Annotated in this window: 43 protein-coding genes and 10 pseudogenes (1 of these 53 running past the window's edge); 26 read left to right on the forward strand and 27 right to left on the reverse strand. The window is 69.0% G+C overall.

Annotation, left to right across the window (positions count from 1 at the left end; genetic code table 11):
• Positions 1–78 precede the first annotated feature (78 nt).
• From AB0F03_RS32935 to AB0F03_RS32945, 3 genes are all read left to right on the forward strand, one after another.
• Positions 79–2,040 carry a DUF4965 domain-containing protein gene (locus tag AB0F03_RS32935; protein ID WP_361998836.1) on the forward strand — a complete coding sequence of 654 codons (1,962 nt, stop codon included), beginning with the start codon at positions 79–81 and terminating at the stop codon, positions 2,038–2,040.
• A 349-nt stretch (positions 2,041–2,389) separates the two neighbouring features.
• A complete protein-coding gene (locus tag AB0F03_RS32940) occupies positions 2,390–3,313 on the forward strand; it encodes a hypothetical protein (protein ID WP_361998838.1) in 924 nt (307 codons plus the stop codon).
• Between the two features lie 483 nt (positions 3,314–3,796).
• Positions 3,797–4,180, forward strand: coding sequence for a MerR family transcriptional regulator (locus AB0F03_RS32945; RefSeq protein WP_361998841.1), 384 nt, complete (start codon positions 3,797–3,799; stop codon positions 4,178–4,180).
• A gap of 391 nt (positions 4,181–4,571) precedes the next feature.
• On the opposite strand, the gene AB0F03_RS32950 is transcribed toward AB0F03_RS32945, so the two are convergent.
• The 3 genes from AB0F03_RS32950 to AB0F03_RS32960 all read right to left on the reverse strand — a co-directional run bounded on the left by AB0F03_RS32950 (position 4,572) and on the right by AB0F03_RS32960 (position 6,791).
• Positions 4,572–4,856, reverse strand: a complete 285-nt coding sequence (locus AB0F03_RS32950; protein WP_361998844.1) for a hypothetical protein — start codon at positions 4,854–4,856, stop codon at positions 4,572–4,574.
• Positions 4,857–4,874: 18 nt separating this feature from the next.
• Entirely contained in the window at positions 4,875–6,395 is a 1,521-nt protein-coding gene (locus AB0F03_RS32955; protein ID WP_361998847.1) for an amidohydrolase family protein, read from the reverse strand.
• 120 nt (positions 6,396–6,515) lie between these two features.
• Positions 6,516–6,791 carry an amidohydrolase family protein gene (locus AB0F03_RS32960; RefSeq protein WP_361998849.1) on the reverse strand — a complete coding sequence of 92 codons (276 nt, stop codon included), beginning with the start codon at positions 6,789–6,791 and terminating at the stop codon, positions 6,516–6,518.
• Positions 6,792–6,970: 179 nt separating this feature from the next.
• Here AB0F03_RS32960 and AB0F03_RS32965 point away from each other — a divergent pair, with 179 nt between their 5' ends.
• Both AB0F03_RS32965 and AB0F03_RS32970 read left to right on the forward strand, forming a co-directional pair.
• Complete coding sequence (locus tag AB0F03_RS32965; protein ID WP_361998977.1) at positions 6,971–7,345, forward strand: phosphotransferase; 375 nt, start codon at positions 6,971–6,973, stop codon at positions 7,343–7,345.
• Positions 7,333–7,716, forward strand: a complete 384-nt coding sequence (locus AB0F03_RS32970) for a hypothetical protein (RefSeq protein ID WP_361998852.1) — start codon at positions 7,333–7,335, stop codon at positions 7,714–7,716. The genes AB0F03_RS32965 and AB0F03_RS32970 overlap by 13 nt, the downstream gene beginning before the upstream one ends.
• Positions 7,717–7,947: 231 nt before the next feature.
• On the opposite strand, the pseudogene AB0F03_RS32975 reads toward AB0F03_RS32970, so the two are convergent.
• Both AB0F03_RS32975 and AB0F03_RS32980 read right to left on the reverse strand, forming a co-directional pair.
• Positions 7,948–8,337, reverse strand: a pseudogene (locus AB0F03_RS32975) (DUF6584 family protein); the annotation flags it as partial.
• 2 nt (positions 8,338–8,339) lie between these two features.
• Positions 8,340–8,800 (reverse strand): annotated as a pseudogene (locus tag AB0F03_RS32980) (transposase family protein); the annotation flags it as partial.
• 153 nt (positions 8,801–8,953) lie between these two features.
• Here AB0F03_RS32980 and AB0F03_RS32985 point away from each other — a divergent pair.
• Positions 8,954–9,859 (forward strand): tetratricopeptide repeat protein, encoded by a 906-nt coding sequence (locus AB0F03_RS32985; RefSeq protein ID WP_361998855.1) that lies wholly within the window; start codon positions 8,954–8,956, stop codon positions 9,857–9,859.
• Between the two features lie 275 nt (positions 9,860–10,134).
• Here AB0F03_RS32985 and AB0F03_RS32990 read toward each other — a convergent pair whose 3' ends face one another.
• The 4 genes from AB0F03_RS32990 to AB0F03_RS33005 all read right to left on the reverse strand — a co-directional run bounded on the left by AB0F03_RS32990 (position 10,135) and on the right by AB0F03_RS33005 (position 13,173).
• Positions 10,135–10,794, reverse strand: coding sequence for a hypothetical protein (locus AB0F03_RS32990; protein WP_361998858.1), 660 nt, complete (start codon positions 10,792–10,794; stop codon positions 10,135–10,137).
• A gap of 59 nt (positions 10,795–10,853) precedes the next feature.
• Positions 10,854–11,636: a hypothetical protein gene (locus tag AB0F03_RS32995; protein WP_361998861.1), complete on the reverse strand. Its 783-nt coding sequence runs from the start codon at positions 11,634–11,636 to the stop codon at positions 10,854–10,856.
• 219 nt (positions 11,637–11,855) lie between these two features.
• Positions 11,856–12,749, reverse strand: a complete 894-nt coding sequence (locus tag AB0F03_RS33000; RefSeq protein WP_361998864.1) for an SDR family oxidoreductase — start codon at positions 12,747–12,749, stop codon at positions 11,856–11,858.
• A gap of 37 nt (positions 12,750–12,786) precedes the next feature.
• Positions 12,787–13,173: a MerR family transcriptional regulator gene (locus AB0F03_RS33005; protein ID WP_361998867.1), complete on the reverse strand. Its 387-nt coding sequence runs from the start codon at positions 13,171–13,173 to the stop codon at positions 12,787–12,789.
• 462 nt (positions 13,174–13,635) lie between these two features.
• On the opposite strand from AB0F03_RS33005, the gene AB0F03_RS33010 reads away from it, so the two are divergent.
• On the forward strand, positions 13,636–14,316 hold the full coding sequence (locus AB0F03_RS33010) for a DUF5701 family protein (RefSeq protein ID WP_361998870.1): 681 nt from the start codon (positions 13,636–13,638) through the stop codon (positions 14,314–14,316).
• A gap of 10 nt (positions 14,317–14,326) precedes the next feature.
• On the opposite strand, the pseudogene AB0F03_RS33015 reads toward AB0F03_RS33010, so the two are convergent.
• A pseudogene (locus AB0F03_RS33015) lies at positions 14,327–15,342 on the reverse strand (IS5 family transposase).
• A 264-nt stretch (positions 15,343–15,606) separates the two neighbouring features.
• Here AB0F03_RS33015 and AB0F03_RS33020 point away from each other — a divergent pair.
• Both AB0F03_RS33020 and AB0F03_RS33025 read left to right on the forward strand, forming a co-directional pair.
• A pseudogene (locus AB0F03_RS33020) lies at positions 15,607–15,993 on the forward strand (transposase family protein); the annotation flags it as partial.
• A 105-nt stretch (positions 15,994–16,098) separates the two neighbouring features.
• Positions 16,099–16,762 (forward strand): annotated as a pseudogene (locus AB0F03_RS33025) (transposase family protein).
• Positions 16,763–16,823: 61 nt separating this feature from the next.
• On the opposite strand, the gene AB0F03_RS33030 reads toward AB0F03_RS33025, so the two are convergent.
• Complete coding sequence (locus tag AB0F03_RS33030) at positions 16,824–17,828, reverse strand: hypothetical protein (protein ID WP_361998988.1); 1,005 nt, start codon at positions 17,826–17,828, stop codon at positions 16,824–16,826.
• A 45-nt stretch (positions 17,829–17,873) separates the two neighbouring features.
• Positions 17,874–17,972, reverse strand: a pseudogene (locus AB0F03_RS33035) (IS5/IS1182 family transposase); the annotation flags it as partial.
• Between the two features lie 41 nt (positions 17,973–18,013).
• Between AB0F03_RS33035 and AB0F03_RS33040 the strand changes: the two are divergent.
• The 3 genes and pseudogenes from AB0F03_RS33040 to AB0F03_RS33050 all read left to right on the forward strand — a co-directional run.
• Positions 18,014–18,067: pseudogene (locus AB0F03_RS33040) on the forward strand (hypothetical protein); the annotation flags it as partial.
• Between the two features lie 547 nt (positions 18,068–18,614).
• A pseudogene (locus tag AB0F03_RS33045) lies at positions 18,615–18,863 on the forward strand (class I SAM-dependent methyltransferase); the annotation flags it as partial.
• 361 nt (positions 18,864–19,224) lie between these two features.
• The gene (locus tag AB0F03_RS33050; protein WP_361998873.1) at positions 19,225–19,638 is read left to right on the forward strand and encodes an NUDIX hydrolase; all 414 of its coding nucleotides are present in this window, start codon (positions 19,225–19,227) and stop codon (positions 19,636–19,638) included.
• A gap of 701 nt (positions 19,639–20,339) precedes the next feature.
• Here AB0F03_RS33050 and AB0F03_RS33055 read toward each other — a convergent pair.
• From AB0F03_RS33055 to AB0F03_RS33065, 3 genes and pseudogenes are all read right to left on the reverse strand, one after another.
• Entirely contained in the window at positions 20,340–20,777 is a 438-nt protein-coding gene (locus tag AB0F03_RS33055) for a cupin domain-containing protein (RefSeq protein WP_361998980.1), read from the reverse strand.
• 97 nt (positions 20,778–20,874) lie between these two features.
• Complete coding sequence (locus AB0F03_RS33060; RefSeq protein WP_361998876.1) at positions 20,875–21,609, reverse strand: NAD(P)H-binding protein; 735 nt, start codon at positions 21,607–21,609, stop codon at positions 20,875–20,877.
• A gap of 253 nt (positions 21,610–21,862) precedes the next feature.
• Positions 21,863–21,991: pseudogene (locus AB0F03_RS33065) on the reverse strand (IS30 family transposase); the annotation flags it as partial.
• A 366-nt stretch (positions 21,992–22,357) separates the two neighbouring features.
• On the opposite strand from AB0F03_RS33065, the gene AB0F03_RS33070 reads away from it, so the two are divergent.
• Positions 22,358–22,615 carry a hypothetical protein gene (locus AB0F03_RS33070; RefSeq protein WP_361998983.1) on the forward strand — a complete coding sequence of 86 codons (258 nt, stop codon included), beginning with the start codon at positions 22,358–22,360 and terminating at the stop codon, positions 22,613–22,615.
• A 115-nt stretch (positions 22,616–22,730) separates the two neighbouring features.
• Here AB0F03_RS33070 and AB0F03_RS33075 read toward each other — a convergent pair whose 3' ends face one another.
• The 10 genes and pseudogenes from AB0F03_RS33075 to AB0F03_RS33120 form a co-directional block, all read right to left on the reverse strand.
• The gene (locus AB0F03_RS33075) at positions 22,731–25,109 is read right to left on the reverse strand and encodes a discoidin domain-containing protein (RefSeq protein WP_361998879.1); all 2,379 of its coding nucleotides are present in this window, start codon (positions 25,107–25,109) and stop codon (positions 22,731–22,733) included.
• Between the two features lie 76 nt (positions 25,110–25,185).
• On the reverse strand, positions 25,186–26,781 hold the full coding sequence (locus AB0F03_RS33080; RefSeq protein WP_361998882.1) for a glycoside hydrolase family 13 protein: 1,596 nt from the start codon (positions 26,779–26,781) through the stop codon (positions 25,186–25,188).
• A 177-nt stretch (positions 26,782–26,958) separates the two neighbouring features.
• A complete protein-coding gene (locus AB0F03_RS33085; RefSeq protein WP_361998885.1) occupies positions 26,959–27,855 on the reverse strand; it encodes a carbohydrate ABC transporter permease in 897 nt (298 codons plus the stop codon).
• A 17-nt stretch (positions 27,856–27,872) separates the two neighbouring features.
• Positions 27,873–28,838 carry a sugar ABC transporter permease gene (locus tag AB0F03_RS33090; RefSeq protein ID WP_361998888.1) on the reverse strand — a complete coding sequence of 322 codons (966 nt, stop codon included), beginning with the start codon at positions 28,836–28,838 and terminating at the stop codon, positions 27,873–27,875.
• 7 nt (positions 28,839–28,845) lie between these two features.
• The gene (locus AB0F03_RS33095; RefSeq protein WP_361998890.1) at positions 28,846–30,201 is read right to left on the reverse strand and encodes an extracellular solute-binding protein; all 1,356 of its coding nucleotides are present in this window, start codon (positions 30,199–30,201) and stop codon (positions 28,846–28,848) included.
• Positions 30,202–30,567: 366 nt separating this feature from the next.
• A pseudogene (locus AB0F03_RS33100) lies at positions 30,568–30,718 on the reverse strand (LacI family transcriptional regulator); the annotation flags it as partial.
• 603 nt (positions 30,719–31,321) lie between these two features.
• Positions 31,322–32,995, reverse strand: coding sequence for a ricin-type beta-trefoil lectin domain protein (locus AB0F03_RS33105; RefSeq protein ID WP_361998892.1), 1,674 nt, complete (start codon positions 32,993–32,995; stop codon positions 31,322–31,324).
• 209 nt (positions 32,996–33,204) lie between these two features.
• Positions 33,205–35,376: a discoidin domain-containing protein gene (locus AB0F03_RS33110; protein ID WP_361998895.1), complete on the reverse strand. Its 2,172-nt coding sequence runs from the start codon at positions 35,374–35,376 to the stop codon at positions 33,205–33,207.
• An 826-nt stretch (positions 35,377–36,202) separates the two neighbouring features.
• On the reverse strand, positions 36,203–37,201 hold the full coding sequence (locus tag AB0F03_RS33115; protein ID WP_361998898.1) for a LacI family DNA-binding transcriptional regulator: 999 nt from the start codon (positions 37,199–37,201) through the stop codon (positions 36,203–36,205).
• A gap of 173 nt (positions 37,202–37,374) precedes the next feature.
• Positions 37,375–37,575, reverse strand: a complete 201-nt coding sequence (locus AB0F03_RS33120) for a hypothetical protein (RefSeq protein WP_361998900.1) — start codon at positions 37,573–37,575, stop codon at positions 37,375–37,377.
• 748 nt (positions 37,576–38,323) lie between these two features.
• On the opposite strand from AB0F03_RS33120, the gene AB0F03_RS33125 reads away from it, so the two are divergent.
• From AB0F03_RS33125 to AB0F03_RS33150, 6 genes are all read left to right on the forward strand, one after another.
• The gene (locus AB0F03_RS33125; protein ID WP_361998902.1) at positions 38,324–39,682 is read left to right on the forward strand and encodes a sugar ABC transporter substrate-binding protein; all 1,359 of its coding nucleotides are present in this window, start codon (positions 38,324–38,326) and stop codon (positions 39,680–39,682) included.
• A gap of 73 nt (positions 39,683–39,755) precedes the next feature.
• The gene (locus tag AB0F03_RS33130) at positions 39,756–40,667 is read left to right on the forward strand and encodes a sugar ABC transporter permease (protein WP_361998905.1); all 912 of its coding nucleotides are present in this window, start codon (positions 39,756–39,758) and stop codon (positions 40,665–40,667) included.
• Positions 40,664–41,557, forward strand: a complete 894-nt coding sequence (locus tag AB0F03_RS33135) for a carbohydrate ABC transporter permease (protein ID WP_361998907.1) — start codon at positions 40,664–40,666, stop codon at positions 41,555–41,557. The genes AB0F03_RS33130 and AB0F03_RS33135 overlap by 4 nt, the downstream gene beginning before the upstream one ends.
• Positions 41,554–43,623: a beta-galactosidase gene (locus AB0F03_RS33140; protein WP_361998909.1), complete on the forward strand. Its 2,070-nt coding sequence runs from the start codon at positions 41,554–41,556 to the stop codon at positions 43,621–43,623. Before AB0F03_RS33135 ends, AB0F03_RS33140 begins: the two co-directional genes overlap by 4 nt.
• A 5-nt stretch (positions 43,624–43,628) precedes the next feature.
• Complete coding sequence (locus AB0F03_RS33145) at positions 43,629–45,797, forward strand: alpha-galactosidase (protein ID WP_361998986.1); 2,169 nt, start codon at positions 43,629–43,631, stop codon at positions 45,795–45,797.
• Positions 45,798–46,006: 209 nt separating this feature from the next.
• Positions 46,007–46,999: a LacI family DNA-binding transcriptional regulator gene (locus tag AB0F03_RS33150; RefSeq protein WP_361998911.1), complete on the forward strand. Its 993-nt coding sequence runs from the start codon at positions 46,007–46,009 to the stop codon at positions 46,997–46,999.
• A 115-nt stretch (positions 47,000–47,114) separates the two neighbouring features.
• Here the strand turns inward: AB0F03_RS33150 and AB0F03_RS33155 are convergent, their stop codons facing one another.
• A complete protein-coding gene (locus AB0F03_RS33155) occupies positions 47,115–47,747 on the reverse strand; it encodes a TetR family transcriptional regulator (protein ID WP_361998913.1) in 633 nt (210 codons plus the stop codon).
• 100 nt (positions 47,748–47,847) lie between these two features.
• Positions 47,848–49,416 carry a right-handed parallel beta-helix repeat-containing protein gene (locus AB0F03_RS33160; protein ID WP_361998916.1) on the reverse strand — a complete coding sequence of 523 codons (1,569 nt, stop codon included), beginning with the start codon at positions 49,414–49,416 and terminating at the stop codon, positions 47,848–47,850.
• A gap of 466 nt (positions 49,417–49,882) precedes the next feature.
• Here AB0F03_RS33160 and AB0F03_RS33165 point away from each other — a divergent pair, with 466 nt between their 5' ends.
• The 7 genes from AB0F03_RS33165 to AB0F03_RS33195 all read left to right on the forward strand — a co-directional run.
• On the forward strand, positions 49,883–50,596 hold the full coding sequence (locus AB0F03_RS33165; RefSeq protein ID WP_361998918.1) for a GntR family transcriptional regulator: 714 nt from the start codon (positions 49,883–49,885) through the stop codon (positions 50,594–50,596).
• Positions 50,593–51,795 (forward strand): hypothetical protein, encoded by a 1,203-nt coding sequence (locus AB0F03_RS33170; RefSeq protein ID WP_361998921.1) that lies wholly within the window; start codon positions 50,593–50,595, stop codon positions 51,793–51,795. The genes AB0F03_RS33165 and AB0F03_RS33170 overlap by 4 nt, the downstream gene beginning before the upstream one ends.
• Complete coding sequence (locus AB0F03_RS33175; protein WP_361998924.1) at positions 51,792–52,733, forward strand: ABC transporter permease; 942 nt, start codon at positions 51,792–51,794, stop codon at positions 52,731–52,733. Before AB0F03_RS33170 ends, AB0F03_RS33175 begins: the two co-directional genes overlap by 4 nt.
• An 11-nt stretch (positions 52,734–52,744) precedes the next feature.
• On the forward strand, positions 52,745–53,617 hold the full coding sequence (locus AB0F03_RS33180) for an ABC transporter permease (RefSeq protein WP_361998927.1): 873 nt from the start codon (positions 52,745–52,747) through the stop codon (positions 53,615–53,617).
• Between the two features lie 244 nt (positions 53,618–53,861).
• Positions 53,862–55,427: an ABC transporter substrate-binding protein gene (locus tag AB0F03_RS33185; protein ID WP_361998930.1), complete on the forward strand. Its 1,566-nt coding sequence runs from the start codon at positions 53,862–53,864 to the stop codon at positions 55,425–55,427.
• A gap of 3 nt (positions 55,428–55,430) precedes the next feature.
• Entirely contained in the window at positions 55,431–57,305 is a 1,875-nt protein-coding gene (locus AB0F03_RS33190) for an ABC transporter ATP-binding protein (protein WP_361998933.1), read from the forward strand.
• Positions 57,293–57,671: the 5' end (the start) of an enolase C-terminal domain-like protein gene (locus AB0F03_RS33195; protein ID WP_361998936.1), read on the forward strand. Its footprint extends 785 nt past the window's final position; the window shows 379 of its 1,164 coding nt (coding positions 1–379); its start codon is at positions 57,293–57,295; the stop codon falls past the right edge of the window. The genes AB0F03_RS33190 and AB0F03_RS33195 overlap by 13 nt, the downstream gene beginning before the upstream one ends.

Here is a 57,671-nt window from a genome sequence, read left to right on the forward strand (position 1 = left end):
GATACGCGCCGACCTCCACCTCGGACTACTCCAACTCGCATGCAGCATCATCTGCTTGAGACGACTCAGAACCTCATTTTGAAACGATCAGTTAGTGCCCAGCCCGCCTCCCCGGCGGTGCTTCGCGAAGACGGCGACCAGGCCGCCTGGGGGCAACTGGTGCTCGCGGCACCCACCGGCAGCGGCACCAGCTGGCAGATCGGCCAGGACACCGTGGTGCGCACCGCCTCGGCGAGCGGCGGACGTCTCTCCGGCACCGTGGACAGTGCCCAGCCCAGGGCGATCAAGGACCGCTGGCCCGTGCTGGGTTTCAACCGGGACTTCGGCACCGTCAGTCCCGGTACCTCTTCCGCTGCCTTCACCCTCGTCCTCGGTCATGTCCGCACGCCCGCCGTGAGCTACCTCGGCACCCCACTCCAGCCCTGGTGGACCCACTACTGGAGCTCCTGGGCCGACATGGTGGTCTGGTTCAACGCCGACCACACGTCGGCGCTGACCGTCGCCGCCGCTCTCGACCAGCGCATCCATGACGACGCGGTCGCCGCCGCGGGCGGGGGCCCCACGGGTGAGCACTATGCCGCTGTCTGCGCTCTGGCGCTGCGGCAAGCTGTGGCCAGCGCGGAGCTGGTGGACCGGGGCGGCAGCCCGTGGGCGTTCCAGAAGGAGATCTCCTCCAGCGGCAACATGTCGACCGTGGACGTGGTGTACCCGACGTTCCCGGTGTACCTGTACCTCTCCCCCGCCTATCTGCGGATGCTGCTGGAGCCGCTGCTCGACTACCCCGAGCACGGAGCCTGGCCCAGCGCCTTCGCCGAGCATGACCTCGGGCGGCTCTACCCAAACGCGGACGGGCACGACGACGGCAACGAGGAATCCATGCCGGTCGAGGAGTCGGCCAACATGCTCATCATGGCCGCCGCCGTCGTCCAACGGCTGCCCGCCGCCGACGCCGCCGCTTTCGCCCGCACCCACTACGCGATCCTGCGCCAGTGGGCCGAGTACCTGGCCGCCAATGCCCTCGACCCCGGTTACCAGAACCAGACCGACGACTTCACCGGCTTCATCGCGCACAGCTCCAACCTGGCGCTGAAGGGCATCGTCGGGATCGGCGCGATGGGCGTCATCGCCGGCGCCACCGGCAACACCGCGGACGCCGCCCGCTACTCCGCACTCGCCCGTAGCTGCATCAGCCGCTGGACGACGCTCTCCGAGGACTCCTCCGGCAGCCACCTCAAGCTCGCCTACGACCAGGACGGCACCTGGAGCCTGAAGTACAACGGCTTCCCTGACCGGTTGCTCGGCCTCGACCTGGTGCCGACGGGCACCGCCGCACGCGAGGCCTCCTGGTACTCCGCGCACGCCGGGACGTACGGGGTGATCCTCGACCCGCGCAACGACTACACCAAGGTCGACTGGGAGCTGTGGACCGCGGCCTGGCTGGCCGATCACCCCGCCACCCGCGACACGCTGGTCAACGGCGTCTACCACTTCGCCCACACGACTGGGCAGCGGACCCCCCTCACCGACTGGTACGTGGTCGCCACCGCCGCCCAGCGGGGCTTCGCCGACCGGGCCGTGGTCGGCGGGGCGTTCGCGCTGCTGCTGCCCCCGGCCGTCTCAAGCACCCTCTGGCGCCGGATCCAGAACCGCAACTCGGGGAAGGTGCTGGCCGTCTCCGGGATGTCCTTGACCGACACGGCCGAGGTCACCCAGTACGCCGACAACGGCACCGCCGACCGCCTGTGGACACTGATCGACAACGGCGACGGCACCGTGCGGATCCTCAACCGCAACAGCGGCAAGGTGCTGGCGGTGCACGATCAGAGCCTGGACAACGGCGCCCATGTCCAGCAGTACCAGGACAACAACACCCCGGACCACGTCTGGCGGATCGTCGACAACGGCGACGGCTGGTCGAAGATCGTGAACGTCCGCTCGGGGAAGCTGCTCGCCGTCGACGGGATGTCCACCGCCGACGCCGCTCAAGTCACCCAGTGGGAGGACAACGGCACCACCGACCACCTGTGGCGCTTCATCTGACCCTTGGCGCGCACCGCGTGCGTTCCCCACCAATCAAATCGTCAGCCTGTGTCCGAACAGGTCTGCCGGGATGCAGACCGCAGGCCGGCTTGGCCCAGCGCGCCAGCGGACCTGTAGACCCATATCCCGCGAGGAGGAGCAGCCGTGCCAGTCCGTCCACTGCCGAGAAGTCCGCTGGTGCTTCTCGCGGCGGGCCAGCTTCGGTCGCAAGAGGCGACCCGAGCGCGTCCACCGGCATCAGCCGCGGTGTGGTTCACGTACGGCGACGCACTCGATGGGTCTGTCGACCATCGCGCGACAGGTGGTGTCCGCGTTGCGTGGCAGGCCGCTCACTGACAGGAGATCTTGCATGCGACAGAACTTCAGGAAGCGTAGAAAATCGCTCTTGACACTGCTGGGCGTCGGTGTCGCAGCAGCGGCCCTGGTGCCAACGGGACAGATGAACCAGCCGACTCTCACTCGGCAGGTGGCGTCCAGAACCGGCAACTCGGGATACGCAACACACTTCGACGGCCTGGGCAAACCGTTCGGTGCATGCGGAATACCGCAGTCGGCCCTCAGAACCAATGACTTCGCCGCGCTCAACACGGCAAACGGTTACGGCAGCAGAGCGAGGACCGGCCAGTACGACCGCGGCCACAACTGCGGACGCTGGGTGCGGGTGCAGCTCGGGCAGTTCTGCTCGGGCGGTACGAACGACGGTGCCCCGCACAAGCCCTTCTGCCGCGGCGGCACGCTGCGGCCCAATCATTACACCGGCGCAACGCTGACCCTGCTGGTCGCTGACCGCTGCTCCGACCCCAACGCCTGGTGCCGCGAGAGTCCAGGACACCTCGATCTCTCGACTGCTTCGCTGGGGCACTTCAGGAAGAACGGCGCCGTGGTTACCGGCCTCAAAGAACGCTGGACCAACCCGGTGGTCTCATGGTCCTTCGTGCATGCGCCGAACTACCACGGCGACATTACAATCGGTTTCCTCCAGGGCGCCAAAACCTCCTACCCCGCCATCGCGATCGCTCATCTGCCTGACGGGATCCACGGCGTTGATCACCTCACCGGTGGGGCGTGGCACAAAGCCAGCAACCGGGACACGGCGGGCCAGGCTTTCGTCATCGCCGCGACACACTCAGGCGGAACACATTTCCGGATCCGTGTGCACAGTGCGAACGATGCATTGATCCAGGGCGGCAGGAACTACTCCTTCGACCTCCCCAGTGGGTGCAGAGATGGCTGTCCCTCCGATTTCACCGAAGTTGCGTATCGTATCAATTGACGTCTCGACCGAGAGGCTGAACAGCATGAAGTACCGTATCGGTGCCCCTGCGGTCATCGCTACATCAGCAACCGCATGGTGTGTCACGTCGGCCGCGGCCGGGCCCCCGGTCCTGACTGAGGGGCCCTGCGCATCTCGGACAGTGATGTTGAGTGTTCCGCCGATGCCGCTGCCTGCAACACCTCGCACCCAGCGTGGACTTCTGCGGCAGCCGATGGTGATCGGGCCATAAAGGACTCGGCCCAGGTAGGAACCTAGGTGATATCGCCGACCAGTTTGCGCCCGAAAGCGTCAGCGGTGAAGTTACGAGCCGGCAGGTCGAACGTGACCGGCGCCGCGTCATCGGCGATGGTGGTCGCCCGCCAGGGCCGCAGCCGGCATGGCACCAGGCCGGCGTCCGCGACCCGACCCGGAGGGCCTCCCCCTGAGTGGTGGGCGCGCGGTTGTTGACCTAGAGCCCAGTCGAGGAGGCAAGGTAAGGACGTGGGCGACGTAGAGGAGTCATTGTCGATCGGCGAGATGGCGGCGCGAACTGGAGTGTCGGTTCACACCTTGCGTTATTACGAGCGGGTCGGGCTGCTGACTGGAGTCCCTCGCACGGCTGGCGGACGACGGGTCTACGGCACAAAGCAGTTGGCGTCCATCAAATTCATCTCCAGGCTACGCGAGACCGGGATGCCGATTGCTCAAGTACTGACGTACGCCGAACTCGTCCGGGCCGACGACGACACCAGGCAACGGCGCCTCGAAATCCTGATCGATCACCACCAGAGCGTGCTGATGGCCATCAATGAGCAGCGCCGACATCTCGACGCCATTCAGGCCAAGATCGATCTTTACCGGGAGGCTTTGCGCACAGACGGGTGACTTACCGTCAGCTCTAACACTGCGCGTGTCTCTCAGCGAAAAGATGGAGATCACTCGAATTTTTCCCTTCGGCTGGCAAGTTGTTCGTGCCGGGCCCGTGCTTCGATCACCGGCGCGTGGTCAGAAGCACGGGCCCGGCCTGGAGGCAGCGTCGTCGGAGATCGCCGTCCCTGGGATCGACCCGGGAGCGGTGGACAGCGAGTTCGTCGCCAATGCCGATACCGAGCTCTACCGCTATGTCCTCGACTGCTATCTCGCCTCCACCTTGGAACAACTGTGGACCGGTGGACCGGCCCTGGCCGAGGTCGCCAAGGTGTTGTCGATGCGGGCACCGGTGCTGAAAGTCAGCTCCTGGCCGGTACGGGCGGAGCAGGCGGCTGCGTCCGCGATGTCACGACGCCTGCTGACCCCCACTCCCAGCCCCCTCGAGGCCGCCCTCCGGGGTGCCGGTGATCCTGGTCGCGAGGCGGTAGGCGACGGTGACGTCGTCGTAGTCCCGGCCCGCCTCGACCGGGCGGGGCAGGCGCGACCGCTCGCTGCGGCTCATCGAGTCCCGCTGCCCGGCGCCGGGGAAGCGGACCTCTGTCGACGGTTCCTCCTCGAAGCGCAGCCGGCCGGCACGGACCGTCGACTCGAACACGATGTCCCAGGCCGCCGGCTCAGGCTCCGACTCCATGGCTGGTGCATCCGTCGTTCAGGGCGGCTCCTCGGCTTCCCCGGTGGCGCGGCGGCGGGGGCGCGGAGGGGGTTTGCCGTCCTCGGTGCGCTTGCGGCGCGGGCGCGTGCCCGTCTCCGCGGGCGGGGCCTCGTCCGGCTGCTCGTCCGCGGCCTTCGAGGCCGTCCTGCGACCGGCCAGTTCGGACCGACGGCGCGCGGGGCCGCCCGCCGTCTTGCGGGCCGCCTTCCCGGTGGCGCCGACGGTCTCCTCACCGACCGTCCCGGCAGCGGCCGTGGAAGCGTCGGCGACGCCTGCGGCCACGCGCCCGGCCGCACCGCCGACGTCCCCGACGGTCCGTTGCGCGGCACCGCCCACGCCTCCGACGGCGCGATCCGCGCCCCCGCCGACCTCCTCGGCGGTCCGCCCGACGCCGCTGCCGACGTCGCCGACGGCCCGTCCCGCGCTGCCGCCCACGTCCTGGACCGCACGGCCGGCGCCGCCGCCCACGTCCTCGACCGCGCGGCCCGCGCCCCGGCCGACGTCCACCGCCGCCGAGCCGACGCCCTGGCCGACGTCCTGCACGGCTGCTCCGGCACCCCGGCCGACGTCCTGGACGGCGGCCCCTGCGCCCCTGCCCACGTCCTGGACGGCCGCTCCCGCACCCGTGCCCAGTTCGCCGACGGCGACACGGGCTCCGCTGCCGACGTCCTGCACCGCCGAGCCCACCCCGCGGGCCAGTTCGTGCAGGATCTCGGGGTTGCGGTCGAGCGTGGTGAGCACCCGGTTGATGATCGTCGCGACGTTGTCGAGGCGGACCCTGAGCTGGGCCTGCGCCTCCACGCCCGAGATGCCGAGGTGGACGCGGCCGAGCGAGACGTCCGCGCCCACGTTGAGCTTGAGCAGGTCAAGCACCTCGGCCTGGAGCGAGACGTGGGCGCGCAGGTCCTCGACGTCCAGATCGATCTCGTCGACCTTCAGCAGGGGTACGTCGAGGAAGACGTCGGGGTCGGCCCGAACGGCTGCGGGGTCCGCCGCGTAGGCGTCCTCCTCGTAGGCGGCCTCGTCCTCGTCGTACCCGGGTTCGGCTTCCTCGTCGTACGGCTCGGGCTCCGTGGGCTCTTCCGCTGCGTTCTCGGCGTTGTCGTGCATCACCGTACCCTTGCGATCGAACCGGACCTTTCGGTTCATTCTGGTCCGGTTCGGGGATCGGTGCTCGCCCACTGGCCCGCCGCCAGCCGCGACCGGGCGGGAGAGCGCGGCCAGGTCGGTGAACGGGTCGCCGCTCACCAGCAGCAGGTGCGCGTCGAGACCCCGCCGCAGACGGCCCTTGCGGCCGGCGAGGCCGCAGGCGTCCGCCGCCAGGGATGTGGCCGTGGCGAGCGCCTCGTCCGCCGGGACGCCACCCCCGGCCGACTGGGTGACGGCGGCGGGCAGTACGCCGTGCGGCTTGCCGGAGTCGATGCCGCTGTCCGCGCCGGAGACCAGCGGAACGCCCGCTCGGTGCATCCGGGCGGCGTGCTGCTGCCGTTGCTCGATGCTGAAGCCGAAGCGTTCCATGACCGCCCGCACGTTCGGCGGCGGTACGGCCTGTGGGGTCGCCGAGCGTGGGGCAGCCCCGTACGCCCTGCCGTACGAGGCGCCGCACCAGGCCGTCGGTGATCACGACACCCTCTGCCGTCAGGCAGGTGCAGTGCTCGATGCCGTCGACGCCCGCGTCCAGGCCTGTTCGACGGCTGGGAGGGCGTGCGCGTGCACGGTGACCGGCAGGCCGGCGGCGTGCGCGGCGTCGACGACCACGCGCAGCTCGTCCAGGGTGAACTGGCAGCGTGCGACGTCGGTGCCGGGTCTGTTCGCGCCGCCGCTGCCCATCACCTTGACCACGTCGACGCCCCGCTCGGCCAGGGTGCGGGCCGCCGCACGCAGTTCCCGCTCCCCCCGCACCGTGCCGCCCATGAAGGCGCCATGCAGTAGAGCGAACCGACCCGTTCTTCCCGTACCGCCGACCACCAGACGTCACGGAGTACCCCGCATGCACCCCACGCGTCTCGCCCCGCCCGCCGAGCTCCTCACCGACCTGCGCGGCCCGCACCGACAGTGAGACCCGCCTCAAGGAAGTACTGGCCGGCCACGGGCTGCGCCCGCTCACCGGTGGCTTCCAGAACCACGTCTACGCCGGGGACGACCCCGAGGCCGGGGCCATCTGCGTCAAGCTCTACGCCAAGGGCAACCACCACCGGCGCGTGGACCGCGAGTGGACGGCCCTGACCCTGCTCGCCGAGCACCACGTCGACGACGTCCCCCGCCCGCTGTGGCTCGACAACCACGACGAGGTCCCCGCCATCGGCATGACGCTGCTGAAGGGCACGCCGCTGCTGGAGAGCCCCGACCGCGAAGCCGCCCTCAAGGGCCTGGCCCAGACCACCGAGCGCCTCCACGCCGTGCCCCTGTCCGGGCTGATGGCCGAACTGGAGCGCATCGACTCCGGCTTCCCTACATGCTGCGCCTGACCGGCAGCTGGCCCGAACTCGTCGCCGGCCACGAGAACGACCCGCTGACCGCCGACATGCGCGCCCCGCTCACCGCCTGGCACGCCAGCGGCGACGCCGAGCTCGTCGACGACACCTCCGCCACGGCCGTGCTCTCCCCCGGCCACTCCAACCTCAACAACTGGCTGCGTGACGGAGCCTCCAGCCCCTGCGTCGACTTCGAGTACAGCGGGCACAGCACCGTCCACTTCGACGCCGCCGACCTGATCGAACACATCAGCGCCCGCGAGATCCCCGACAGCACCTGGATCACGCTCCTGCCCGACCTCGGCATCACCCCCGCCAACCGCCACCTCTTCCTCGCCGCCCAGCGCACCTGCGCCCTGCGCTGACTCGCCGTGCTGTGGAAGCAGCGGCACACCCGCGCCGACGAATTCGCCACCCACCACGCCCGCGTACGGCAGCTTCAGAGCCCCGACAACCCCTGGCACGGCTAAGCACCCGTCAAACCAGCCGACTGAGCAGCGGCGGCCGCCCCCGCGCGGGCGCCCCGCTCCGACTACGTGAGGGAAGACCATGACCGCAACACCGAGGACCGCCAGCCTGCTGTGGGCGCTGCGCTCCTACTGCGGCTCGCACGCAACGAGTCCATTCACCCAGATCGCGAGGAACACAAGGGCCGCCACCAGGCAGCCGACGCCCGCCAGCACACCGCTGACCGTCCACGGCTCGTAGGGCGCCTCGTACTCCCCTTCCAGGTCGTCCCGGTAGGAGGCGGGGTCGTCCCAGTCGACGGGGTGCCCCAACTCCTCGGCGCAGGCGGTCCGCACTGCGACCAATTGCCCCTCCGCGAAAGCGGTGGCGGCCTTCGCCTCGGGACCCTGCCAGGCGAGGGACTTCATCCGCCACCCGGGAGACCCGTACCGCGCCTCGAAGGCAGCGGTCTCGTCGGCGTTCCGGTCCTCTTCGAGGTACATCCAGCGTCCAGCCTCGGCGGCGTCGCCGTGCAGTCGGCGCGGTTACCGGGCAGCGGCCGGCCGACCACAACGACCAGACGGCTGTCGGCGTCGATGACGACCTGGTGGTTAGTGGGGTATCGGTAGTTCTTGGACTGCTCGGCGACTGTGTGGTCGCGGGTGGGCACCAGGGTGCCGTCCACAATGAGCACGGCGTCCTTGCGGAACCGCTTGCGCGGGAGGAGCGCGAGCAGGGGACCGAGATGCCCGATGATGCGGTCGGCCGCGGACTTTGAGATCCCGAACAGCGGGGCGAGCTGCCGCAGCGTCAGGTTCGTGCGCCAGTACGCGACGACCAACAGTACCCGGTCCTCCAACTGCAGCCCCCAGGGCCGGCCCTTGCGGACCGAGTCCGCGCCCTCGCGCCGCAGCGCGGTGATCAGCTCGCGGAACTGCCGCGGGCTCAGCCCGGTGAATGGGCTATCCAGGATTGGTCCGACGCCGCAATCACTCCTGCCACAACTAGATCATGGCATCGTGTCCAGCGAGACATGGGGCGGCTGGCATACGGCCGGACCAGGGATACCCTCGGACGATGGCGAATCGGGCGGTAGCAGCTGGAGTAGGTCTCGCGCGGGTGATGGCGCACTGTGGGGGCAGCCCAGCGGCAGCCGTGCACTATCTGGCGGGTGCCATCGCCTCCGCGCCTGAGAACCCCGAGCCCTATACGGTTCTTGCTGAGTTGTGGAGCGACAAGCCGTCGGAGCTGGCCGAGGTCGTTCGGGGTGCCGACTCCTTGAGGACGGTACTGGCGCAGTCGTACATCAGCTTCCTTCAGGACGACATGGACGGTGCGGCGCTGGCGATCGGATCGGTCACGGGTGTGCGACCCGACATCGCCTGGGCCGCATCCCCCTGGTTCAGCGATGAACGGTTTCGCGGTGAGGTGAGTGCCGATGCCTTGGCTGAGGCCGCAATGCGGACGATGGACTACGGCCGTGATCTGGACACCGAAAGCATGCGGGAACGATTTCGGCCCTGGTTCGAAGCCATCGATGTTGTCGCTGCCCGCCAGCCGTTGCCAGAGGCGTTGGCCAAGATGGCGATCTTGCTGCGGGCATGCGGTCTCACCGATGCATCGTTTGCCCTCTGCGACCAGGCGGACTCCGTTGAGCCGATCATGCTGACGGAAGTTGTGCGAGCGGGTACGTGGCGCAAGCTGGGTGATCTTGAGCAGACAGTGACGGCGTTCGAGCGCGCTCTTGCCCTGGACCCGGCCAACTGGTCGCTTTATCTCGACCTGGCCGATGTGCGTGCTGAGCAGGGCGACTTCACCTCTGCGGTCCAGCTGATCGATCAGGCGATGGGGTACGAGCCGGCTGAGTTCTCACTTCGCGCGGCCGGGGCTGCCTACCGGGCACGGCTGACCGGCTCGCCTGCCGATCTGAGCGAACTCATCGAACTGGCGCCGAATCTGCCGAACGACTCGTACCGGGATTTGCTGATTGATCACGCGTGTGCTGGTCCCGCGCTGCCTGCCGAACTCGTGGCTGCAGCCCGGCGCATCCAGAACAGCTGAGGCTCTGCTCCTCCATGAGCAGCAGCTCCGGCCAGCAAGTGCCCGGCAGCGCGGCCCAAGCCCAAGTTCCCGCGCGACTGCCGCGTAAAGTGCGACGGCGTCCACGCCATGCTTGGTGCCGCCCGCTTACACAACCGGCTTTCGACCGCATGGCTCAGAGCTCCCCAGTGCAGCAGGATCCACCTGCTGCAGTCGAAGATCAGTTACGGGACAAGTCTTAGGTGAGAAGCGTCTCGGACGGCGCGGCAGGAGGGAAGCCTGCCGCGCCCTTTCGGTCAGACAGCCGGCACGTTGATCCAGAAGCGTTTGTTGCTGCGCTTGAGGTTGCGGTAGTCGTTCGGGCCGAATTGTCGGTCACTTGCGGCGATCTTCTCCGTGAGGATGTCCACCGCACCTATGTACTGTTTGACTGCCCTGAGGTTGGGGTTGGTGAGTCCTGTGGCCCCGCAGCGGTGAGCCGCCATCCAGCGTTTCAGTCCGTATCGTTGAATGCTTTGCTTGAGCACGGTCACGTCGAGGCTGACGTTGCTGTTCAGCTCGCGGCCTCGTGCATAGTCCGCGGCTTTGAGGCGGTGATACCGGGGTGAGGTCGAGCGGATGACCCCCCAGTTTTGCTTGAAGACACCGAAGTTGGCGGCGTCGCCGGACTTGTTGTCGTACAGCGGGTACGACGTGTCCATCTTCTCGTTCTCGAGCATGGCGATGGCGATGTGCCGGCTGGTGGCACCGGCGCGGATCAGCGCTCTTTTACGCTGAGCGGTCATGGATACGGTCTGCACGCCATACAGTTGGCCTTGCGGCTCCCTGTAGCGGCACTGCGGTGAGTCCGCCCCCTGGACGTGGGTGATGGCACGGCGGATGGCGGCGCCGCTCGTGTCGATGGCTGCTGCACTGGGTGCGGTGGACGCGGCGGTTAGCGCCACCCCGATGACCACACTGCCTATTACGGACGGATACACTCGCACAGAGGCTCCTTCACTACGCTGCGTTCCGTTTATCGGGTGTACACGTGGAATGAGTTGGTGCGCAGGCCTTTACCGCCCTGCCAGACCTCAAAGCCAGCCTGCACGCTGTTCAAGTACCACCCGTTTTTGATGTAGTTGCGTCGTGTCGCATCCCGAGTGATGTTGCGCAGGTCGAGTTGTGCCACTGCGGTGACCTGTGTCTTGCGGACGTAGGTCACCACTACCCAGCTGATGTTTCGGCTGCTGTCGCGCAGCACGCCTTTCCACAGGTCGTACGCCGTGCCGTCAATCCTCACCTGGCCCATCCGGGAGCCGGCAGGCTGGGGGCCGCCTCGGTGGTTGAGCCACACCATGATTTCTCCGGCGTTGATGCTCGCGAAGTTCGGACGGGGATCGAACCAGAGGTCCAGGGAGGTGTTGTATGCCCCGGAGGTGACGTTCGACGAGTTCCAATCCGTGCGAACGCGTTGCATGCGGTCAACTCGCTGTGGCAGCCCGCTGGCCGCGCTGCACGCGCGGTAGTGACACCCCTTGTAGAGGGAGGCGTAGCTCGCAGGCGGCCCGTTCACCGGCTTGCGATGGTTGGATCGGGTGAGTTCGAAGCGGGCACCGGTTGCGCGCAGGCACTGCGTTCCGCCGACGTCGTTCCATACGTTGTTCTGGATCCGGTACCGGCCGTCGGAGACAGCTGCGTTGTAGAAGTTGTCACATGACGTCATGACGGGGGCCGCCGCAGCCGCTTCTGCGGGCGGAATACTGAAGGTGATGGCCAGCGCAAGCAACGCGGGTAGGCCACGGATCACCTTCGCCATCCATGACATTCGACGGGAATCGGGCATGGCAGATAGACCTTCCGGCTTGAAGGAACGTGCCGTCCCTTGGGAGCGCTCCCAAGTTTGGAGAGTGGACATGACATCGCGGTAACTATTGACAAGCATCCATGAGACGCGCGTGCGGCTAGTTCAAGCAAGCCATGGCGAACGCGAGGTCAATTCGGGTCCGCCGCGGCAGCAACCCGGTCCTGGGACGCCTCAGGCGTCGGCGAGCCACCCCGAGGTCAGACTCATGACTGCTGCACCGTCTGCGTCAGCAAGCTTGTGACCGACAAACTGTTCGGACCACGCTGAAGTCTGCACCCGCAATGGCGGGTTCCTCATACCCAGCACATCAACGATCACCTTGGCAACCTCAGCCGCCGGCTGGGCATTGCTCCCGAACTTTTCCATCGTTCGAGCGACGTATCGGCTCAGGATGTCCCGATACGGTCCGGCATCCGCCATAAGGCGGCTCGGCTCGAGGCCGGCGTTGGCGACGAACTCGCTGTTCACTGCGCCCGGTTCCACCAGCGTGACACTGACGTCTACGGCAGCGGCAACCGGTGCGAGTGCTTCTGTGAAACCCTCGACGGCGAACTTTGCTGCACAGTACGCCTCATTGAAGGGCTGGCCGACTACGCCGCCGACGCTGCTGAGAGTGACGATTCGTCCGTGGGAGGCGCGCAGGTGCGGCAACGCTTCCCGGGTGGTGCGTACCACGCCGTAGAAATTGACCTCGACGGTGGCACGGAAGGCCTGCATGTCGTCAGTCTCAACGGTGCCGACATGTCCGGCCCCGGCATTGTTGACCAGAGCGTCCAAGCGGCCGTAATCGTCGATAACACTTTGAATGCACCGTGACACCGACCTCTCGTCCGTAACGTCGAGTTGCCGGACGTCCAGCGAGACTTCCGCTTCCGCTGCTGCCTGCAGGAGCTTTGCAGTGCGCAGGGGATCCCGCAGGGTCGCCACCGTCGTCCAACCGGCCTGCGCCGCCGCAATTGCTGAAGCCAGGCCGATTCCCGATGATGTACCAGTGATCACGACGACAGGACCAGCTTCAGGAGCCCGGCCTGTCGGCAATGCTTGCGTCATGACGTTGTCCTTCATGAGAGGGGAAGCGCAGATGAGGGACGCAGCGGAAGAGTCATTCGTCAGTGCGGGCCAGATCCCGCCGATAGAGATCGATCTTGGTCTGGATGACCTTTAGGTGCCGGTGCTGCTCCTCGATCGCGGTAAGCACTCTGCGGTGATGGTCGACAAGGATGTCGAGGCGCTGTTGCCTTGTGTCGTGCTCAGCCCGGACCAGATCGGCGTACTTCAAGATCTGGGCGATGGGCATCCCGGTCTCGCGCAACCGAGATATGAACTCGATGGACGCCAACTGCTTCGTGCCGTAGACCCGCCGACCTCCGGCCGTGCGCGGCACACCGGCCAACAGCCCAATCCGCTCGTAATACCGCAACGTGTGAACCGACACACCAGTTCGCGTCGCCATCTCGCCGACCGATAATGACTCTTCCGTGTCGCCCATGGCCCTACCCTGCCTCCTCGACTGAGCTCTAGGTCAACCCCGCGCGCATGGAGACGCTGTGCCGCGAGCGAAGGCCCGCAGCCGCTGGATGAGAAGCTGACAGTCGTCATCGTTCTGGCGCTGGGGGTTTTGATCGCCCCCACCCCGGCGGGTCACGGAATCCTGAACATCCTGGGACAGCTTGCGAGCGACGTCACGCAGGCCAGCCGGTGAGCCCCCAAGCGCGTAAAGGCCGGGCGGCCACGACCATGCGCCCGTCGGCACGGCGGCGCAGGCCGGGCAGGCGGCGGCGCGCAGACGACCGGCTTCCCGGCCTCCTGGTGGCCGCCAGCTTCGCCGTCGCCCTAGGGCCTGTAGGGAGTCGCGATCACGGGGCCGGGGGAAGGCCGCAGTGGCGGGAACGTTCCGGCGAGGCGTTTCGTTGCCCCTGGGCCCATCCAAATTGCTGCCCCTGGGAGTATCGTGCCCGAAACCACGCACGCCACCTCCACTGTTCTCCCCGCACTCCCGGCCCTGAGCGCGCAGGCCGAGCGGCTCATCGAGCTGGGGGTGCACGAGTTAGCAGGGCTGCCTGCCGTCGAGCTTCGTACCTTCGCCGCAGCCGTCGATGCCCCTGCGAGCGGCGATAGCGCCCTGCTCGCTGTTCACCCGGACCAAGCCCCTGCCTCCGCCCTGGCGCCGCTGCTCCGCCGTGACGGCAAAGCGGGCTTCGTTGTCACAGACATGCCGGATGTCGACCTCTTCGCCCCGCTCGACACGGTCGTGCTGCCCGACGCTCCGCTCTACCTCCTCACCGGCCTCAACCGTGGCGACCAGATGGGCAACTGGAGCCCGAACGAGGCGCTGCCTGCCCTCACCGCGAAGGCCCGGACCCCATTGCTGCTCACTGAGGGCATCCACTGGGTGATGCAGCAGCCCGCCGTCCTGGAGCGCAACCACTGCTTCATGACCATCGGCTCTCGGCTGCGCAAAGCCAACGGCGCTCTGGACGCCCGCACGCCGGCACTCTGGATCAGCAACGGCACCGGGCGCGATGGCCGCGAGCGCCGCAATGCCCCCAAGGTCGGCTGGTGCTGGGCGGGCAACCGTCACACCTGGCTGGGCTTCGCCTCCGCAACGGGCCGTCGGGTCCAGAACCTGTAAGGAGCCGTGATCATGCGGGGCGGAGGCTGCGCAGCCAGATGACCGTGCCGCGCAGCTGAAGCCCCGCTTCGAAGCTCTCCGGCTTCTTGTCGTAGCGGGTGGCCAGCCCTCTCCAGTCCTTGATCTTGTTGATGCACCGCTCCACGGTGTTGCGTTCCTTGTACAGCTCGGCGTCGTGCGTGATCGGGCGCCCGCCCTTCGATCCCTTCTTCTTCCGGTTCGCTGCCTGGTCCGCCTTCTCCGGGATCACTGCCTTGATCTTCCGCTGCCGCAGGTGGGCGCGGTTGGCGCGGCAGGAGTATGCCTTGTCGCCGGCCACGGCGGCCGGCCGGGTGCGTGGGCGCCCGACCGGCCCGCGCACCTTGATCTTGGCCAGCACCGCCGTGAACTGCGGGCTGTCGGCGGCCTGCCCGGGGGTGACCACGAACGACAGCGGACGGCACCGCCGCTCGGCCGACAGGTGGACCTTGCAGGTCAGACCACCCCGGGAGCGCCCCAGGGCTGCCGCCTTCAACCGAGCGCGCTGCCGGCGCGGCATCCGGCGGCGTTCCTCGCGCTCCGGGTCGGACTCTGCCTCCCCGGCCGGGGTCACCGCCTCGGCCACGGCCTGCCGCTTGCGTTGCTTTCGCGCCTTTCGCGTGCCCCCTTTTCGGCAGCCTTCTCCAGGGCGGACAGGACCTCCTCGCCCACGACCATGCCGGCCGCGGCGTGGTGGGCGCGGGCGGTGGTGGAGTCCACGCTGACCAGGGACAAGTCCGCCTGCCCGCGGCGAGCGGCCTCGGCGATCACGGCCTCCATCGCGGCGGCGAACACCCCGGCATCGCGCCACTGCGAGAACCGGCCGTAGACGGTGGACCAGGGCCCGAACGCCTCCGGCACGTCTCGCCACGGGCTGCCGGTACGGAACCGCCAGATGATCCCCTCCAGTTGGTCGCGCAGGTTCTCCGGATAGGGGCCGCACTGCCCGATCGGCAGGTGAGGGCTGATCAACTCCCATTGATTATCGGTCAGTTCGCGTCGAGGCACAGGCGCGTTCTATCAGTTCGATCACCGTCGCCGGAAGCGACGGCCAGGATCGAGATCACAACTCCGTACGCGCCCTAGTGGTGACCGTCATCAACTGGCTGCTGACCCACTAGTGGATCCTGGCCGGTGCCGGCTTGCTCGCGGTGCTGGCCAGCAGAGGCTGGCTGTACCACCGGCAGCAGGAGGCAAGGTGGGAAGCGGTCCGCGCGCAGGGCCTACGCTAACGAGCTCGTGCACGGTAAGCGGTGAGACGCCGAGCTTCAGATCATCGATCATGGGCGTGTAGTAGGGGACGCGTCTCGTGCAGCGATCATCAGCGACCGGAGGATCACGGGCCTGCCGGCCGACGTGATTGCTGAACTCGTGCCTGAACTTGGTCCATTGTGGCACGAACGGCACCAGACAAGGCTTGCCTCCAGGCCGCGGAAGCGGGCGCTGGGCGCGGGTGCGAAGCACCGGCTGGTGTTCGTCGACCGGCTCCTGGCTACCCTCGTGCACCTCCGGCACGCAACCACGCACGACGTGCTCGCCTGCTGGTTCGCAGTGGACCGCTCCACCATCACCCGCGCAATCGACGAGGTGTGACCGCTGCTCGCCGAGCGAGGATGCACGGTGAGCCCTGGCCTTCGACTACGGACTCTGGCCGAGGTCCAAGGCGACGTATCACCCGATCATGATCAACCACCGAAGATCATTCAACGACAGACCCTAGAGGTTGTCCCGTAACCGGTGGGGCGGTTGGTGCGTTGGCTGGGTATGGGTGGGGTGATCTCAGCAGATGATCCGAAGTGGATCGAGCCGTTGCCGGGGCTGACCGAGGTGCAGTTCGCCAGGCTGGTGGAGCTGGTCCGGCGCCGGGGTGGTGGTGTCCAGCAAGGCCGGTCGTGGCGGCTGCCGCTGGAGGACCGGGTGTTGCTGGTGGCGACGTACTGACGCACGAACCTCACGTTGCGGCAGGTGGCGCCGTTGTTCGGAGTCTCGAAGTCGGCGGCCGCCCACCCGCTACCGCAGCATCGCTGCTTCGAGCAAGAACTATCGGTACTCGACCCTGCAGGTCGTGATCGATGCGAACAGCCGCCTGGTGGTGGCGATCGCCTTGCCGTTGCCCGGCAGCCGCAACGACTGCCGGGGGGCAACAGAGTCCGGCGTCGACCAGGCCTGCCGCGGCGCACCGACCATCGCCGACGGCGGCCACCAGGGCACCGGCCTGCTCATCCCGCACCGCAGACGGCGAGGCCACAGGCACCTCAGCCCACAACAGGAAGCGGAGAACACCGTCCACCGCCGGGCGCGAGTACGCGTCGCCCTGTCACGGCTGAAGACCTGGAAGATCCCGCGGGACTGCCGGCTCAAGGGCAACGGCGTGCACCAGGCCATGCTCGGCATGGCCCGACTCCACAACCTGGCCCTCACCGGATGACCCACACCCCCCTACGGGACAACCTCTAGGCCCTCAATTCCCTGCGTACGGCGCGGCTTCCTCAGGTATTGCGCACGGATGCTGAGGGTTCCTGGCCGTTCTGAGCCTGCTGCGCTCGCTCCGCCATCATGGTGGCGAGGCCCTTGAGCCAAGTTCCGTTGAACGGCCGTCCGTCAGTGTCCTCACCTTGAACGAGGATGAGGACGGTGCCCACGCGGAAAGACACGGCGGAACCGGCCGCCTCCCCGTTCGCGCTGGGAAACGACCCGGCGAAGCTTTCGTCTCCGACACGGGGCAGCGATCCTGCGGACCCACCACCGCCTTTGCCTTCGGCCTCCTCGGTTTTGCGGTGGAAGAGGTGGGCCTTCTGCGCGCTGGTGAATGCTGCGACGCGTATGTGAAGGTCGGCGTCGGGATCGCCCATGAGGAAATCGACGGAGGCGAAGTAGGAAAGCCCCGCGCTTTCCGGCACCTGCGCTCCCCCGATGTCGGGCGCCTTGGGCTGGGTCCAACCCGCCGGCAGGCTGGCCAGGTCCGGAAGCACGTGTAGGGCGACGGCATCGCTCAGCGGGGTCACGGACTTCCGCTGCCCGGCATCGTCACCCGTGATGAGCCGAGTTCCGCCGTAGAGGCCCAAGGCCAGCAGGGTGGCCAGCATCAGCGCTGCGGCGAGCAGGGAGTAGCGGTTGTTGCGGGTGTTATTGATGGTGACGGGCCCCACAGAGATGGTGTTGCGGCCCCTGACCGTTGAGCCGTCAATGGTGATGCTGCCGGACGTCACCTTCGGGAGCTCGGCCGGCGGGGGCCCGGCGGCCAGCGTCGCGGCGATCCGCCGCGAGAATTCCGGGTCGGCGTCCATCTCCGCCTGGAGGGAGGCCCTGAGCCTTGCCGCGGCCCCCGGGTCCGTCGGCCGGGCTTCGACAGCCTGAATCGCCGAGCGGCCACCCTCACTACCACCGAGCCGTTCACGCACCAGATCCGACACCGCTTGCCCCACCCCGGTCCCCGCTGCGGTCAGCGTCCCCCCAGCGACCTGAGTGACTATCTGAATAACCGTCTCAATCACGCGCCATCTCCCCAACTGCCAGCGGAAGCAACCCTGTTGAGATACTGCCACTCCGCGCAGCATGCGGTTGGCCTGCTGGTCGGCCCGTTCCGGGATCACCGTGCGGATGCTGCGTCTGCGCAGATGGTCGCGAATCGCGCGGGCGGGGACCACCTCGGCCGTGGCTGCGCCCGTCCGACCTCGACATCGGCTGCGGCGACGGCGCTCTTGCCCGACGCCTCGCCCAGCTCGGCTACCGCACGACCGGCATCGACTGTTCCCCCAGCGCCATCACGCTCGCCGCCGCCCAGGACACCGCGCCCGCCCGGCCTGGCGGTGCGTGGACATCACCGCCGACGACTTCGGCGCCCTGCCGGAGCCGGCTTACGCGGTCATCACCTGCCGACTCGTCTACCGGTGGATCGACGACAAGGCCGACTTCCTTGACCGAGTCCGCTACCTCCTCGCCCCGGGCGAACCTTCTGGGTCGTCACCGAGATCACCGGCCGCCGCGGCGCCACCGACCCCTTGCAGAACCTCGGCATCACCCCGGCCCAGGCCGAACTTCTCACCGCAGGCTGGTCCGCCGTCCACACCGCCGACCTTGACGTCCTGCGCTGCTACGCCCTGCGCCCCTGACCCCGCCCGCAGTCGGATGGAGGACCGGTGACCATCGAACAGGACACCGTCGCGACCTGGAACACCTACGGGAACCACCAACTCGCGCGAGGACTCGAGCTGCCCGAGCTGGACCGGTGGGACTGGGGCATCCCCGGCACCGGCCCCGGCGCCGAGGTCTTCGGCGACGTGGCCGGACTGCGCGTCCTCGACCTCGGCAGTGGGCTCGGCCGGCACGCCGCCCACCTTGCCGCCCGCGGCGCCGACGTCACCGCCGTCGACGCCTCCCCCGCACAGCACCAGCGCGCCGCCACTCGCTACCCCGACACCCCGGGCCTGCGCCTGATGTGCGCCGACGCCGTGGCCCACCTACGGGACGCCGACCCGTACGACCTGATCTACTCCGTCTGCTCCGTCCCCTACCTGGACCCCGACCGGTTACTGCCCGTCCTGGCCAACAGCCTCAAGCCGGGCGGCCGCCTCCTCTTCTCCGCGCTGCACACCAACTCGGGCGGCACCGGACCGTCGAACGAGGTCGCCCCGCGACCCGAGATCCTGCGGCTGCCCGGCACCACCGACGATCACCCCGTCGACATGTGGGTCCGTCCTTACCGCGCAGCTGTGGGAGGACCTCCTGGTCCAACACGGTCTCACCACGGAGGCGGTCACCGCGATCGACTCCGACAAGCCGGACAACCATGTCTCCTACCGGCTGTACGCCGCCCGCCGCCCGCGGCGCGTACCGAGCCGCCCCCGCACCAGCGCACCGCCACCGCCGAATGCCGCGCTGGGCGTCGGCGTGATCGTGCACGGCCCGGACGGAGTCCTGCTCGGGCGGCACCGGCGCCGTACGTGGGAACTCGCCGGCGGAACCGTCGAACCGGGAGAGACCCTCGCGCAGGCCGCCGTCCGCGAACTCCGCGAGAAGACCGGCCTCGTGGCGGATCCCGGCGACGTAAGGGTGCTGGGCACGCTCCTGGACCGGGTCGGCGACGTCGTCCGGGTGACAGTGCCCGTCGTCGTCACGCAGTGGTCCGGCGTCCCGGAGCAGCGCGAGGAGGCCATCGAATTTTGGCGGTTCTGGCCCCTGGACGCGCTGCCCGGCCCGCTGTTCGCACCGAGCGCCCAGTGCCTGACCGCCTGGAACCCGAATCTGCCGCTCGACCACCCGCTCGCCCACTTCCAGGCCTACCGCTCCCCCGGCCGTGCCTAGCGCGGCGCCCACGCCCACCGTGTTCGACAGGAAGGCACCATCGTGACCCCGCCCCCTACAGATGCTCCCCGCCCGTCCCTTCTGGGCGTCTTCGCAAGGCGTTCGACCGCGCCGGTCAATATCGCCTGGCAACCGACCAAGATCACCTGTCAGAGGGCAGCGGCATGAGGCGTTGCCCGCCCGGGGAGAGCCAGGATCCGGGCGACGTAGCTGGGGGCCGGCCTGTGCTCGACGGAGGGTCTGCCCGGCCCGGAGACAGGGCGGATCGCCGGATGCGCAGCAGAGGCGGTGACGCGCCGCCGCATCGGTCACGCAGCGAGATGAGGCCCTGTTCCTGACGGATGTCGTCACAACGATCCCTCCCGCTTCTGCCGACTGTGCTCCTCGACCAGCACACCGCAGGTGGGTAGAAGACCACAGGGATCAAGGCCGTGAACGCCGTGAACGCTGGACCGCTTGTGTGAATCCGTGTGAAATCAGAGCCGTCCCAGATGGGGCTGGATCACCACCGACTGGCCGTGTCCACTCGGGCTTGTAGCACGCTGACCTACCACGACTGCGTTGCGGCCGGGCTGCGCCCGGGTGGGTGAGGGCGGTGGAACGGAGCTGCACTGCGCAGCGGCCCGCAGATCTCGCAGCGGGCGGCCCGGCGTGTTCTTCCGCGGGGATGTTCGTCGGCATCGAAGAGTGCGTCGTGACGGTCAGGCGGAACGGGGCGCCCGGCGGTCCTTGCGCTGCTCGAGTTCCTCGTCGTCCACCAGGGTCAGCATGGGTCGCCCCGGCTCGCAGACCATCGTGACCAGGAACCGGCACCAGGCGTCGATCCGGTTGTTTCCGTCCTGGTAATGGATGACATCACCGCCCGGCTCCCAGAAGGTGTCTCCGGCGGAGAGGATGCGCACGCCCTCGCCTTCGAGTTCGAAACGCATCTCCCCCTCCAGTACGTAGCCGAAGGCCGGCCCGAAGTGCCGGTGCGGCGGGGTGCCCGGAGCCCCCGGGGGGTGGGCGATGAGAACGGTCATCACCTCTGCCCTCTCAGGAATGTGCGGTGGCCGTACCGTCTGCAGGACGGTCAGGGCGTCCTTCCACGCATCGGACGCCGTCTGCGGCTCAGGACCTTCCGAGGTGTCGTTCGGCATCATGCAGACCTCTCTGCTCTCATCGGCGGACATCACGATGTCCCGGGTGCGTTCCCGCCACGGCATGGCGTGGCACTGTCCCCCGCCGGCGGAAACGTCAGGCGAGCCAGTCCCGGTAGTGGATGCGCCCCAGGCGTGCGCCTTCGGGAGCGGTGAGGGCGTCCGCGTGCACCGCCGCGAAGAGTCCTGCGGATTCGTCGGTGACCACGGTACGGTCGTCACCCGGCCGCGCCTGCAGGGTCATGCGGCCGAGGTCGTCGAGGGGGAAGACGTCTGGGCCGGCGACGTTCAGGATCCCGCCCAGCGGCTCTCCCGTTGCGACGTCGGCGAGTGCCTGGACGGCCTCGTCGGCCGCGACCGGCTGGATCGGGGTGGGCGGGAGGCGCACCACGTCTCCTTCCGTCGTCCAGGACATGATCTTGTCGACGAACTCCATGAACTGGGTCGCCCTGACGATCGAATAGGGGATCGGACCTGCCGCCAACCGGGCTTCTTGCAGGACCTTGGCCTGGTAGTAGTCGACCTCGGGGATGCGGTCGATGCCCACGATCGACAACACGACCGCGTGCTGGACACCCGCCTGCCCGGCAGCGGCCAGGAGGTTGTCCGTGGTCGTGCGGAAGAAGGGCGAGGCACTGGCGTCGAAGTCCGGGGCGTCGATCGTGTCGACCACGACGTCGGCCGATGCCACCGCCCGCGCCACCCCCTCCCCGGTGAGCAGGTCGCAACCGGTAGATCTGTCGTGGGCGGCGACCTGATGACCGAGGGTCTCAAGTGCTTTCACCAGCCGGGACCCCATGAAGCCCGTGCCTCCGACAACGGAGATCTTCACCCCTCACCACCTCCAGAAGACGCATATCCGGATGACATGGTCAAAATATCTGGCACTTTCTTCCTCATCGAGCGGAGCGGTGCAGCTTCCGCGTGTCGCAGCCCGGACGACACGGAACTCACCTCAAGACCATGGTCCTCCTCGCCGGGTCTTCCCACACCTCAACTCTCACCCGCTTCCCTCCAGACTCCCCGGAGGCGCCCGCGCGCCTCACCTTCCCTGCTGTCGTCAAACGAAGGAGGTCGACGTAGACCTCTGCCGGAGTGCGGTAGCCATGGGTCCTGCGTGGGCGGTGGTTGAGTTCGTGGGCGATGGCGTCCAGGTCGACCCGGTCGAATGTGCGGAGGTCGGCGCCCTTGGGGAGGTATTGCCGAATCCGTCCCGATCCCCGCAGGACGGGTTCATCCTCGCCGATGAGGACGCCGGGGTAGTGCTAGCCAGCTGGTAGTGCGCCAGGAGGCCGCCGTGATGCAGCGAATGATCTGCTGCGTCTCCCAGGTCTCAAGTGGCGACCTGTGGGTGCTCGGCATGGACCCCACGTCCGACGGCTCGCGTATCCGCGCCCGGATCGGCGTCGTGCCGAAGGACGATGCGCTGGACCGCGAGCTGACGGTCCGTGAGAACCTACTGGTGTACGGCCGGTACTTCGGCCTGCCCCGGCAGGTCAAGCGCGAGCGCGCGAACCGGCTGCTGGCCTTCGCGCAGCGGAGGACCTGCCGACACCCGGGTGGACGCCCTGTCCGGCGGTATGCGGCGCCACCTGACCATCGCCCGCTCGATGATCAACGAACCGGACGTCCTCATCCTCGACGAGCCCACCACCGGGCTCGATCCGCAGGCCAGGCACATGCTCTGGGAGCGGCTTCACGAACTGAAGGAGCGCGGCGTCACCGCTCGAGGCGGTTGGTGCCCCGCTCGACGGTGTTCCGCTTCTTGTGTGCCTCGCTTCCGAAACAGAGCGGACGGCCATCGCGGCGGCTTCCTGGTAGGCCGTGGCCGGCCGTAGTCGGTCAGCACCGCGAATGGGACGGGGACATGGTGAAAGGCCGACCCCGTGACGGCGAGGCCGGCCCCTCCACATGAACCGGATGTTCAGGCTCTTCGGTGTTCAACCGCTCCCATCAGGACGTGTACGCCTCGACCTCACTGAACTGGGCCGCGGGCCAGCCGGTATTGGCCGTCACCCGGATCCGCAGGTAGCGCGTGCCGGTGCCGGCGGGCAGGGTCACCGTCGCCGTGTTGCCGGTCGCGGGGTCGAAGCGGTAGCTCTTCGACGCGAGGAGTTCACCGAAGGACGAACCGTCTGTGCTGCCGAGCACCGACAGGGTCTGAGTCCGGGCCCCCCACGCGGTGGCGGGCGGGAGCTTGAGGACGACGCGGCCCACGCTCCGGGTGGCGCCGAGGTCGACGGTCAACCATTGCGGGAAGGCGTTGTTCGTGCTCTCCCAGTACGAAGTGGCATCACCGTCAACTGCCTTCTCCGGCACGTACTGGTCCACGCTGCCGCTGGCCGTGACGGGGCGGCCCTTGGCCAGGTTCTCCGTCGGAGAGGGCGGCGGAGAGGTGGGCGGCGGGGTGGGGTCCGTACCGTTGTGGTCGTAGTTCGGCTTGGGCCATTCACCGCAGTAGGTGGCCGGAAGCTTGCTGTTCCAGCCGGAGTTGCCCGCGCCCTGGGTGAGGGACAGCTGGCTGCCCAGGCAGCTGTAGACCGGCTCGGTGAAACCGAGGTGCTTGGCCGTGACGTTGGTGAAGGAGGCCGACGCCGGGTCGTTGAACTGCATGGCGAAGGTGCCGGTGCCGTCGATGTTGACGTTGTTGAACTCGACACCCTTCGTGGTGCCCGAGACGAACATGATGGCCGAGTAGGAGCTGTCCAGGATGTCGGTGTCGGTGACCTTGATGGTCGCCTTGTCGATGGCGCTGGCCCGGGCGTCGAACCAGATGGCGCCGATCGGGAACGGCCAGCCGATGTCCGTGTTGCCCGCCCGGATGGTGGTGTTCCGGGCCAGCGTGAAGGTGCCGGAGACATCGGTGCCGTTGCCGGGGCCGACGCCCGAGAAGCGGTTGCCGACGTGGATGCCGCCGCCGTTGGTGAGTGTGTCGGCGACGACGTTGTCCGTGACGGAGATGTCCTTGCCGCCGTAGATCGCGATGTTGTTCGCGAGGATCGGCGCCACCACGGTGTTGTTCTTGAAGGTGTCGCCGGCGTTGGTCTTGGTGTCCGCCCACATGGCGAGGCCGTCGTCACCGGTGTTGCGCAGGAAGGTGTTCTCCACCGACGAATTCGTGACGCCCCAGTGGAAGTTCACGCCGTCGGCCGTCTGGTCGAGGATCCGGCTGTTCTTGATGTGGAAGTTGTCCATGGGGCCGTCCATCCAGGCCCCGACCTTGGTGTGCTGAATCCACAGATTGTCGACCGTCGAGTCGCTCATCGCGCCGCCGAGCCCGTTGACCTGGTCCTCGTCGATTCGCTCGGTGATCTCGCCGAGGATGGCGAAGTCCTTGAGCGTGACGTTGCGGCTAGGGCCGCCTGCCTCCTGCGGACGGATCTGCCCGCTGTAACCGCCGCCGCTGACGTATTTGCCGTAGATGCCCGCCGCCCGGGTGCGGTCGGTGGAGCTGCGGCCGGTGAGCACGGAGTACCAGGGGCCGGCCCCGCGCAGAGTCACCTGGTCGACCACCACATGGTCGGTAAGCCGGAAGGTGCCCTGCGGTATCCAGACGGTTTTGCCCTGCGCCTTGCCCGCGTCCACCGCCTTCTGGAACGCGGACGTCGAGTCCGCGGCGCCGGAGGGGTCGGCGCCGTAGTCCGTCACGGCCAGCGAATCGGCGGGCTGTGTCACGGGCGCGGCGACCTGCTCGAAGTCGGCGACGTCCACGGTGGCCGACGGGGTAGCGGCGGTCGAGGGCAAGGTGATGCGGACCTTCGCACCGGCCGGCAGGGTCTTGCCGAACAGCGCGCGGGTCTCGTCGTAGAAGTGGTGCGGCTTGTCGCCGGGGGAGTTGGTGAACGGGTAACTTCCGTAGAACCAACCGTACTTGGAGGTGAAGGACAGGTCCTTCAGCCGGGTTCCGTCCGCGCTCAGCTCCATGGGCGCGGTGATGCCCGTACCGGCCGCGTTGTCCGGCAGGCTGTAGCGCACCGTCACCGCGTTCGCGGGCTGGGTGAGAGTGAATTCCACGTACTGGCCTGCCGCGTCCAGTTTGACAGCGCTGCGGCCCGACGCCTCGGACGGCAACGAGGTGTAGGTGCGGTCGGGGCCGATGACGGTGCCGTTGGTGCGCGCAGCCTCCGCCTCGAGCTCCGTGAACGGGACGATGGCGCCACGGCCCGCGACGGCCAGCGGGGAGCGGGCGGCCAACGGGGAGTGGGCGGCCGTCGCGGCGTGGGCGATGCCGGCCGTCCGGGCGACGGCTGTGGCGGCCCCTGTGCATGCCAGCGCGGCTCCCAGGACGGCGGCGAGCCACCGTCGTGGGATCGGTCTGGTGGTTGTCTCCATGTGGTTCTGCACCTTCTTGGTGGGGAGGGAAGTGGCGTGTGCAGTACTGCCGGGACCGGTGGTTCGGCAGCGGGGGTCAGGTCCGCAGCCAAGCCGCCGTGTCCTGCGGCAGCCGGCCCTCGTCGTCCAGGGGGCCGCTGGTGAGCAGGAGGGCCTTGTGGCCGGGGAGCGCGATGGGTTCCGCGGCCATGTTGACGACGCAGACGAGGCCGTCCTCCCGGGCGAAGGCCAGCACGTCGTCCCGGGAGTCGAGCCAGCTGAGCTGTCCGTCGCCGAAGCCGGGCTCGCAGCGGCGGATGCGCAGCGCTGTGCGGTAGAGGGCGAGCGTCGACCCGGGATCGGCGGCCTGCCGGTCAGCGGCGTACGAGGCCCAGTCCGCGGGCTGCGGCAGCCACGGCTCGGTCACCGAGCCGAACCCGTGATGCGGCTCATCGGCGGCCCAGGGCAGCGGTACCCGGCAGCCGTCCCGGCCCGGGTCGAGACCGCCGGAGCGGAAGTGCATCGGGTCCTGGATGCGCTCCGGCGGCAGCTCAACCTCCGGCAGCCCGAGTTCCTCGCCCTGGTACAGATAGACGGCACCGGGAAGCGCGAGCGACAGCAGCGCCGCGGCGCGCGCCCTGCGGGTGCCCAGCACGAGGTCGGTCGGCGTGCCGAACCGCTTGGTGGCGAACGAGAAACTCGACTCCGCCCGCCCGTACCGGGTGACGGTCCTCGTCACGTCATGGTTGCACAGGACCCAGGTCGCCGGCGCCCCGATCATGGCGTGCTCGGTGAGGGTACCGTCGATGGACTCGCGCAGCTCGGCCGCGTACCAGGGACGGGTCATGAAATCGAAGTTGAAGGCGGTGTGCAGCTCGTCGGGGCGCAGGTAACGGGTGAAGCGCTCGGTGTCCGGCAGCCACACCTCACCCACGAAGACGGCGCCGTACTCGTCGGCGACGGCCCGCCAGGAGCGGTAGATGTCGTGCAGCTCGTCGCGGTCGACGTACGGGTGCGGATCGCGGCCCTTGACGAAGTCCGGCAGCTCGGGGTCTTTCGCGAGGAGCGCCGCGGAGTCGATGCGCACCCCGGCCACGCCCCGCTCGAACCAGAAGCGCAGGACGTCCTCGTGCTCTCGGTGGACGGCCGGGTGCGCCCAGTTCAGGTCGGGCTGCTGGGGCGTGAACAGATGCAGATACCACTCCCCGTCCGGAACCCGGGTCCAGGTTGCGGCGCCGGGAAACTCCGACGGCCAGCCGTTCGGCGGCAGTTCGCCGTGCTCACCGCGGCCGGGCCGGAAGTGGAACAGCTCCCGCTCCGGGCTGCCGGGTCCGGCGGCGAGTGCCGCCCGGAACCACGGATGCCGGTCGGAGACGTGGTTGGGCACGATGTCGACGATGGTGCGCAGCCCCAGCTCGCGCGCCTCGCTGATCAGCTTCTCCGCCTCGCCGAGGGTGCCGAAGGCCGGATCGATGGCACGGTAGTCGGCGACGTCGTAGCCCCCGTCGGCCAGGGGCGAGAGGTACCAGGGGGTGAACCACAGCGCGTCGACGCCGAGATCGGCCAGGTACGGCAGCCTGGCGCGTACTCCCGCGAGATCACCGGTGCCGTCCCCGTCTCCGTCCGCGAAACTGCGCACGTAGATCTGGTAGATGGCGGCGCCACGCCACCACTGCTCGTCGGCCGGGTCCATGAGGGTTCCTTTCGGGCATGCGTGGTCTCGCCCACGGCCGTAGGACCGTGGGCGGCGGGCTACGGGCTCGGCGCGGCGGGCTGCGCGCCGCCGCTCCCCGGCAGCGGGGGCAGGGAGGGCCGGGAGGCGGCGACGCGCAGGATCGGTGGTGCCACGGTGCCGGGTTCGCGGGCCGGCTCAGCCCTTGGTGCTGCCGGCGCTGATCCCGGCGATGATGTGCCTCTGGAATACGAGGAACATGGCGACCATCGGGATGCTGGCGATCACCATCGCGGCGATCAGGACGGTCAGCTGGATGTTCTGTGAGAGCTGCACCAGCGCTACGCTGATCGGTTGTTTGTCTGGGTCGGAGAAGACCATCAGCGGCCACAGGAAGTCCTGCCACACGGCGACGAGGGCGAAGATGGAGACCACCCCCAGCACCGGCCGGGACATCGGCAGCACCACCGACCACAGCGTGCGCAGGCGGCCGGCGCCGTCGAGTTCGGCGGCTTCCAGGACGTCGCTCGGTATCTGGTCGAAGAAGCGCTTGAGCAGGTACAGGTTGAAGGCGTTGGCCACGGCGGGCAGCCAGATGGCCAGCGGGTCGTTGAGCAGACTGGTGTGGATCAGCGGTAGGTCGGCGACGGTGAGGTACTTGGGTACGACCAGCGCCTGCGCGGGCACCATCAGCGTCGCCAGGATGCCGCCGAGGATCACCTTGCCGAAGGCGGGCCTCAGTTTTGACAGGGCGTACGCCGCGGCTGTGCAGAGGACGATCTGCAGCAACCAGGCCCCGGCCGCCTGGACGACTGTGTTCCACAGGTGCTGGGGCAGCTGCATCAGGTCCCAGGCATCGGTGTACGCGCTGATGTGCCACTGGTCCGGCACCAGGGTCGGCGGGGTGCGCGTGATCTCGTCCGGCGTCTTGAGGGCGCCGGTCGCCATCCAGTAGACCGGGAAGAGGAAGGCCAGGGCGAAGGCGACGACGACCGTGCCGAACACGGTCCAGTAGACGGCTTTGCCGCGGGTCCTGGACAGCGTGAGCGGGGAGACCAGGGTGCGCACCGCGTACCCGTTCTGCTTGGTGGACATGATCGCTGTTCCTCCTCTCAGTCGTCGGTGCGGGTGAAGCGCAGGTACAGGGCTGAGAACGCGCTCAACAGAACCAGGAGCATGACGCTCAGGGCACAGGCCCCGCCGAAGTCCTGATAGAGAAACGCGTACTTGTAGATGAGGTAGAGCACCGTGACGGTGGAACTCTCCGGTCCCCCACCGGTGATGACGAACGGCTCGGTGAACACCTGCATGGTGGCTATGATCTGCAGGAGCATCAACATCAGCACGATGAACCGGGTCTGAGGGACGGTGACGTGCCGCACCCGCTGCCAGATGTTGGCGCCGTCCAGCTCGGCCGCCTCGTACAGCTCGCCCGGGATGCCCTGGAGGGCGGCGAGGTAGATCAGGACGGTGCCGCCCATGTTGGCCCAGGTCGCCACGATGACCAGCGAGACGAGCGCGGTGTCGGCGCCGTTGGTCCAGTTCGAGGTCGGCAGGTGCAGGAAGCGCAGCGCCTCGTTGGCGAGGCCGGCGCCGGGGTCGTAGAACCACTTCCACAGCAGCGAGCTGACCACCGGCGGGATCATCACCGGCAGGTAGACCACGACGCGGAAGAAGGCCCGGGCGTGTCTCAGTTCGTTGAGCACGAGCGCCATGACGAAGGGGACGGCGAAGCCGATAAGCAGGGCCAGCGCGGTGAAGACGAGGGTGTTCTGCCACGCGGTCGTGAACTCGGGGTCGTGAAGAACATGGGTGAAGTTGTCCGTGCCCACCCACTGGGGCGCCGATCCCGGTGTGTACTTCTGGAAGGCGATGACCACCGCGCGGATCGCGGGGTACCAGGAGAACACGGCGAAGCAGAGCAGGCCGCCGACCAGGAACGCGTAGGCCCGGACCTGATCGAGGATGGCGCGCCGCCACGGCGGGCCGCCCTGGCGGCCCGTCGTGCCCGCCTTCGGGGAGGAGGGCGGCACTACGGGGGCCGGGGCGGCGGCCGCGCGTTCAGCTGCGGTCTTCATGGTTGCTTCAGCCTCGTGCGAGGATGCCGTCGATCTTGCCGGAGGCTTCCCTCAGCAGACCGTCGATGTCAGCATCCTTGTTGGTCAGGACGGCGGAGACGACGCCGTCGAGCACCGAATAGATCTGCTGGGCCTTGGGCGGCTCGATCTTCATATCGAGGTTGTGGTTGCCGTCCAGGAAGGCCTGGTAGTTCTGCACCGGCACGTTGGCGTTGGCCTTCTTGACCTGCTGATCCTTGGCGTCGGCCGCGCCGGTGAACAGGCGCGGCTCGGGCAGGCCGACGGGCGCGGCGTTCTTCTTGGCACGGGCGTAGTCACCGAGGAAGCCCTTGCCGGGGGTGAGGAACATGTGGTCGAGCCACTTGAGGCCGGCGCGGATCTGGGCGGGGGTGTCGTGCTTGTTGAACATGTAGCCGTCGCCGCCGATGAGGGTGCCTTTGCCGCCGGGCATGGGGGCGAGAGCGAGGTCCTTGTAGTTGCCGCCCTTCTCCTTGACCAGGATCGGGATGTTGTCGGGGGCGGCGAGGTACATGCCGAGCTTGCCTGAACCCATCATCTGCTGCACGTCGTTGATGACGAGGAGCTGCTTGCTGCCCATGGAGTCGTCGTTCCAGCGCATGTCGTGCAGGTTCTGCAGGACGGCGTGGCCGGCCGGGGAATCGACGGCTGCCTTCCTGCCGTCGGCGGTGACGACGTCGCCGCCCTGGGAGTACATCTCGGCGGTGAAGTGCCAGCCGCCCTGATTCTGGGCGCTGTAGTCGGCGTAACCGACGGTGCTGTCGCCGAGGGCGGCGATCTTCTTGGCGTCGGCACGAACCTCTTCCCAGGTCGTGGGAGGCTTGTCGGGGTCCAGGCCCGCCTTCTGGAACAGACTGCGGTTGTAGATCAGGCCCATGGAGTAGCCGGTGCGCGGGATGCCGTAGACATGGCCGTCGACGGTGTAGATGTCGCGCAGCTGCTTCTGGATGGTCTGGTAACTCTTGAGTTCCTTGACGTACGGGGTGATGTCGGCAGCCTGGTTGACGTCCACGACGTGTCCGGCGTCGGTGAAGTAGGTGTAGAAGACGTCTTCCATCTGCCCGCCGGCGAGCTTGGCGTCGAAGGTCTTGGGGTCCTGGCAGGGGAACGCGTCATGGGTGACGACTTCGATGTCCCGGTTGTGGTCCTCGAAGGCCGCGACGTCCGCGTCGAAGAACCGCCGGTCGACCTTGGCGCTCTTGGGCGGCTCGCAGTTGACCGTGATACGGGTTCTGCCGTCACCCCTGCTCGATTCGCCGCCGGAACCGCAGGCCGTGAGGCTGACGAGGGTGAGAGTGCCGGCTATCGCGGCGACGGTGGTGCGACGGTACCCGGAACTTCTCATCGGTGGACCCCTTTGACCATGAGCGTGGAATGCCCACAACGGTTGCTCGCTGTGTGGCGGCCCACACTCAACCACCAACGACAATAGTCCGCAAGATCTCGCGCTGAATCCGTAAGAATTCGACAGTCCGCAGATTGTGGAGCTGGAAGCGCGAGCCGCTCAGTCCGCGCGGACCAGTGCGGTGGAACCACGCGCCACAGGCTCCGGCTTGCGGAGCGCGACGGCGCTGCCCGCGATCTGTGCGGTGAGCAGTTCCGCAGCCCGGCACATGGCAGATGCTTGCGGTGACACCACGGTCGAGTGGCCGTGCGGTGGTCGCCTGACCGCCTGGCCGCCTGGCCGCCTTCCAGGGAGACGGCTTTGATCGAGGGCTTCCGCGAAGGCAGAAAAGATCGGGGTCACAAGCTCCGGCAGTACCAGGCCGACCATGCAGGAGCGTTCGCCCTGCAGCTTGGGGCGGGTGTTCGCAGCCCGGTACGCCGAGTGCGGTGAGCACCGATCGACGGATGGCCCTGGCAAGTTGTCGCGACAACAACGTAGGAATAATGCAAGTGTCTACGCAAGTTTGCGCAGAGCGGTGGGGAGTGACGCGCGGTCGCACGACGCCCGACCCACCCGATGAAAGCCGGCCGGGAGATTGGGGGGCTGGGCGGTCAGCTGTTACCGGTGAGCTGTCGGGTGCGGCGGCAGCACAGGACCGATGCGGACCAGGGCCCGCCCCTGCGATGCCAGCATGCCCGGTGTCAATCGGTGGCCCGCGCCCGGAGGCCGCCCGGCCCGCTGCCCGCCCCGGGCGCGGGCATTTCCAGTGGCAACAGCCGACACTGCAGCCTCGAGGCGGCCGCTGGCGCTGGCGGGAGGAGCGTGCCATGCCGCCGACCGACGAGCCAGACGTCGCTCACACTGGCCGCTCTTCGCCGCGGTTGGCCTCCTCCTGTACCGGCAGCGTGCTGGTCTCAGCGTCGGGTGGAGGCCGTCGGGCAGGGTGGGGAGGGACTTCTCGGCGCTCACCGGTGCGAGCGTTGTTCTCCGTTCACAGGGAGGACGGCAGCACGGCGGAACGAGCAAGCTGCAACGGTCGGGCAGCTGCCGGTCTGCCGGCTGCCGGTCCTCCTTCCTCTCATGCCAGGGCGAACTTCTGCGCGTCTGCGCCGTTACAGTCCCAGATCTGCAGGCGGGTGCCGTTCGCGGTGGCGCCCGACGGTGAGTCGATGCACCGGCCGCTGGCCGGGTTGGACATCGAGCCATTGGCGTTGGCTATCCAGTTCTGGTAGGCACCGCCGTTGCATGTTGCCAACTGGAGCTTCGTGCCGGCCGCGTTGAGACCGCCTGCGATGTCCAGGCACTTGCCCAGCGTCCGTAGTGTCTGGCCGTTCCAGGTCCACTTCTGGTCGAGGGAGGTCGCCTGCTGGCAGTCCCACAGTTGGACCGCGGTGCCGTCACCGCCGGTGTCGTCACCTGCGACGTCCACGCACTTGCCGCCCGGTCCGTAGATCGGGGTTCCGATGGCGAACTTCTGGGCGTCTGCACCGTTGCAGTCCCAGATCTGCAGGCGGGTGCCGTTCGCGGTGGCTCCCGACGGTGAGTCGATGCACCGGCCGCTGGCCGGGTTCCGCAGTGAGCCGTCGGTCTGTCGCACCCAGGACTGGTAGCCGCCGTTGTTGCAGGTGGCGAGCTGCAACTTCGTGCCCGCGGCGCTGTTGCCGCCGGAGATGTCCAGGCACTTGCCGAGAGTCTGCAGGGTCTGGCCGCTCCAGGTCCAGTGTTGGTCCTTGGCCGCCGATTGGCAGTCCCACAGTTGCACGGCGGTGCCGTCGCCGCCGGTGTCGTCCCCTGCAACGTCCACGCACTTGCCGCCCGGACCGGTGATCGTCTGGCCGGTCACCGAACCGCCGCCACCGCCACCGCCACCGGAGCCCGGCCCCTTGTTGTAGACGGCCACGGAGTCGATGACCAGCTTGCCGCCGGAGACCGTGGAGGCGTTCGGGCCCCCGCCGAAGGCGTCGGGGAAGCCGCCGCCGATCGCCAAATCGTAGATGATGAAGAAGGGGTGGTCGACCGCGTCGGCCCAGGTCGACGGGTCCACCTGGTTGGCGTTGACGGTGAAGAAGTTGTTTCCGTCTAGGTAGAACCGGATCTGTTCCGGTGACACCGAGCGGTCGATCTCCGCCGCGTAGTCGTGGAAGCCGGTCTGGCAGCCCGAACAGGCGCGCTCGCCCGAGCCGATGCCGGTCGACTCGTTGCACGGCCCACCCGGGTTCACGCCGCAGTGGAGGGTGCTGAAGTCGGAACTGCGGCCGTTGATGTCCTCCATGATGTCGACCTCGCCGGACTTCGGCCAGGTCACGCCGTCGCGCAGCGGCGCGCCGAGCATCCAGAACGCCGGCCAGTAGCCCGCGCCGTTGGCGGTGGTGACGTTGGGCTGCTGGAGCACGGACTCGATGCGTACGACACCGCCGGCCGCGGCGCCGAAGCCCGCCGACTGGGTCTCGACGCGCCCCGAGGTCCATCCGGCCCGCGGGTCGGAACCGGAGTGCAGCGCCTGGAGCACCAGATGCCCCTGACCGTCGTAGTAGACGTTCGAGGTGCTGTTGGTCATGGTCTCGATCTCACCGGTGCCGAAATTGCTGCCCGGACCGGTGTCGTACTTCCACAGGCCCTGGTCGATGCCGGTGCCGGAAGCGCCGTTGAAGTCGTCGCTCCAGGTGAGCGAGAAGCCCGACGGCGCCGGGGGCACCGCCGCCTCGGCGTTCAGCGTCGTGGTGACGGTGGCGGCCACCGTCACCACGACCACGGGAACCAGGCGGAGTGCTCTGATCCACCCAGCGCGCCGTGGCAGTGGTGGGGTTATTCGCATCTGTCGACCTCCGAGGGGAAGGTATAGCTGTGTTGGCCGCTAGGGTGTCTGTCGACCATCCCCGCGCCTCGCCGAGCTGCGGAATTATGTGTCCGAGCAGATCCAGACAGCGAAGCGCGGGGCGGGCGGGTCCGGGACAGCGGAGGTCAGGACGTCAAATACGCCTCCACCTCGCTCAACTGCCCGGCGGGCCATCCCGTGTTGGCGTTGACGGTAAGCCTGAGGTACCGCAGGCTCGTGCCGCTGGGCAAGGACACGGTTGCGCTGTTACCGGTGGCCGGGTCGAAGCGGTAGCCCTGCGATCCCGCCACGGCGGAGTAGTTCGAGCCGTCGGTGCTGCCGAGCACGGTGATGGTCTGAGTGCGGGCGCTCCAGGCCGAGGACGGTGGCAGTTTCAGCACCAGGCGCCGCACGGCGTACGACGAGCCGAGGTCGACCGTCCAGGACTGCGGAAAGGCGTTATTGGCGGACTCCCAGTAGCTGTTCGCGTCGCCGTCGACGGCCTTGCCGGGTGTGTACACGTCCTGGGAACCGGTCGCGGTGGCGGGGCGGTTCTTGGTCAGGTTGCGGTTGGGGTCCGGGTCGGGGTTGCTCTGCCCGGGCTGGGGCCAGTTGGAACAGTCCGACCAGGTGCTGGACCAGCCGGAATTGCCGCCACCGTCGGTCAGGGCGAAGCCGCCCGAATTGGCCGGGTAGGGGCAGTTGTAGATGCCGGCGGCTCCCACTCCGGTGGCGTTGACGTCGCGGAAGGTGGCCGCGCCCTGCGCCTCGGCCTGGACCACGACCGTTCCGGTGTTCTTCACGGTCGCGCCGGTCACGTTGACGTGACTCACCGGGTAGCCGTGCCCGCCGCCGGAGACGAACTCGAAGGCGCTGTAGGGGCTGTCGGTGATCGTCGTGTTGGTGATGTCGACCGTGGCGTTGATGGCGCTGTCGTAGGAGTCGACGCGCAAGGCGCCCATGGGGTGCTGCCAGTTGGGGTTCATGGCACCGGTGCGCACGAGTGTGTTGCCGTCGACCGTGATGGTGCCGGACAGCGGAGAGAAGGGGTCGAGGAACTTCTGGTTGGAGATCGCGATGCCGCTGCCGAGGGCGTTGGTGTCCGAGATGAAATTGTTTCTCACCGCGATGTCGGTGCCGCCGTAGATGGCGATGCCGTTGGCGAGGTTGGGCTGCGAAATCGTGTTGTTCTCGAAGCTGGAGTTCGTGTCCGGGGAGTTAAGCGACCACATGGCGAGGGCGTCGTCGCCCTGGTTGCGCAGGAAGTTGTTGCGGACGTGGACCCCCTTGGCGCTGCCGTTGAGGTTGAGGCCGTCGGCGGTGGTGTCGAGGATCCGGTTGTTCTCCACGACCAGGTTGTCGTTATTGCCCGTGAGCCACAGGCCGACCTTGAGGTGCTGCAGCCACATGCCGGATACGGAGGAGCCCGGTCCGAGGGAGCCGTTGACGAAGTTGTCCGGGCTGGAGTCGACGCGTTCGGTTACCTCCCCGATGACGGCGAAGTCCTTGAGGTGGACGCCTCCGGATGAGCTGGACTGATCGATGAACCGGGAGGTGCGCACGACGGAGTGCCAGCTGCCGGCGCCCTGGAGGGTCACGTTCTGGACGCCGCTGAGCGACGACGTGATCCGGTAGTCCCCGGGCGGGATCCAGACCGTTCCGCCCTGGGCGGCGGCGATGGCGTCCCGGAAGGCCTGCGTGGAGTCGCCGGTGCCGGTGGGGTCGGCGCCCTTGGAGACGACTGAGACCGAGCCAGCGGGCTGGGATGCGGCCGGGGCGACCTGCTCGAAGTCGGCGACGTCCACGGTGACCTGGGTACCGGTCGACTCGAAGGCGATCTTGTCTCCGGCCTGCACGTTGCTCCCGAGCAGGAGCCGGGTGTCGTCGAAGAAGTGGTGTGTCTTGGAGCCCGTGATCCAGGGGGTGTCGACGTACGAGTATTTGGAGGTCACCGGGAGCGTCTTGGCGAGCCTGGTGCCGTTGACATAGACGTTCAGCGAACCGGACTGACCGTCCGGGACGCTGTATGAAATGTTCACGGCGTTGGAGGCGCGCGGCACGCTGAACTCCACCCGCTGCCCGGACGTCAGCCGGACGGCCTGCCGTCCCGAGGCCTCGGATGCGAGCGTGCCCTGCGCGTAGTCCGGTCCGGTCTTCGTGCCAGTGGTGCTCGCCGACTCCGCTTCCACGGAGGTGAAGGGGAGTGTGGCGCCCGCCGCCGCGTGGGCGGACGGGGCGAGGGTGACGAGCATGCCGGCGGCGAGGGCGACGACCGCCCCTGTTGCTGACATGCTCCTGACATATCTGGCGCTGTGCATGTGCTGATCCCTCCGTGTGGGGTGCGTGGGGACGACGGTGCCGCTGGGGCGGCACCGGCCTGGAGCCAGGCCGCCATGTCCCGCGACAGCCAGCCGCGCCGTCCAGCGGGCTGCTGAGCAGGAGTCGGGGGTGTGCGGGCGGGTCGGTGGGCGTGGCCGCGAGGTTGACCACATAGCCCGCCGTCCACGCGCGATGAGGCGAGGACGCCGTCGGGGGCGGCGATCCAGTCAAGGAGCCTTCACCGAGGACCGGGCGGATGGCGACGGCTCGGTGGGTGAGCATGGAGTGCGGGTCCTGCTGCTGATGGCCGACCGCGAAGGCCAGTCGGTCGGCTGCGGCAGCCACGGCTCCTCCCGTGAGCCGAATCCGGTGTACGGCATACCGGCCGCTCGGGGCAGCGGCATCCGGCAGCTGTCACGGCCCGGACTGGCACCACCCGATCGGAGATACGGCGGATGCTGTACCTAGTCGACCGGGACGCGGGCCTCAGGCAGGCCCAGGCCCTCCCCCTGGTAACCGTGCCGGGCAGCGCCGGGGACAGCAGGGTGGCAGCGCGGCCCCAGTAGGTGCCGAGCGCCAGGTCCGTCTGGGCGCCGAGGGCCTTGGTCGCGAAGCCGAAGGCGGCCTCGACCCGCAGGCGGTAGCGGTGAGGGCCGAGAAAGGAACAGACGGCGATCACGGCGAAGGTGCTGCGAAAACCGGTGCTTGTCATCGGTGGACCCATCGTGGCAGGAGTGGCGCCGCACACTCAAGCACCGCCGACACCGCACCGCAAGATGTCGCACAGAATCTTAAATTATTTAACAACCGGTTGCATATTCCGGATCAACCTCGTGGGGCTTGCGCGGTGGAGGCCCGCACCACCAGCTCCGGCTCGAACAGCAGCTCCTCGGCAGGGACGGCAGTACCGCCGATCCGCACGTTGAGCAGCTCGACGGCCGCACGGCCCATGGCCTCGATGGGCTGGCGGACGGTGGTCAGCGGGGGCTCCATGCAGTTCATGAACGCCGAGTCGTCGTAGCCGACGATGGACACGCGCCCGGGAACGTCATACCCCTTGCGACGGGCGGCCCTGATCGCGCCGAGCGCCAAGGGGTCGCTGGCGCAGATGATTCCGGTGACGCCCCGGTCGATCAGCCGGGAGGCAGCCGCGTGACCGCCCTCGATGGAGAATATGGCGCGGGCGACGAACTCCTCCGGCACGTCGCCGGCGATCGCCCGGGCGGCAGCCAGTTTGCGGGCGGAGGGCACGTGGTCGACGGGGCCCAGGACCAGGCCGATCCGCTCATGCCCGAGGGAGGCCAGGTGCCGCCACGCCTGCTCGACCGCCACCGCGTCGTCACAGGACACGGCCGGGAAACCGAGGTCCTCGATGGCGGCGTTGACCAGCACGACCGGGATGTTGCGCTCGGCCAGGAGCCGGTAGTGGTCGTGGGGGGCGTCGGCCTGGGCGTACAGGCCGCCTGCGAACACCACACCGGAGACCTGCTGGTGGAGCAGCAGTTCGACGTAGTCCGCCTCCGACACCCCGCCCTTGGTCTGCGTGCACAGCACCGGGGTCAGCCCCAGCTGGGCCAGGGCGCCGCCGATGACCTCGGCGAACGCCGGGAAGATGGGATTCTGCAACTCCGGCAGCACCAGCCCGACGAGCCGGGCCCGCTCACCGCGCAGCTGAGTGGGCCGCTCGTAGCCGAGGACGTCCAGGGCTGTCAGCACCGCCTGCCGGGTGGCATCGGAGACTCCCGGCTTACCATTGAGCACCCGGCTGACGGTGGCCTCACTGACCCCGACCTTTTTCGCCACTTCCGCAAGTCGTCGCACCATAGCGCAAGAATAGCGCAAGTGACGCAACTGTTTGCGTTCAGGTGAAGCAATGGAATGCGGCGGAGACCTTCCACGACCATTCACTCCAGTCAGGGGCCGCCTGCTCGACCACCACGTGGCGGGTGTAGTGGAGCGAACGTCTCATGGCACCCGACTGCGCGACGCTACGCCGCTCACAGGTGCGGCTCACCATCTCGCGGGATCGGGCCGCTCCTCACCACAAGTTGCAAGGCGAGGACGAGAAGCGGTTCGCCGCAGCTGACCTGGGCTGCCGGCCAGGACCGCTGCCGTACAGGGCGGGCGTCCTGGGCGAGGGCCATGACGATCTCCAGGCCGTGCCGACCCACCCGCCCGGCGTCGGCGGCGCGGGCCACCGCAGCACGGCTTTTGAGCGGTCGTCCCGGCCCCGAGAGTCGTACTGCCGCCGGCCGTCGGCGTCCGGTCGAGACAGGTGCGGGTGCTGGACGTCCCCGGGTTCGGGGACCCGGCGAGTGCGGCGTGTGCCCCGGCACCGGGAGCGCTCACCGATACGGTGACGCTTGGCTGACATGGGTCGCCCCGGCCCCGGCGGTGCCGGCCGCGCACTCCACCGGCGCCCAGGTCCCGTTGCACGCGGCCGTGCGCGCGCCCGGCCGGGCGGCGGCGTTCGTGCTGCTGGGGCCCACGTTCCCGCCCCATCTGCGACGGCCCGCACCGCTCGTGCGCGCCTTCGCCCGCACGGCACTGCACGAGTCGCCCGGCGTCCTGCCGACCGTGCCCCCCTTACCACCGGCAACTATCGAACAGACGGTCCCGCAAGGCGCCCGCAGCGGCGGTGCCGCTTCTGACCCGTCACCGCGGGCGCCGTCCTTGGTGAGTCGCTCCTCGCTCGCAGATCGACCCACTCGGAGACCGTAACGTAATCGATTCCGCATGGCGAGGCTCTTCGCGGTTTCAGGCGGGCAACTTCGTAACTGTGCAGGTCATCGCGATCTTCAACCTGTGATGCAGGGCTTCGAACAGGTTGCAAAGAGAGCTCGGAACACAAAAACCCTCCTCCAGCTGTTGACTTATGTGGATTCCTGTTGTGATGGTTGCGCCCACCGCTTCGTCGGAGCGGTTCTCGGTGCAAGGAGCAACCTCATGGCGATGCGCGAGCACACTTCACTGGCCACGCGCTGCATGGTCGGATCGGCGGTCCTGGCCCTCATGGTGGTGACGGGCTCCGACGGAGGCGGTGGTGGCGTCAAGGACGGGGCCGGCTCGACGTCCTGTAAGCCTGCCTCCGGCAAGGTCGCACTGGACTACTGGTCCTGGGTCCCCGGCATGCAGAAGGCGGTCGACCTGTGGAACCAGCAGAACCCTGAGATCCAGGTCAAGTTGAAGACGACGCCGGCGGGCAACGCCGGCACCTACCAGAACCTCTCCAATGCCCTGAAGGCCGGGAAAGCCCCGGACCTCGGTCAGATCGAGTACGACTCCCTGGCCAGCTTCCGGCTGAAGGACGGGCTGCGGGACATCGCCTCCTGCCCCGGGGTCAAGGACTCGGGGCAGAAGTTCGCCGATTGGACCTGGTCGCAGGTGCAGTTCGGAGCCGGTGGCAGGGACGGCGTCTGGGCCGTACCGCAGGACACCGGTCCCATGGCTCTCTTCTACCGCAAGGACGTCTTCGACAAGCTCGGCCTGAAGGCCCCCACCACGTGGGACGAGTACGCGAAGGACGCCCGCCGTCTCAAGAAGGCGGGCAAGTACATCACCCACTTCTCGCAGACCGACCCGAACTGGTTCACCGGTCTGCTGTGGCAGAACAAGGCCACTATGTTCGAGCGCAAGGGTGACTCCTGGAAGGTCACGGTAGACCGCCCCGAGAGCCGGCAGGTCGCCGAGTACTGGCAGAAGCTGATCGACGACAAGCTCGTCGCGACGGACCTCCAAGGGTTCTCGCCGGCGCTGTACAAGGCGTGGAACGACGGCGAGGTGGTGACCTGGATCAGTGCCGCCTGGGGCTACAGCACCATCCGCGACAACGCCAAGTCCACATCCGGTAAGTGGGCGGTGGCCCCGATGCCGCAGTGGCAGCCGGGCGAACAGCAGGCGGGTAACTGGGGCGGCTCCACCACGGCGGTGCTCGGCGGAAGCAAGCACCCTGCCGAGGCGGCCAAGTTCGCGCTGTGGCTGAACACCGACCCGAAGGCACTGGAGATCCTCAACCGCGAGGGCGGCCTCTACCCGGCAGCCAAAGCCGGCGCGAGCCTCCCGGCGCTCAAGCAGCCGGTCGACTTCTACGGCAAACAGAAGATCTTCGACGTCTTCGCCCAGGCCTCCGGAAACGTGGACACCAACTTCACCTGGGGCCCCACCATGACGGACACCTACCGCTATCTCAGCGACGGCACCGCCGGCGTGATCGGGGGCAGGACCACTCTCCGTGACGTGCTCAAGGAGACCGGCTCGCAGAGTACGGAGTCCCTTCGCAAGCAGTCACTCGACGTGACCGGCTGACCGATCACCCTTCCTGCCACTCCCCGCCGTCCGCACGGGCGGCGGGGAACAGCACCCGCAAAGGCTGCCACCCGTGACACCCACCACCGCACCACCAGGGGCGCGCCGCCGCCCGCGCCGCACCCTCGCCCCCTACGCCTTCCTCGCCCCTTTTCTGATTCCGTTCGTCCTGTTCACCCTCGTCCCGGTCGGCTACGCGTTCTGGCAGAGCCTGCACAAGTCCGTGCGCACAGGCGGCACCTTCGGCCGGACCCATTCGGTGTTCGCCGGATTCGAGCAGTACACCACCGTGGTCAGGGAACCCTTCTTCGCCGACGGCGTGCTCCGCGTGACGGGCTTCGCGCTCGCGCAGATCCCGGTCATGCTGCTGCTGGCCCTGGTCCTCGCCCTGCTGCTGGACTCGGCGGTGGCACGCGCCAAGCGGTTCTTCCGGCTGGTGTATTTCGTGCCGTACGGCATCCCCGGCGTCGTCGCCGCCCTGATGTGGGCGTTCCTCTACGACCCGCGCCTGTCGCCCGTTGTGGACCTTGTGCGCTCCGCCGGGGCGCACGTGGACCTGCTAGGGCCCGACGCCATCCTGTGGTCCATCGGCAACGTCGTGACCTGGACGTACACCGGTTACAACATGTTGATCCTCTACGCCGCCCTCCAAGCCGTACCGGCCGACATCGGTGAGGCGGCCCGGATGGACGGGGCGAGCGGCTGGACCATCGCCCTGCGCATCAAGATCCCGATCATCCGGCCGGCCCTCGTTCTCACCGGGGTGTTCTCCATCATCGGCACCTTCCAGCTCTTCACCGAGCCGCAGGTCTTCCGTTCCGTCTCCACGAGCGTGACCAGCACCTACACACCCAACCTCGCGGCCTACGCGCTCACCGCCGGCGACGACTACAGCGAAGCGGCCGCCCTGTCGGTCCTGCTCGCCGCGGTGACGTTCCTGCTGTCCTTCGCGTTCCTGCGCTTCACCTCCCGGAGGCAGGCATGAGCGTCCTCACCCGTACCGAGGGAGCCCACGCGGCCCCGGCCGGGCGCCGTCCCCGTAACGACGCCTCGTCCGTGGTCACGATGGTCTTCATGATCCTCGTGGCCTGCTACATGCTGCTTCCGGTCTACTGGCTGCTCGTGTCGTCGACCAAGAGCCAGAGCGACCTCGTCACCACGCCGGGACTGCTGCCGTCCCACTGGCACTTCGGCGACAACCTGGCCGCCCTTTTCGACCAACAGGACGGCGTGTACGCCCGCTGGCTGCTCAACAGCCTCCTGTACGCCGGAGCGGGCGCGGCCGTCGCCACCGTACTGGCCGCCGCCGCCGGTTACGCGCTGGCGAAGTACGCCTTCCGGGGCCGCGAGGCCGTGTTCTCCGTCGTTCTGGGAGGGGTGCTCGTACCGGCGACCGCGCTGGCGCTGCCTCTGTTCCTGCTGTTCGCCCAGGCGGACGCCACCAACACCGTCTGGTCGGTGTTCCTGCCGAGTGTCGTCAGCCCGTTCGGTGTCTACCTCTCCCGTATCTTCGCCGCCGCGTCCGTCCCCGACGAGGTGCTGGAGGCCGCCAGGATGGACGGTGCCGGCGAGTTCCGCATCTTCCGTACCCTCGCGCTGCGCCTGATGGCCCCGGCGCTGGTCACCATCTTCCTGTTCCAGTTCGTCGTCATCTGGAACAACTTCCTGCTGCCCCTGGTGATGTTGCAGGACGACCGTCTTTACCCCGTCACCCTCGGTCTGTTCACCTGGCAGTCCCAGACCAGCCGCCTGCCCGAACTACAGACCCTGACGATCGTGGGTGCCCTCGTGTCCGTCGTCCCGATCGTCCTCACCTTCCTCCTCCTGCAACGCTACTGGCGCGCCGGGCTCGCCGCCGGAGCCGTGAAGTCATGACCCGCACTCTCGCCGGACTCACCCGCCGGCTGGGCGGGATCGCCTACGGCGGTGACTACAACCCGGAACAGTGGCCGCGCGAGGTCTGGCCCGAGGACGTGCGCCTGATGCGGGAGGCCGGTGTCAACCTCGTCACCGTCGGAGTGTTCTCCTGGTCCCGCATCCAGCCACGGCACGGGACGTACGACTGGAGCCTCCTCGACGAAGTGCTCGACCTGCTGCACGGGCACGGCATCGCCGTGGACCTCGCCACGCCCACCGCCGCCCCGCCCCCGTGGTTCACCCGGCGGCACCCGGACGCCCGCCCGGTCACCGCCTCCGGCACCCGCTCGGCGCACGGCAGTAGGCAGGTCTTCTGCCCCAGCAGCCCCGCCTACGCCGAAGCGGCCGACGCCCTCGTCACCGAGCTGGCCTCCCGCTACGCCGACCACCCCGCGCTCGCCCTGTGGCACGTCCACAACGAGTGGGGCAATCACAACGCCCTGTGCTACTGCGACACCAGCGCGGATGCCTTCCGGTCCTGGCTGCGGAAACGGTACGAGACCCTTGACGCGCTCAACGACGCCTGGGGCACCGACTTCTGGAGTCAGCGCTACGGCGAGTGGGAGGAGATAGATCCGCCTCGGGACAGCACAGCCTTCCGTAACCCGGGGCAGGAACTGGACTACCGCCGCTTCTCCTCCGACGCGCTGCTCGCCCGGCACCACGCCGAGACCGCCATACTGCGCCGGATCGCTCCGCTCACACCGATCACCACCAATCTCATGGGGACGCTGGAGAAGAAGGTCGACGGGTACGCCTTCGCCGCCGCGTGCGACCTGGTGTCGGTCGACCACTACCTGCCGGCCGCCGATCCCGACGGCCACATCGATCTGGCGCTCAACGCGGACCTGGCACGCGGGATGGCCGGGGGCCGGCCCTGGCTGCTCATGGAGCACTCCACCTCCGCCGTGAACTGGCAACCGATCAACGTGGCCAAACTGCCCGGTGAAACACGCCGCAACGCCCTCACCCATCTGGCACGGGGCGCGGACGGCCTGATGTTCTTCCAGTGGCGGCAGTCCCGCGCCGGTGCGGAGAAGTGGCATTCCGCGATGCTCCCGCACGCCGGTACCGGTGGCCGGGTCTGGAAGGAGGTCAGCGCCCTCGGAGCCGAACTGGCCTGCCTGGAGGAGGTGAGCGGCACCCGCGTGCGCGGCGACGTGGCCGTGCTTTTCGACTGGCACAGTTGGTGGGCCCTGGAGCTACAGGCCCGCCCCTCCGGCGAGTTCCGTTACCTGGACGCGGTGCGCGACTGGTACGAAGCGCTCTGGAGGCTCAACATCACCTGCGACCTCGTCGCTCCCGGCGCCGACCTGTCACCGTACCGGGCCGTCGTCGCCCCCGGTCTCTACCTCCTGTCCGACCAGGACGCCGACCACCTCAGGCGGTACGTCGAGCAGGGAGGCCATCTCGCGGTCGGCTGCTTCAGCGGCGTCGTCGACGCACACGACCGGATGCACCCGGGCAGCCACCCCGGCGCCCTGCGGGAGGTGCTCGGCCTGGTTGTCGACGAGTATCTGCCGCTGAGACCCGACGACCGCGTACGGCTGGACGACGGTACGCACGTGCGTCAGTGGGCGGAACGTGTCGAGCCCCGCGGCTGCACCAAGGTGCTCGGCTTCGCTGACGCGGTGGACGGCGGCCCGGCCCGCGGCGGCCCCGTGGTCACGCGGCACGCCTTCGGGCGGGGCACCGGTTGGTACACGGCCGCGCGCCTGCCCGCAGAGGTGCTGCGCACCGTGGTCCGGAGGGTGTGCGACGGGGCGGGGGTCACTCCCGTGGTCTCGGCGCCGCCCGGCGTGGAGGCGGTACGGCGCGTCGGCGACCGGGGCTCGTTCCTGTTCCTGATCAATCACACGCAGGAGGCGGTCTCCGTCCCTGCCTGCGGAGTGGGTCTCGCGGACTCCACACTGTGCGACGGTGAGGCGGTGGTGCCGCCCGGCGGCGTGGTCGTCGTCCGCGAGACCACCCGGCCGCGAGACGCCGCGAATCCGTCGCCACACCAGCGAGGAGCCCTCACGTGACGACCATGGTCACCGTCCCCGCATCACCCTCCGGTCCCCCCTCGCGTGTCGAGTTCGACGAGGCGAGCGGCACGGTGCTGCTGCGCACCGCCGACACCGCGTACATCCTGCGAGTGGATCGCGAAGAGGGCACGGTGCGGCACATCCACTGGGGTGCGCCCCTCCCCCTGGCCGACGCTGTGTCACTGCCCGTCTGGGCCGACCACGCCGACAGCTTCGCCGGCCGCTGGGACGGCGTCGAGGAGTTCCCGGTCGAGGGCGGCGCCCGGTTCGGTGTGCCCGCGATGGAGGTGCGCTTCGCCGACGGCAGCAGTCCGGTCGAGGCGAGGGTGGAGGACGTGGTCCTGCGGGGAGGCGATCACGTGGTCGTCTCCCTGCGGGAACGGACCCGGCCGCTCGCCTGGCGACTGCACTACCGCGTTCCCGCGGGGGGCGGCGTGCTGGAGCGGTGGACGGAATTCGTCCACACGGGCACGGCCGACGATGGTGACGTCCTGCTGGTGCGGTACGCCTCGGCCCACTGGCCGCTGCCTCAGCGGCCCGGCTGGCGGCTCAGCTCCGTGCACGGCGGCTGGTCCGCCGAATGCCGCCTGGAGCGGACCGGACTGCCGGTCGGCGAGACCGTGCTGAGCAGCCGGCGCGGCCATACCGGGCACGCTGCCAACCCCTGGGTGGCACTGGACGCCGGGGATTCGGGCGAGGAGCAGGGAGAGGTCTGGGTCATCGCCCTCGCCGCGAGCGGCTCCTGGCGCATCACCGCACAACGCACCGCAGCCGGCAGAGCCTCCGTGGTCGCGGGCGAGGGTCATGAGGGAGCCGAGCTGCGCCTGGAGCCGGGCGACCGGCACCGCACGCCGACCAGCCTCGCGCTGCACACCGCCCACGGCTTCGGAGAGGCGAGTCGTGCGGTCCATCGTCACCTGCGCGCCCACGTCCTGCCTCATCCGGAGGAACTACGCCCGGTGCTCTACAACTCATGGGAGGCCACCTCGTTCGAGGTGACCGAGGACAACCAACGCGCACTCGCCCGGCGCGCCGCCGCACTGGGCGCCGAACTCTTCGTGGTCGACGACGGATGGTTCGGCGGCCGGGACGACGACCGGTCCGGTCTCGGCGACTGGACACCGCATCCCGGACGCTTCCCTCGGGGACTGCGTCCGCTGGCGGACGAGGTGCACCGGCTCGGCATGGCGTTCGGCATCTGGGTGGAACCGGAGATGGTCAATGCCGACAGCGATCTCTACCGGCTGCACCCCGACTGGGTGCTGCACCTGCCCGACCGCACCGCCACCGAACTGCGCCACCAGCTCGTCCTGGATTTCTCTCGGCAAGAGATAACCGAGTGGGCCCTGGGATGGCTGGAGCAGATGATCGCCGAGAACGAGGTGGACTTCATCAAATGGGACTTCAACCGCTCGTTCACCGAGGCGGGAGCACGCAAGGGCGGTCCCGACGCGAAGCGGGTTCACATTCAGCATGCGCGGGGCGTGTACCGCGTGCTGGACCGGCTGCGGTCGGACTTCCCGCACCTGCGGATCGAGTCGTGCGCGGGCGGGGGCGGGCGTGTGGACCCCGGTATCCTCGGCCGCACCGACCAGGTGTGGCCCTCCGACAACACCGACGCGGTGGACCGGCTCACCATCCACCACGGCTTCGGCCAGCTCTACCCGGCGGGTGTCATGTCCGCCTGGGTGACGGACAGCCCCAATCCGCTGACCGGCAGGACCGTCCCGCTGCGCTTCCGCTTCCACGGCGCCATGGCGGGCGTCCTCGGCATCGGCGCCGACCTGACACGCTGGACGGACACCGAACTCGCCGAGGCGGCCGAGCTGATCGCGGTCTACAAGGACATCCGGCCCGTCGTACAGCACGGGGAGCAGTTCCGTCTTCTCGCGCCCGGACAGGGACCGCTGACGGCTGTGCAGTACCTCGGCGAGGAGGACGATCGCGTGGTAGTGCTGATCTGGCGGCCCAGTACGGCCTTCGGGCCGGCACAGCCGCCCCTTCGGCTCCGTGGCCTCCAGGAACAGGCCCGATACCGCGACGAGGACACCGGAGGCGAATGGTCCGGGGCCACCCTGACCGCCTTCGGCCTGCCCCTGCCCGACCTGCCGCCGGGTGACTGCGCGAGCGCCTTGGTACGCCTGCGGCGGGTGGAGGGCACGGAGGCGTGATGCGTCCCTGTGATCACCGGTGACCACCCGTGTCGCCGGCCGGATCCGTGGCCGCTCCGCCGCGCGGCGGCCACGTCCGGCTGATCACTGTGCTGCTCCGGCGCGCCGCGACGCGGGCATGCGCCGTGGCGATCGGATCAACCGTGCGAGAGCGCTTTCACTCTGCCGGCGGCCGTGAAGTATGGTGACGTCCAAGAGGAGGGAGCGCTGTGCGAGAGCGTGCCACCATGGCCGACGTCGCCCGCGTGGCCGGAGTGTCGTCCGCCACGGTCTCGTACGTGCTCTCCGGCAAGCGGCCCGTGGCCCCCGAGACCCGGGTCGCGGTCGAGGCCGCCATCACCGAACTCGGTTTCACCGTGAACGCCACGGCCCGCAATCTGCGAACCGGCAGGTCGAGCCTGGTGGCGCTGATCGTGCCGGACATCACCAACCCCTTCTTCGCGCAGCTGGCCGCAACGCTGCAGGAGGAGCTGCGCGGTCTCGGTCTGCACGTGGTCGTGTGCAACACCCGGGCGCGCCGCACCGAGGAACAGGCACTCCTGGCGGAAGCGGTGCAACAGAGGTTCGCCGGAGTCGTGATCACTCCGTTCCGGCTCAAGCCACCGGACTTCCAGCCGATCGCCGACGCCGGGATCCCCCTCGTCGTGAGCGCGGACGTCTCCTTCGGTCCGTTCGACCTGGTGACGCCGGACGCGCGCGTGGCCACCCGGCGCGCCCTGGAGCAGGTGGCCTCGGCGCGCCGAGGGCGCATAGCCATGATCGCCGGGCCCAGGGACGCCACGGGCGGGGATCCGCGTCTGGAGCTCCTGCGTACGCTCGCCCTTCAGTTCGGCATGTCGTTGCCGCACGAACTGGTGGTCAGGGGCGAGCACACCCGAGACGCCGGGGCGGTCGGGTTCGGCCAGCTCATGAGCCGTCGCTACCGTCCCAACGCCGTCTTCTGCGGTAACGACGTGATCGCCGTCGGCGCCCTGGACAAGGCGCACGAGCTGGGTATCGGCATCCCGGGTGATGTGGCTCTCATCGGCCACGACGACGCCTCCTTCGCCTCCCTCGTACGGCCCCAGCTGACCACGATCAGGTATCCGGCGACCGAGGTCGGCCGTGCGGCGGCGCGGTTGCTCACCGAGCGCCTGAGCGGCCGGGACGTGCACAGAACCGTGCACGTCAAGGCCGAGTTCGTCTCACGCGCCTCCGTCTGACCCTGCGCCGGGACCGATGGACGGCCCTGCGCGGGGGCCCGTGCTCCACTCACCCCCGAGGCAGGCCGCGTTCACGTGCGAGAGCCTTCTCGTCGTCGGGCGGCGGCACGCGCGGCTAGCGCAACACCTTCAGCACCGCCAGGGAGAGTCGTTCCGCGGTCGGCCGGGGGTCCGCTCCGGGGAGGATGAGGTGGCTGATGGTCATCCGTACGGCGATGTCCGCGGCCACGGCGATCAGTTCCTCGCCCCGTTCGGGGAAGCGGTCGGTGAACCACGCGCGCAACAGGCTCAGGGCCGCGTCGAAGATCGGGTCCGCGCGTGCGGTGAGGTAGGGCAACAGGCTGTCGGAGCCCTCCCGGGCCGCCATGACCACAGCCCTGATGAGCGGATTGCGGTGGGCCTCGGTGAGGACGAAGAAGACGGCCTCCTCCAGGGAGGCGCGAGTGTCCGCCTGCCCGGGATAGAGGGTCCGAGCCACGCTTTCCAGGAACTGGTGCGTCTCCCTGACCACCAGGGCGCGGCCGAGGCCGGCCCGGTTGCCGAACTCCTTGTAGACGGAGGGACGGGACACCTCGGCCGCCGCGGCGACGGCTGACAGACTCACCTGGTCCCAGCCCGACGCACACGTCAGGTCGCGTGCGGCATCCAGGACGCGCTGCCTCATGTGCTTGCGCCAGGCGACGCGTGGCGGATCGGGTACCGCTGCGTGGGCGTCAAGGGCCGTCGTCCTGTTCGTGTGTGCCACCATGCCGCAAGTCTGGCAGTGCGGCGGGCCGGTGAGGGGTGGGGTCCGCTACCCGGGCGGGGGGCGCCCGGGTAGCGGGGTTCGGGGGTGGGGTCCGGCGTCGTCAGGAACGCTTGCGGCGGATCAGGAAGATGATGCCCCCGCCGAGCACGAGCGCCACCGCGGCCACCCCGAGGGGTGCCGCCAGGCCGGCCCCGGTGTGGGCCAGCGGTTCGCCGTCACCGTCGGCCCGGACATCGTTCGCCGGGCCGGTGCTCGTCCCGTCCGCAGCGCTCACGTCCTGTCCCCCGGACTGCCCGGCGGCCGGGGCTCCGGGGTTCTGCGCGGAGCCGTCGTCCTGGGCCGGCGCCGCCGTGGGAGCGGTGCGGGGCGCCGTCTCCTTCGCGGTGAAGGCGTAGGCTCCGCGGTCGGGTGCGCCGGCGGTCCGGCGGGCGCCGGTGATGTCCGTGGTGACCTCGGGCAGCGGCTTGCCCGAGCCGATGGCGGGAGAGCCCTTGCGCAGCCGGAAGTCCGCGCCGGGGCCGGTGCCGGGGTTGATGAATCCGGGGTCGGCGACGAGGTCGTGCGGGCCCTTCACTTCGGGGGCCCGGCCGCCGTAGTAGACGTTGTAGTCGTAGGTGACACCGACGTTGTGGTGCTGGGAGTTCGTGTTCTGGCCCGGGCGGCCGTATGCGACGTTGTCGAGGATCCTGACGTCTGTGCTGTCCTGGGCGTAGATGTTGGCGTAGCTCTCCATGCGGGTGCTGCGGCCGTTCCGGTACGCCGTGTTGTGCAGGATGTCCACGTGCTGGCTCTTGTAGGAGTGGATCCCCGAGCCGCCGTTGTCGTAGGACACGTTGTTCGCGACGAGGACACGTCCCTGGTAGTTCTTGCCCTTCAGGGTGTCGATGATGATGCCGTTGCCGTCCGAGTAGCAGTGGCAGTGCTCCCACTTCACCTTGGTCTCGTTGTCGTGGACGGTGTTGTTGGTGATGCGGATCTTGTACGTGCCGGGGGCGCCCCGGTCGACGTCCTGGGCCTCCAGCACCGAGATGCCGCTGGTGGCGAAGACGGTGTACCAGGAGTTCCCGTACACGTGGTTGCGGTCGATCGTCAGGTGATCGACGTTCCCCGCGCCTATGCCCCCGCCGGCGCAGTCATGGACGGTGTTGCCGACGACGTCGATGTGGTGGGGCAGGGCGCCCGACGACCTGTTCTTCTCGATCGACACGCAGTTGGTGTTGTACTTCCCGTTCTTGGTGCTGGCGCCGCGTTCGGCGTCCGCAAGGGAGATATGGGCGTTGTTTCCCTTGACCTCCAGCCCGCGGATGACGAGGTGCGAGGCTCCGTTGACGCGGATGCCGTTCCACGCGGCGACGGGGTGGATGACGGGGTGGTGGCCCGGGTACGCCTGGAAGGTGATGGGTGCCCCGGCTCGTCCTGAGCGGGAGATCACCATGACGTCCGAGCCGCCCGCGCGCTCCGTGTAGGTGCCGTTCATGACGGAGACGGTGTCTCCGGGTGCCGTGCTGTCCGCGGCCTTCTGCAGCGTGCGGAACGGCTTGGCCGGCGAGGTTCCCGGGTTCGAGTCGGAGCCGCTGGGGCTGACGTAGTACGTCCGGGAAGCGGCGTGCGCCATCGGCGAGCCGGCGAGACCGAGGGATATCGCCGATCCGGCGAGTACTGCTGACACTGCGAATACGCCTGTGCGTTTCATTGCTGCCTTTTCTTCGAGGATGCTCGCGCGGACGTCACTCCGCCCCGGGCCGGAATCGGCGAGGGCAAGCACCGTTCCTTCGCGCAAGACCTCACGAACGATCGAGGGGAGGGAACGCCGCTTCGCGCACCCGCGGCTGGAGGAAGCAGCACTGTGAGGCTTCATACCGTCAGGGACGGCCCTGGCTCGCGGATCGCGGAGTGTCGGCAGCCCGATCGCGTCATCGCAGCTCGATGCGCCTCAGGCCGCCCACCCGCGGCGTTGCCCGCCAAGTTCGGTTCGTGGGGGGCAAGTTGCGTGAGTGACGGTGGCAGACTCCGGCTTCGGATGCAAGGGCGGACGATCTGTAAACGTTCTGACGATGTGTCAGTCGGTGATCGGATTTCACGAACCTGACGCCAAGGGGTTGCATCCTGGCATCGTGGTATACCACCATGCCGCCATGCCAAGCATCGAGTTCGAGACACCGGACGCCGCGCCCCCTCCGCCTGTCGCACTGCCCCCCTTGCGGCAACCCGCCTCCCGCACGGACCGGGTGCGCGACGCCCTGCGGCAGGCCATCCTCGACGGGGCGCTGCCTCCGGGACGGGCGTTGGTGGAGCGCGAGCTCGCCGAGCTCTACGGTGTTTCGAAGACCCCGGTGCGCGAGGCGCTCAAGCAGTTGCAGTCGACCGGGCTGGTGGAGATCAACGTCTACCAGGGGGTGAGCGTCCGCCAACCCGACGACCAGCTGGTGCGGGAGCTGTACACCGCCCGGTGCGCGGCCGAACCCGAAGCGGTACGGCTGGCCGCCGAACAGCACGGAGCCGTGGCGTACCCCGCGGCCCGGCGTGCGCTCAGCGAAGCGGCCGCGCTGATCGGCTCCGGCGAGACACAGGGGCTGGGCATCGCGAACCGGCGCTTCCACCGGGAGCTGTACACCGCGTGCGACAACAGCTTCCTGTGCGGTTTCCTGGACCAGTTGCAGGACCTGACCGCCTTTGTGGCGGGCCTGGGCTGGCGGCTGCGGGCGACCTTCGAGGAGGAGGCCGCCGAACACGCGGCCATCCTGGAAGCCATGGAGCAGGGCGACGCCGAGCGTGCCGAGCGGCTCACCCGCGCCCATATCCGCAAGGCCCAGCGGACGCTGTCCGGGGCACTCGGGGACGGACGGTGAAGACCGAGCTCTTCGCCCACCCGCTGTCGTTCCGCCACAACGCCCGGGCGCAGGCGGAGCGGGTGCGGACCGCCGGAGTCGACCGGGTGCGTCTGGCGTACGCCTACCACGGAGGACGCTGGCTGCTGACGACGAGCGAGCCGGCGGCCGTGGTGGACTTTCCCGCCGGCCGCTGGTTCACCCGGCGGGACGACCCGGACGACGCGACGGACCTGTCCCTGCCCGTGCTGGGCGACGAGGCGACGGCCGCGGCCGGCGTGCTGGTGGCCTCCGGTGTCGCCGTGACCGGCTGGCTGGTGGGCCTCCACCAGTCGGGCCCGGCCACCGCCCGGCCGGACCTGGCCCTGCGCAACGCGTTCGGCCACCCGTACCGGCACGCGCTGTGCCCCGCCCGGCCGGAAGTGGTCCACTACGCGCGGACCCTGGTCACGGAGACGGCCGGGCAACCGGACGTGAGCGGTCTGGAACTGGAGGCGTTCGGCTATCTGGGCTGGCAGCATCAGAGCGCACACGACAAATACGGGGTGGCCCTGCGACCGGTGGACCGCTGGCTCCTCTCCCTCTGCTTCTGCACCGCATGCTCCACCCGGTTCACCGAAGCCGGCCTCGATGCTGCCGAAGCGGCCGACAGAACCCGCGCCGCCGTGCTCGCGCAGCTGGCCGGTCCACGACCGGCGGGCGGCATCACCGAGGACGCCGTCACCGTGCTGGGCCAGGACCTGCACGACACGATCCTCGCCGTCCGGGCCGACGTGACCACGGACCTCGTACGGTCGGCCGCCGAGGCAGCACGAGGGCTGCCGCTCTCCGTCCGCGCCACCGACGACCCCTACGCGTGCGACGGGAAGTCCTCCGGCGACCTGCGTGCCCTGGCCTCGGCCGCGGGCTCGCTCACCGTCACGAACCTGGCCGGGGACGCCTCCGCTCTGCGCCGGGACCTCGTCGCCGCGGACCGCGCCGGCGGCCGGGTCATCGCCGGCTGGAACCTGGGCGCCGCGCAGACCCACAGCGAGGAGGAACTCATGGACATCGCCGGGCAGGCCCGCTCGCACGGTGCCGGCTCCATCGTCCTCTACGCCTACGACCTCGCCCCCGCACCGCGGCTGGAGTGGCTCCGCCGCCTGCCACGGGAGCCTGAGGCCGGCGCCCCGGCCACATACGACAGTCCACGCCACAGACCAACGGAGCCGGCAAGATGACCGGATACCTGATACGCCGCCTACTGCAACTGATACCCGTCGTCCTGATCGTGTCGATGGTGCTGTTCCTCCTGCTGCGCATGATGCCGGGGGACCCCACCCTGAACATCCTGGGCCAGGAGGCCAGCCCCGCGGACCGGGCGGCACTCCGCGCCGATCTCGGTCTGAACGCCCCCCTGTGGCGCCAGTTCACCGACTGGATCAGCGGCATCGCACACGGAGACCTCGGCGCCTCCTGGCTCACCGGCGAGAAGATCAGCGCCGTCCTCGGCGAACGGCTCGCGGCAACGGCCGAACTCGGTCTCATCGCCCTGCTCTTCGCACTGCTCATCGGCATCCCCGCCGGCGTTCTCGCCGCCGTGAAGCGGCGCACGCCCACCGACACAGCGCTCAACTCCACCGGTCTGCTGGCGCTTTCGGCACCGCACTTCTATCTGGCCGCCCTGCTCATCCTGGTGTTCGGCCTGTGGCTGAAGCTGTTGCCCCCCTCCGGATACGTGCCGTTCAGCGAAGACCCGGTGGAGAACCTGCGGCACATGGTGCTGCCGGCGCTCACCATCGGCTCCACCATCGCGGCCGTCACCATGCGCCAGACCCGCGCCGCCCTGCTTGCCGCCTTCAACGAGGACTACATCCGCACCGCGCAGGCGAGCGGCCTGTCCCGCCGCCGGATCGTCGGCGTCTACGCCCTGCGCAACGCCATCGTCCCCGTCGTGACCGTCGTAGCCCTCCAGATCGGTGCCCTGATGAGCGCCACCGTGGTCACCGAGACCGTCTTCACCGTCCCCGGCATGGGCACGCTGATCGTCAACGGCATCTTCAGCCGGGACCTGCCCGTCGTCCAGGGCGCCGTCCTGGTGGTCGTGGTCTTCGTCCTCCTGGTGAACCTGCTGGCCGACCTGATCTACGCGTGGCTCGATCCGCGCATCACGTACTGACAGGAGCGACGATGGCCACCGAAACCCTCGCCCCGGCCGCGCGCCACCCGATTCTCCGCCGGCTGCGCCACGACCGCCGTGCCCAGCTCGCCCTTCCCCTCCTGCTGGTCCTCGCCCTGGCGGCGGCAGCCCGCCCCTTCCTGACCGAGCGCCTGCGCGCCACCGACACGGGCCGGCTCCTCGCCGGCCCCGGTGCACAGCACCTCCTGGGCACCGACGAACTCGGCCGGGACGTCCTCGCCCGTATCGCCGCCGGAGCGGTCGTGACCGTAGAGGTCGCCACCGTCACCGTGGGCGCGGCCCTCGTGGCGGGCACGGTCCTCGGCCTGCTGGCCGGATACCGCGGCGGATGGCTGGACACGGTCATCATGCGTGTCTCCGACGGGCTGCTCGCCTTCCCGCTGCTCGTGCTCGCGCTCACCGTGGTCGCCGCGCTCGGTCCGGGACTGCGCAACGCGCTCATCGCCATCGCCGTGGTGACCACCCCCCGCTTCGCCCGGGTCGTCCGCGGTGAGGTGCTGTCCCTGCGGACCCGTGAATGGGTGTCAGCCGCGCGCATCGTGGGCGTACCGCAGTCCGCCATCATGCGCCGCCACCTGCTGCCGCACCTGGCGGGCACCCTGCTGGTGTTCGCCGCGCTCCAGGTCTCCACCGCCATCATGGCCGAGGCCGCCCTCAGCTTTCTCGGTCTGAGCGTCCAGCCCCCGCAGCCCAGTTGGGGTGCCATGGTGGCCAGCGGTACCGACCATCTCAGCGCCAGCTGGTCGCTGAGCGTCTTCCCCGGTCTGGCCATCCTGCTCACGGTCGCCGCGTTCAACATGCTCGCCGACGCCCTGCGTGACGCACTGGACGCGCACCGGCCACAGCTGACGCCCCCTCGCTGACCTCCCTCCGAGCCGCGCCGTTCGCCGGCCCACCGGGCCGCGACCGCACTCACCGGCACGTTCCTCCGCGCCCCGTCGGCCCACACGGCGGCGCACATCGCCCCACGCCCCACGCACGCCGAGACACCTCACCGCGCGCGCTGCCCCCACGCGTCCGCGCCCCTTCGGGCAGCTCTCTCGGCCCCCACCCCTCCTGCCCTCCAGCTCTCCAGCACCCGCAATCCGCACAAGGAAGTGCTCTGCCATGCCCCTCTCCTCCCCTGGCCTGCCACGCCGTGCCGTCCTGGCCGGAGCCGCCGCCACCGCCGCCCTGTCCACCCTCTCCGGATGCGGCAGCGGCTCCGGTTCGTCCGGTTCCTCCTCCGGAACGCTCACCGCGGGATTCGACAACGAGCCGGTCACCCTCGACCCGGCGCTGAGCGCCGCCATCTCCTCCGACCGCAACGTGCTCAACCTCTTCTTCGACGCGCTGCTGCGCCAGCGCCCGGACGGAACGTTCGAGCCCGCTCTCGCCACCAAGTGGGACGCCGGCGACTCCTCGGTCACCTTCACCCTGCGCCAAGGGGTGAAGTTCCACGACGGGACGGCCTTCGACGCCGAGGCCGTGGTCTTCAACCTGCGCCGGGTGATGGACCCGGCCACCCACTCCACCAAGGCCGCCGCGCTGGCCGGGGTGGCCTCCGTCGAGGCGCCGGACGCCAAGACGGTGAAGATCACGCTCAAGTCCGCCGACCCGCTCCTGCTCACCCACCTGGCGCACGAGGCCGGCATGATCGCCTCCCCTGCCGCGCTCAAGAAGCACGGGGCGGATTTCGGACGCCGGCCGGTCGGCACCGGTCCCTTCACCTTCGCCCAGTGGCGGTCCAAGGTGCAGCTGACCGCCGAGCGCAACGACGCCTACTGGGCGAAGGCCGCGGACGGCAGCAGCCTGCCGAAGCTGGACAAGGTCGTCCTGCGCTTCGTCACCGAGGCCAAGGTCCTGCGTGCCGAACTGTCCACCGGCGGCGTCCAACTGGTGCGCGCCCTGCCGCCGGAGGAGTACAAGCAGCTCGGCGACGACGAACGGATCGTCATCAAGGACGGAGGGGTGCGCCGCGCCTACTACGTCGCCCTCAACGTCACCAAGGGCCCCTTCAAGGATGCGAAGGTGCGGGCCGCCTTCGCCCGGGCCGTCGATCGGCGCGCGGTGGGCAAGGCGGCCGCCGGCGACGAGTACGACATCGCCCCCTCCTTCGCGACCTCATCGGACTGGTTCTACGACGGCTCCGTCGCCCCGCTCCCCCACGACCCCGCCAAGGCGCGTGACGCCCTGAAGCAGGCCGGGCTGCGCGGTGAGGTGCCCATCACCCTCGTCGCCCGCCGCCGCGCCCCCGACCCCACCATCGCGGAACTCCTGCAGAGCCAGCTCACCGAGGCCGGTTTCGCACCCAAGGCCGAAGTCCTCGAATTCCAGACGCAGTTGGACCGCATGGCGAGGCGGGACTTCGACGCGGCGCTCCTGGTGATCGACATACCGCGCCTGGACCCGTCGCTGGCGTTCGACCCGTACTTCACCAGCGACGGACCGAACAACTGGTCAGGACTGAGCGACCACGTCCTCGACGCACTGCTGAAGGACGCGGCCGGTACCGCCGACCGGCCGACGCGCAAGCGGGCGTACGCCAAGGCGCAGCGCCGCATCATCGACAACAACTACTGGATCTTCCTGCACCAGGCGAAGTCGCCGCTCGTCCACAGCAGCCGGCTCAAGGGCGTCCAGCTCGACATCGACGGCCAGTGGCGGCTCGCCGAAGCCCACCTGGGTTCGTGAGGAATGGTCGTGTCCCTTCTCGAGATCGAAGACCTCAGCGTCACCTTCAACGGCACCTCCGCGAGCCCTCCGGTCCGCGCCGTCGACAGCGTCGACCTGCGCCTGGAAGCGGGTGAGACCCTGGCCGTCGTCGGTGAGTCGGGCTCCGGCAAGACCGTCACCGCCCTGAGCCTGCTCGGACTCAATCCGCCCGAGCCCGTGTGCAGCACCACCGGTTCCCTCCGCCTGGACGGCACCGACCTGGGCACTCTGGGCGGCAAGGAGTGGCGGGCCGTCCGGGGCCGGCGCGTGGCCATGGTCTTCCAGGACCCCGGCTCCGCACTCAACCCGCTGCTCACCATCGGCACCCAGATCACCGACGCCGTACGTGCCCACGAGCGGCTCACCCGCGAACAGGCCCGGCGCCGCGCCGTCGAAGCTCTGGAACAGGCCCGGATGCCGGAGCCGGAGAGCAGGCTGCGGCAGTATCCGCACGAGCTGTCCGGCGGAATGCGGCAGCGTGCCGCCATCGCCCTGGCCATCGCGGCCCGGCCCCGGCTGCTCATCGCCGACGAACCGACGACCGCCCTGGACGTCGCCGTGCAGGCCGAGATCATGGCGATGCTCCGCTCCCTGTGCATCGACCTCGGCATGGGACTGATCCTGATCACGCACGACCTCGGCGTGGTCGCCGAACAGGCCGACCGGGTCGCGGTGATGTACGCGGGCCGCGTCGTCGAGAGCGGCCCGGCCGCACACGTCCTGAAGCGCCCCAGGATGCCGTACACCCAGGCGCTGCTCGCGGCCACACCTCGGCTCGACGCACCCGCCCGCACCCGGCTCGTCTCCATCGAGGGGCAGCCGCCCCGACTGCGGGAGAGGCCTTCCGGGTGCTCCTTCGCTCCCCGGTGCCCCGTCGCCGTGGACGACTGCACGACCAGCGCTCCGCCACTGACCGTCTTCGACGGCGAACACGCCGCCGCCTGCCTGTTCGCCGACGCCCCGGTGGAACTGCCCACTGCGCGCGCTGCGCCCGCGAGTGTCCCGGAAGCGGCGGTCACGGCCGACTCCGCGCGACCACTGGTGGAGTTCGACGCGGTGGACCTGCGGTATCCGGTCCGCGGCGGCGCGCTACGCCGGGTGACCGGTCACGTCCACGCGGTCCGGGAGGTCAGCCTGCGGGTCGAGGCGGGCCGGACGCTGGCACTGGTCGGGGAGTCCGGCTCCGGCAAGACCAGCCTCACGAAACTGCTGCTTCGCCTGGAACGTCCCTCCGGCGGCACCGTCCGCTACGACGGTATCGACGTGACGCGTCCCGGCCCGACCGGACTCCGGCGGCTCCAGCGGGAGGTGCAGGTCGTCTTCCAGAATCCGTACGCGAGCCTGGACCCTCGGCTGACCGTCCGGCAGATCCTCACCGAACCCCTGCGCGTGCACGACCTCGATGCCGGTGAGGACATCCTCACGGGACTCCTGCGTGACGTCGGCCTGGACTCCTTCGCTCTGGACCGCTTCCCCTCCGCCTTCTCCGGTGGCCAGCGCCAGCGCATCGCCATCGCCCGGGCCTTGGCTCTGCGTCCCCGGCTGATCGTGTGCGACGAGGCGGTCAGCGCCCTGGACGTGTCGATCCAGGCGCAGGTGCTCAACCTGCTCGCCGGCCTCCAGGCGGAGCACGGCATGGCGTATCTCTTCATCACCCACGATCTGGCCGTGGTCCGGTCGGTCGCCCACCGCATCGCGGTGATGCGCCACGGCCGGATCGTCGAAGAGGGGACGGCGGAGCAGATCTACGCCGACCCCGCGCACGACTACACCCGCGAGCTGCTGGCCAGCGCGCCCGGCCGGCACGCCGCACCCCTCTCCCGGCACAACGAACGGAGCCCGCTGTGGCAAAGGTGACCAGGGTCGCGCTGACCTCGATCAACACCCCCCGGCACAACAGCATCACCTGCGGCCACATCCTCGTCGAACTCCACACCGACGACGACTCCCTCGTCGGAGTCGGGGAGATGTCCGACCTCCAGCACCTGCCGCGTTTCCATTTCGACGTGCCGGAGCTGGAGGCCACCCTCAACGAGATCCTGGTGGGTCTGGACGCTCTTCAGCTCACGGAGGTCGAACGGCGTCTGGAGGCCAACTTCCCCCAGGCCGGGTACATCTACGACAAGAGCCGCGCCATCAAGTGCGGAGTCGACATCGCGTTCTGGGACCTGGCGGCCAAGCAGCTCGGGGTCCGCGTGTGCGACCTGCTGGGCGGCGCGGTGC

It is taken from the genome of Streptomyces sp. NPDC028722, from assembly GCF_040637655.1.
Classification (GTDB): domain Bacteria; phylum Actinomycetota; class Actinomycetes; order Streptomycetales; family Streptomycetaceae; genus Streptomyces.

Coding starts and splice junctions, on each gene's coding strand:
- AB0F03_RS32940 (WP_361998838.1), top strand. CDS start 2,390: ATGCGACAGAACTTCAGGAAGCGTAGAAAATCGCTCTTGACACTGCTG.
- AB0F03_RS32950 (WP_361998844.1), bottom strand. CDS start 4,856: ATGGAGTCGGAGCCTGAGCCGGCGGCCTGGGACATCGTGTTCGAGTCG.
- AB0F03_RS32955 (WP_361998847.1), bottom strand. CDS start 6,395: ATGGAACGCTTCGGCTTCAGCATCGAGCAACGGCAGCAGCACGCCGCC.
- AB0F03_RS32960 (WP_361998849.1), bottom strand. CDS start 6,791: ATGGGCGGCACGGTGCGGGGGGAGCGGGAACTGCGTGCGGCGGCCCGC.
- AB0F03_RS32970 (WP_361998852.1), top strand. CDS start 7,333: ATGCTGCGCCTGACCGGCAGCTGGCCCGAACTCGTCGCCGGCCACGAG.
- AB0F03_RS32995 (WP_361998861.1), bottom strand. CDS start 11,636: ATGGCGAAGGTGATCCGTGGCCTACCCGCGTTGCTTGCGCTGGCCATC.
- AB0F03_RS33000 (WP_361998864.1), bottom strand. CDS start 12,749: ATGAAGGACAACGTCATGACGCAAGCATTGCCGACAGGCCGGGCTCCT.
- AB0F03_RS33005 (WP_361998867.1), bottom strand. CDS start 13,173: ATGGGCGACACGGAAGAGTCATTATCGGTCGGCGAGATGGCGACGCGA.
- AB0F03_RS33055 (WP_361998980.1), bottom strand. CDS start 20,777: ATGCCGAACGACACCTCGGAAGGTCCTGAGCCGCAGACGGCGTCCGAT.
- AB0F03_RS33070 (WP_361998983.1), top strand. CDS start 22,358: ATGCGGCGCCACCTGACCATCGCCCGCTCGATGATCAACGAACCGGAC.
- AB0F03_RS33075 (WP_361998879.1), bottom strand. CDS start 25,109: ATGGAGACAACCACCAGACCGATCCCACGACGGTGGCTCGCCGCCGTC.
- AB0F03_RS33080 (WP_361998882.1), bottom strand. CDS start 26,781: ATGGACCCGGCCGACGAGCAGTGGTGGCGTGGCGCCGCCATCTACCAG.
- AB0F03_RS33085 (WP_361998885.1), bottom strand. CDS start 27,855: ATGTCCACCAAGCAGAACGGGTACGCGGTGCGCACCCTGGTCTCCCCG.
- AB0F03_RS33090 (WP_361998888.1), bottom strand. CDS start 28,838: ATGAAGACCGCAGCTGAACGCGCGGCCGCCGCCCCGGCCCCCGTAGTG.
- AB0F03_RS33095 (WP_361998890.1), bottom strand. CDS start 30,201: ATGAGAAGTTCCGGGTACCGTCGCACCACCGTCGCCGCGATAGCCGGC.
- AB0F03_RS33110 (WP_361998895.1), bottom strand. CDS start 35,376: ATGCACAGCGCCAGATATGTCAGGAGCATGTCAGCAACAGGGGCGGTC.
- AB0F03_RS33115 (WP_361998898.1), bottom strand. CDS start 37,201: ATGGTGCGACGACTTGCGGAAGTGGCGAAAAAGGTCGGGGTCAGTGAG.
- AB0F03_RS33125 (WP_361998902.1), top strand. CDS start 38,324: ATGGCGATGCGCGAGCACACTTCACTGGCCACGCGCTGCATGGTCGGA.
- AB0F03_RS33135 (WP_361998907.1), top strand. CDS start 40,664: ATGAGCGTCCTCACCCGTACCGAGGGAGCCCACGCGGCCCCGGCCGGG.
- AB0F03_RS33140 (WP_361998909.1), top strand. CDS start 41,554: ATGACCCGCACTCTCGCCGGACTCACCCGCCGGCTGGGCGGGATCGCC.
- AB0F03_RS33145 (WP_361998986.1), top strand. CDS start 43,629: ATGGTCACCGTCCCCGCATCACCCTCCGGTCCCCCCTCGCGTGTCGAG.
- AB0F03_RS33155 (WP_361998913.1), bottom strand. CDS start 47,747: ATGGTGGCACACACGAACAGGACGACGGCCCTTGACGCCCACGCAGCG.
- AB0F03_RS33165 (WP_361998918.1), top strand. CDS start 49,883: ATGCCAAGCATCGAGTTCGAGACACCGGACGCCGCGCCCCCTCCGCCT.
- AB0F03_RS33175 (WP_361998924.1), top strand. CDS start 51,792: ATGACCGGATACCTGATACGCCGCCTACTGCAACTGATACCCGTCGTC.
- AB0F03_RS33180 (WP_361998927.1), top strand. CDS start 52,745: ATGGCCACCGAAACCCTCGCCCCGGCCGCGCGCCACCCGATTCTCCGC.
- AB0F03_RS33185 (WP_361998930.1), top strand. CDS start 53,862: ATGCCCCTCTCCTCCCCTGGCCTGCCACGCCGTGCCGTCCTGGCCGGA.
- AB0F03_RS33190 (WP_361998933.1), top strand. CDS start 55,431: ATGGTCGTGTCCCTTCTCGAGATCGAAGACCTCAGCGTCACCTTCAAC.